This is a genomic window from Rhizobium aethiopicum (genome assembly GCF_900094625.1).
In the GTDB taxonomy this organism is placed as follows: domain Bacteria; phylum Pseudomonadota; class Alphaproteobacteria; order Rhizobiales; family Rhizobiaceae; genus Rhizobium; species Rhizobium aethiopicum.
Genome location: NZ_FMAJ01000015.1, coordinates 1 through 57022, shown reverse-complemented (window position 1 = coordinate 57022; position 57022 = coordinate 1). Strand labels below are relative to the sequence as shown.

At 61.2% G+C, this 57022-nt stretch carries 52 protein-coding genes and 3 pseudogenes (1 of these 55 cut by a window edge); 23 read left to right on the top strand and 32 right to left on the bottom strand.

Annotated elements, in window-relative coordinates; all coding sequences use genetic code 11:
- Together GA0061105_RS25260 and GA0061105_RS25255 are read right to left on the bottom strand one after the other, a co-directional pair.
- Window positions 1-638 carry the 5' portion of a magnesium and cobalt transport protein CorA gene (locus GA0061105_RS25260; RefSeq protein WP_092753658.1) on the bottom strand. 406 nt of this gene lie to the left of the window's left edge, so only the first 638 of its 1044 coding nucleotides appear in the window; the start codon lies at window positions 636-638; its stop codon lies off the left edge, out of view.
- A 139-nt stretch (window positions 639-777) separates the two neighbouring features.
- Window positions 778-1488, bottom strand: a complete 711-nt coding sequence (locus GA0061105_RS25255; protein WP_092753656.1) for a DUF4272 domain-containing protein — start codon at window positions 1486-1488, stop codon at window positions 778-780.
- 202 nt (window positions 1489-1690) lie between these two features.
- On the opposite strand from GA0061105_RS25255, the pseudogene GA0061105_RS25250 reads away from it, so the two are divergent.
- Window positions 1691-2127, top strand: a pseudogene (locus GA0061105_RS25250) (MCP four helix bundle domain-containing protein); the annotation flags it as partial.
- Between the two features lie 36 nt (window positions 2128-2163).
- Here the strand turns inward: GA0061105_RS25250 and GA0061105_RS25245 are convergent.
- The 5 genes from GA0061105_RS25245 to GA0061105_RS25225 all read right to left on the bottom strand — a co-directional run bounded on the left by GA0061105_RS25245 (window position 2164) and on the right by GA0061105_RS25225 (window position 10281).
- Window positions 2164-3615, bottom strand: coding sequence for an NCS1 family nucleobase:cation symporter-1 (locus tag GA0061105_RS25245; RefSeq protein ID WP_092753654.1), 1452 nt, complete (start codon window positions 3613-3615; stop codon window positions 2164-2166).
- 127 nt (window positions 3616-3742) lie between these two features.
- On the bottom strand, window positions 3743-4885 hold the full coding sequence (locus tag GA0061105_RS25240; protein ID WP_092753652.1) for an alpha/beta hydrolase: 1143 nt from the start codon (window positions 4883-4885) through the stop codon (window positions 3743-3745).
- 172 nt (window positions 4886-5057) lie between these two features.
- Complete coding sequence (locus GA0061105_RS25235; protein ID WP_092753650.1) at window positions 5058-8129, bottom strand: efflux RND transporter permease subunit; 3072 nt, start codon at window positions 8127-8129, stop codon at window positions 5058-5060.
- On the bottom strand, window positions 8126-9211 hold the full coding sequence (locus tag GA0061105_RS25230; protein ID WP_092753648.1) for an efflux RND transporter periplasmic adaptor subunit: 1086 nt from the start codon (window positions 9209-9211) through the stop codon (window positions 8126-8128). The genes GA0061105_RS25235 and GA0061105_RS25230 overlap by 4 nt, the downstream gene beginning before the upstream one ends.
- Entirely contained in the window at window positions 9208-10281 is a 1074-nt protein-coding gene (locus GA0061105_RS25225) for an efflux RND transporter periplasmic adaptor subunit (RefSeq protein ID WP_092753646.1), read from the bottom strand. The genes GA0061105_RS25230 and GA0061105_RS25225 overlap by 4 nt, the downstream gene beginning before the upstream one ends.
- Window positions 10282-10392: 111 nt before the next feature.
- Between GA0061105_RS25225 and GA0061105_RS25220 the strand changes: the two genes are divergently transcribed.
- Together GA0061105_RS25220 and GA0061105_RS25215 are read left to right on the top strand one after the other, a co-directional pair.
- On the top strand, window positions 10393-11025 hold the full coding sequence (locus GA0061105_RS25220) for a TetR/AcrR family transcriptional regulator (RefSeq protein ID WP_092753766.1): 633 nt from the start codon (window positions 10393-10395) through the stop codon (window positions 11023-11025).
- Between the two features lie 406 nt (window positions 11026-11431).
- On the top strand, window positions 11432-12469 hold the full coding sequence (locus GA0061105_RS25215; protein ID WP_092753645.1) for a LacI family DNA-binding transcriptional regulator: 1038 nt from the start codon (window positions 11432-11434) through the stop codon (window positions 12467-12469).
- Window positions 12470-12510: 41 nt separating this feature from the next.
- Here GA0061105_RS25215 and GA0061105_RS25210 read toward each other — a convergent pair whose 3' ends face one another.
- The gene (locus GA0061105_RS25210; protein WP_483434108.1) at window positions 12511-13533 is read right to left on the bottom strand and encodes a helix-turn-helix transcriptional regulator; all 1023 of its coding nucleotides are present in this window, start codon (window positions 13531-13533) and stop codon (window positions 12511-12513) included.
- Between the two features lie 166 nt (window positions 13534-13699).
- Here GA0061105_RS25210 and GA0061105_RS25205 point away from each other — a divergent pair, with 166 nt between their 5' ends.
- A complete protein-coding gene (locus GA0061105_RS25205; RefSeq protein ID WP_092753642.1) occupies window positions 13700-14851 on the top strand; it encodes an ROK family transcriptional regulator in 1152 nt (383 codons plus the stop codon).
- A 166-nt stretch (window positions 14852-15017) separates the two neighbouring features.
- On the opposite strand, the gene GA0061105_RS25200 is transcribed toward GA0061105_RS25205, so the two are convergent.
- From GA0061105_RS25200 to GA0061105_RS25175, 6 genes are read right to left on the bottom strand one after another with little or no spacing between them, the layout of a single operon-like run.
- Window positions 15018-16064: a carbohydrate ABC transporter permease gene (locus tag GA0061105_RS25200; RefSeq protein ID WP_064693092.1), complete on the bottom strand. Its 1047-nt coding sequence runs from the start codon at window positions 16062-16064 to the stop codon at window positions 15018-15020.
- 1 nt (window position 16065) lies between these two features.
- A complete protein-coding gene (locus tag GA0061105_RS25195) occupies window positions 16066-17052 on the bottom strand; it encodes a carbohydrate ABC transporter permease (RefSeq protein WP_092753640.1) in 987 nt (328 codons plus the stop codon).
- Between the two features lie 2 nt (window positions 17053-17054).
- Window positions 17055-18161 carry an ABC transporter ATP-binding protein gene (locus GA0061105_RS25190; protein ID WP_092753638.1) on the bottom strand — a complete coding sequence of 369 codons (1107 nt, stop codon included), beginning with the start codon at window positions 18159-18161 and terminating at the stop codon, window positions 17055-17057.
- Complete coding sequence (gene pglB, locus GA0061105_RS25185) at window positions 18149-19513, bottom strand: polygalacturonase PglB (RefSeq protein ID WP_092753636.1); 1365 nt, start codon at window positions 19511-19513, stop codon at window positions 18149-18151. Before pglB ends, GA0061105_RS25190 begins: the two co-directional genes overlap by 13 nt.
- On the bottom strand, window positions 19510-20604 hold the full coding sequence (bglB, locus tag GA0061105_RS25180; RefSeq protein ID WP_092753634.1) for a beta-galactosidase BglB: 1095 nt from the start codon (window positions 20602-20604) through the stop codon (window positions 19510-19512). Before bglB ends, pglB begins: the two co-directional genes overlap by 4 nt.
- 16 nt (window positions 20605-20620) lie before the next feature.
- Window positions 20621-23143, bottom strand: a complete 2523-nt coding sequence (locus tag GA0061105_RS25175; RefSeq protein WP_092753632.1) for a hypothetical protein — start codon at window positions 23141-23143, stop codon at window positions 20621-20623.
- 190 nt (window positions 23144-23333) lie between these two features.
- Here GA0061105_RS25175 and GA0061105_RS25170 point away from each other — a divergent pair, with 190 nt between their 5' ends.
- Window positions 23334-24620 carry an ABC transporter substrate-binding protein gene (locus tag GA0061105_RS25170; RefSeq protein WP_064693098.1) on the top strand — a complete coding sequence of 429 codons (1287 nt, stop codon included), beginning with the start codon at window positions 23334-23336 and terminating at the stop codon, window positions 24618-24620.
- Window positions 24621-24806: 186 nt separating this feature from the next.
- Here the strand turns inward: GA0061105_RS25170 and GA0061105_RS25165 are convergent, their stop codons facing one another.
- The gene (locus GA0061105_RS25165) at window positions 24807-25283 is read right to left on the bottom strand and encodes a MarR family winged helix-turn-helix transcriptional regulator (protein WP_064693099.1); all 477 of its coding nucleotides are present in this window, start codon (window positions 25281-25283) and stop codon (window positions 24807-24809) included.
- Window positions 25284-25380: 97 nt separating this feature from the next.
- Here GA0061105_RS25165 and GA0061105_RS25160 point away from each other — a divergent pair, with 97 nt between their 5' ends.
- The gene (locus GA0061105_RS25160; RefSeq protein WP_092753630.1) at window positions 25381-25749 is read left to right on the top strand and encodes an antibiotic biosynthesis monooxygenase family protein; all 369 of its coding nucleotides are present in this window, start codon (window positions 25381-25383) and stop codon (window positions 25747-25749) included.
- A 14-nt stretch (window positions 25750-25763) separates the two neighbouring features.
- Window positions 25764-25895: a hypothetical protein gene (locus GA0061105_RS33790; protein ID WP_280949953.1), complete on the top strand. Its 132-nt coding sequence runs from the start codon at window positions 25764-25766 to the stop codon at window positions 25893-25895.
- Window positions 25896-26048: 153 nt separating this feature from the next.
- Here the strand turns inward: GA0061105_RS33790 and GA0061105_RS25155 are convergent.
- The 5 genes and pseudogenes from GA0061105_RS25155 to GA0061105_RS25135 form a co-directional block, all read right to left on the bottom strand.
- A pseudogene (locus GA0061105_RS25155) lies at window positions 26049-26252 on the bottom strand (rhizopine-binding protein); the annotation flags it as partial.
- Window positions 26253-26276: 24 nt separating this feature from the next.
- Window positions 26277-27161 carry a carbohydrate ABC transporter permease gene (locus tag GA0061105_RS25150; RefSeq protein ID WP_092753628.1) on the bottom strand — a complete coding sequence of 295 codons (885 nt, stop codon included), beginning with the start codon at window positions 27159-27161 and terminating at the stop codon, window positions 26277-26279.
- Window positions 27151-28077 (bottom strand): carbohydrate ABC transporter permease, encoded by a 927-nt coding sequence (locus GA0061105_RS25145; RefSeq protein ID WP_064693234.1) that lies wholly within the window; start codon window positions 28075-28077, stop codon window positions 27151-27153. Before GA0061105_RS25145 ends, GA0061105_RS25150 begins: the two co-directional genes overlap by 11 nt.
- A 68-nt stretch (window positions 28078-28145) precedes the next feature.
- Window positions 28146-29369, bottom strand: coding sequence for an ABC transporter substrate-binding protein (locus GA0061105_RS25140; protein ID WP_092753626.1), 1224 nt, complete (start codon window positions 29367-29369; stop codon window positions 28146-28148).
- 48 nt (window positions 29370-29417) lie between these two features.
- Window positions 29418-30737 carry an alpha-L-fucosidase gene (locus GA0061105_RS25135; RefSeq protein ID WP_208601701.1) on the bottom strand — a complete coding sequence of 440 codons (1320 nt, stop codon included), beginning with the start codon at window positions 30735-30737 and terminating at the stop codon, window positions 29418-29420.
- A 207-nt stretch (window positions 30738-30944) separates the two neighbouring features.
- On the opposite strand from GA0061105_RS25135, the gene GA0061105_RS25130 reads away from it, so the two are divergent.
- Window positions 30945-31952, top strand: coding sequence for a LacI family DNA-binding transcriptional regulator (locus tag GA0061105_RS25130; protein WP_092753622.1), 1008 nt, complete (start codon window positions 30945-30947; stop codon window positions 31950-31952).
- Between the two features lie 6 nt (window positions 31953-31958).
- Here GA0061105_RS25130 and GA0061105_RS25125 read toward each other — a convergent pair whose 3' ends face one another.
- Window positions 31959-32234 (bottom strand): type II toxin-antitoxin system RelE/ParE family toxin, encoded by a 276-nt coding sequence (locus GA0061105_RS25125; RefSeq protein WP_092753620.1) that lies wholly within the window; start codon window positions 32232-32234, stop codon window positions 31959-31961.
- Window positions 32234-32494, bottom strand: coding sequence for a CopG family ribbon-helix-helix protein (locus GA0061105_RS25120; protein WP_064693235.1), 261 nt, complete (start codon window positions 32492-32494; stop codon window positions 32234-32236). The genes GA0061105_RS25125 and GA0061105_RS25120 overlap by 1 nt, the downstream gene beginning before the upstream one ends.
- Before the next feature lie 298 nt (window positions 32495-32792).
- Between GA0061105_RS25120 and GA0061105_RS25115 the strand changes: the two genes are divergently transcribed.
- The 4 genes from GA0061105_RS25115 (at window position 32793) to GA0061105_RS25100 (ending at window position 36619) form a co-directional block, all read left to right on the top strand.
- Window positions 32793-33521, top strand: coding sequence for a FadR/GntR family transcriptional regulator (locus GA0061105_RS25115; protein ID WP_064693106.1), 729 nt, complete (start codon window positions 32793-32795; stop codon window positions 33519-33521).
- A 274-nt stretch (window positions 33522-33795) separates the two neighbouring features.
- Window positions 33796-34809 carry an ABC transporter substrate-binding protein gene (locus tag GA0061105_RS25110; RefSeq protein ID WP_092753764.1) on the top strand — a complete coding sequence of 338 codons (1014 nt, stop codon included), beginning with the start codon at window positions 33796-33798 and terminating at the stop codon, window positions 34807-34809.
- 96 nt (window positions 34810-34905) lie between these two features.
- A complete protein-coding gene (locus tag GA0061105_RS25105; protein WP_092753618.1) occupies window positions 34906-35724 on the top strand; it encodes an ABC transporter ATP-binding protein in 819 nt (272 codons plus the stop codon).
- A gap of 13 nt (window positions 35725-35737) precedes the next feature.
- The gene (locus GA0061105_RS25100) at window positions 35738-36619 is read left to right on the top strand and encodes an ABC transporter permease (RefSeq protein ID WP_092753616.1); all 882 of its coding nucleotides are present in this window, start codon (window positions 35738-35740) and stop codon (window positions 36617-36619) included.
- A 283-nt stretch (window positions 36620-36902) separates the two neighbouring features.
- Here GA0061105_RS25100 and GA0061105_RS25090 read toward each other — a convergent pair whose 3' ends face one another.
- From GA0061105_RS25090 to GA0061105_RS25075, 4 genes are all read right to left on the bottom strand, one after another.
- Window positions 36903-38303 (bottom strand): sensor histidine kinase, encoded by a 1401-nt coding sequence (locus GA0061105_RS25090; RefSeq protein WP_092753614.1) that lies wholly within the window; start codon window positions 38301-38303, stop codon window positions 36903-36905.
- Window positions 38293-38961, bottom strand: coding sequence for a response regulator (locus GA0061105_RS25085; protein ID WP_092753612.1), 669 nt, complete (start codon window positions 38959-38961; stop codon window positions 38293-38295). Before GA0061105_RS25085 ends, GA0061105_RS25090 begins: the two co-directional genes overlap by 11 nt.
- Window positions 38962-39025: 64 nt before the next feature.
- Window positions 39026-39871, bottom strand: a complete 846-nt coding sequence (locus tag GA0061105_RS25080) for a carbohydrate-binding protein (protein WP_092753610.1) — start codon at window positions 39869-39871, stop codon at window positions 39026-39028.
- Window positions 39872-39996: 125 nt separating this feature from the next.
- On the bottom strand, window positions 39997-41787 hold the full coding sequence (locus GA0061105_RS25075) for a heparinase II/III domain-containing protein (RefSeq protein ID WP_092753608.1): 1791 nt from the start codon (window positions 41785-41787) through the stop codon (window positions 39997-39999).
- Between the two features lie 222 nt (window positions 41788-42009).
- Here GA0061105_RS25075 and GA0061105_RS25070 point away from each other — a divergent pair, with 222 nt between their 5' ends.
- The 9 genes from GA0061105_RS25070 to GA0061105_RS25030 all read left to right on the top strand — a co-directional run bounded on the left by GA0061105_RS25070 (window position 42010) and on the right by GA0061105_RS25030 (window position 50936).
- Entirely contained in the window at window positions 42010-42966 is a 957-nt protein-coding gene (locus GA0061105_RS25070; protein WP_092753762.1) for a carbohydrate ABC transporter permease, read from the top strand.
- Complete coding sequence (locus GA0061105_RS25065) at window positions 42963-43799, top strand: carbohydrate ABC transporter permease (RefSeq protein WP_092753606.1); 837 nt, start codon at window positions 42963-42965, stop codon at window positions 43797-43799. Before GA0061105_RS25070 ends, GA0061105_RS25065 begins: the two co-directional genes overlap by 4 nt.
- A 4-nt stretch (window positions 43800-43803) precedes the next feature.
- Window positions 43804-44976, top strand: coding sequence for a glycoside hydrolase family 88 protein (locus GA0061105_RS25060; RefSeq protein ID WP_092753604.1), 1173 nt, complete (start codon window positions 43804-43806; stop codon window positions 44974-44976).
- Between the two features lie 15 nt (window positions 44977-44991).
- On the top strand, window positions 44992-46101 hold the full coding sequence (locus GA0061105_RS25055; RefSeq protein WP_064693114.1) for an ABC transporter ATP-binding protein: 1110 nt from the start codon (window positions 44992-44994) through the stop codon (window positions 46099-46101).
- A gap of 20 nt (window positions 46102-46121) precedes the next feature.
- Entirely contained in the window at window positions 46122-46847 is a 726-nt protein-coding gene (locus GA0061105_RS25050) for a DUF624 domain-containing protein (RefSeq protein WP_092753602.1), read from the top strand.
- Window positions 46848-46887: 40 nt separating this feature from the next.
- Window positions 46888-48162, top strand: a complete 1275-nt coding sequence (locus GA0061105_RS25045; RefSeq protein ID WP_092753600.1) for an ABC transporter substrate-binding protein — start codon at window positions 46888-46890, stop codon at window positions 48160-48162.
- 78 nt (window positions 48163-48240) lie between these two features.
- Window positions 48241-50097, top strand: a complete 1857-nt coding sequence (locus tag GA0061105_RS25040; protein ID WP_092753598.1) for a DUF2264 domain-containing protein — start codon at window positions 48241-48243, stop codon at window positions 50095-50097.
- A gap of 174 nt (window positions 50098-50271) precedes the next feature.
- On the top strand, window positions 50272-50514 hold the full coding sequence (locus GA0061105_RS25035; RefSeq protein ID WP_064693118.1) for a type II toxin-antitoxin system Phd/YefM family antitoxin: 243 nt from the start codon (window positions 50272-50274) through the stop codon (window positions 50512-50514).
- Complete coding sequence (locus GA0061105_RS25030) at window positions 50514-50936, top strand: type II toxin-antitoxin system VapC family toxin (protein ID WP_064693119.1); 423 nt, start codon at window positions 50514-50516, stop codon at window positions 50934-50936. Before GA0061105_RS25035 ends, GA0061105_RS25030 begins: the two co-directional genes overlap by 1 nt.
- On the opposite strand, the pseudogene GA0061105_RS25025 reads toward GA0061105_RS25030, so the two are convergent.
- From GA0061105_RS25025 to GA0061105_RS25000, 6 genes and pseudogenes are all read right to left on the bottom strand, one after another.
- Window positions 50933-51441: pseudogene (locus tag GA0061105_RS25025) on the bottom strand (HIT family protein). The gene GA0061105_RS25030 and the pseudogene GA0061105_RS25025 overlap by 4 nt on opposite strands.
- Window positions 51442-51486: 45 nt before the next feature.
- Entirely contained in the window at window positions 51487-53859 is a 2373-nt protein-coding gene (locus GA0061105_RS25020; protein WP_245304423.1) for a PAS-domain containing protein, read from the bottom strand.
- Between the two features lie 185 nt (window positions 53860-54044).
- On the bottom strand, window positions 54045-54464 hold the full coding sequence (locus GA0061105_RS25015; RefSeq protein WP_092753594.1) for an HD domain-containing protein: 420 nt from the start codon (window positions 54462-54464) through the stop codon (window positions 54045-54047).
- A 5-nt stretch (window positions 54465-54469) separates the two neighbouring features.
- Window positions 54470-54808 carry a DUF2934 domain-containing protein gene (locus GA0061105_RS25010; RefSeq protein WP_092753592.1) on the bottom strand — a complete coding sequence of 113 codons (339 nt, stop codon included), beginning with the start codon at window positions 54806-54808 and terminating at the stop codon, window positions 54470-54472.
- Window positions 54809-54937: 129 nt separating this feature from the next.
- Complete coding sequence (locus GA0061105_RS25005; RefSeq protein WP_064693124.1) at window positions 54938-55294, bottom strand: hypothetical protein; 357 nt, start codon at window positions 55292-55294, stop codon at window positions 54938-54940.
- A gap of 106 nt (window positions 55295-55400) precedes the next feature.
- Entirely contained in the window at window positions 55401-55691 is a 291-nt protein-coding gene (locus GA0061105_RS25000) for a hypothetical protein (RefSeq protein ID WP_064693125.1), read from the bottom strand.
- Window positions 55692-56043: 352 nt separating this feature from the next.
- On the opposite strand from GA0061105_RS25000, the gene GA0061105_RS24995 reads away from it, so the two are divergent.
- Together GA0061105_RS24995 and GA0061105_RS24990 are read left to right on the top strand one after the other, a co-directional pair.
- Window positions 56044-56358 carry a co-chaperone GroES gene (locus tag GA0061105_RS24995; protein WP_092753590.1) on the top strand — a complete coding sequence of 105 codons (315 nt, stop codon included), beginning with the start codon at window positions 56044-56046 and terminating at the stop codon, window positions 56356-56358.
- A 149-nt stretch (window positions 56359-56507) separates the two neighbouring features.
- The coding region (locus tag GA0061105_RS24990) for a TCP-1/cpn60 chaperonin family protein (protein WP_280949952.1) at window positions 56508-57022 on the top strand (515 nt) is incomplete at its 3' end.

The following is a 57022-nucleotide window of genomic DNA, read 5'->3' as shown; positions in this document are numbered from 1 at the left end:
TTGCGCCTCAGCAGGTAGAGCCGCTCTATATCGGATTTCGACAGCTGTTCGCGCAGCACCAGATCCTCAAGCTTCTCGACCTCCTCCTGCACCACCTCGATAACAGGCATGTAGTTGTCGACGATGAAGTCGAGGATGGAATAGAGAATATAGTTCTCGCCATGAGCAAGTGCGGCGGGCGTCGCCTCGCATCGCTGCCTGACCGCAAGATAGGAAGAAGATTCTCCGTGGCGCACGGAGACGACATAACCGCGGCCAACGAACAGATGCGTTTCGCCGAAGATTATCTCGCCATCCTTCATATGGGCGGTGCGCGCGACGATGAACATTGCGTCCCCGTAAATCTCCAGCTTCGGACGCTGGTGCGGCTGCGCCGCATCCTCGATCGCCAGCGGATGGAGATTGAATTCGGCCTGCATCTGGTGCAGCAGCACCTCATCCGGCTCGTGCAGGCCGATCCAGACGATGGCATTCTCCCTGTTCCGCCATTCGCCGGCCTCGTCTATTCTGATGTCGCGGATGCGCTGCCCATGCTGATATACGGCGGCAGCCACAACACCGCGCCGTTCATACGGAGGCGTTGCCGAACCGCTGTTTCCCCGCATGGAAGTATCGTTCAGATCCTTCAGCTGTTCCAAATCCTGCCCTCCTCCCACCCCAAAGCGGGTCGCATATCTTTTCCGGTGCGCAGCCGATCATAATGCATTTCTGAAAACATGCATCCGCCTCGGCATGGGCTGACCATCCACCTTGATCGTGGCAGGCCGGCGGGCTGCATCACGTATCGGTGGAAATGTCGTCCCAGTCCTGGTCCATGTAGCCGATCAGCCAGTTGAGCGCGTAGTGGCGCTCGTAAACCACGCCCTTGTCCAGTCCGGCCGGCGCAGCCTCGCCCTTCAGTCGCGCATTCACGACCGCCCAGTCATAACGGTAGGTCAGATCGGCGGCGTCGAGCAGTTCTTTCTGCGGGCGCAGCCTGGCGCGGCGCGTCAGCCCGTCCGTGCCCAGTTCGCGAAGCGTCGCGGCAATGAATGGCACATCGCAAATATGGTCGGGACGTTGGAGATCAGCCGTGATCCCGAGTGCCCATAACATGACGTGCACGCCCTCATAGCGCCAGGCGAAGTTCACCCGATCCTGCTCCGAAGGATCGGGATCGTCCATGAATGCCTGTTCCTTGGGCGTAAAGAAACTTGCTGCATCGAATTGCCGAATGAGAGCCTGGCCCATCGCGTGATCGCCGGTCTCGCCTTTTACGGCAACGATCGCAAGCGCGATAGCGCGCTGCACGACAGCTTTTTTGTCGCGGCGAGTACTGTCGCTCTCCGCCTCGACGGTCGGCAGATGATCGATGGTCGGCACGCCTTCCGACTGAAGCTGGGCGATAGACCGGGCTTTGCGCGCCTGTGCGTCATCAGGGGGTTGAGAAACGGCTGACTGCACCGGAAGGACCAATGCAAGAAGGGCGGAAAATATGCGCTTCACCATGCCTGGCTCCTGTTGTCCTGACGCCATCGATAAGCGTTTTTCGGTTGCAGCGGGAACCTGAACATGAATGGGGCGGCCAGTTTCGCGTAAACTGGTAAACGGTTTTTACACTCCGGAACACATCGTTAAATTTTTTTCGTTACAAACATGTCTGGTCAAACCGGCATGACACCGGACCATTCGATGGGGACTTTGATGCGTCGGGCTCGTCGCCTATCTCGCGGACGACGGCCTGCAAAAGACGAATGGCTCCACCGAAGAAATCGCCAGAAACTGGCTGCCGAGCGCTTGCAGGCTTCGCAAGCGATCAACCTCGCCATGACGGATTTGCGCCTCGCTTACCGCGATCACATTATCGTCCAGACGGAAGCAGAGAAGAAATCCCGTGAAGAGGCCATTAAGGCCGCCGAGGATGCAACTCGCAAATCGGCAGACGCCTATCTCTCGCTGGCTTCGTCCGATCGCGAGCGTGAGCTGATCAAGACCATCAAGGAGAGCGTCGAAGGCTACGTCGCCAGCAGCTCGCAACTGCTTGTTCTTTCCCGCGCCAACAAGACCGAGGAAGCCGGCCAATATCTGAGCGCCGAGATGCGCTCCTATTCGGTCAAGCTCAAGGAGGCCACGACGGCCCTCGTTGAGAAGGCGCCCGGCGGATGACCGGGCGCCTTTCATTCGTCATGAGGCGAAAGCCGGATTGCGCCGGGAGCCCATTCTCAGCACGAAATAGATCGCTCCGCCGATGGCGACGCCGAAGAACCAGCCGTAAGTGCCCCACCAATCCGGCAGGATGGAGGTGAAGGTCGGCAGGATCGAGGAGAACAGCGCCCCCACCGCAAGGGCGATGAAGGCATTGCCGTGCCATCCGTTCTGGAAGCGGAACTCGCCATTTTCGTGATAGAGGGCCTCGACGTTCAGCTGGCTTTTCCGGATGAGGTAATAATCCACCATCATGATGCCGAAGATCGGCCCCATCGTCGAACCGATGAAGTTAACGAAATGTGCCGCACCCGTTTCCCAGGGAGCGAAGGGGTAAAGCACGAGAGCGATCAGGGCGGCGATATAGCCGCCGCGCTTGAAGTTGATCTGGCGCGGGAAGACGTTGGCGAAGTCGAAGGCCGGCGAGACGAAGTTTGCCACGACGTTGATGCCGAGCGTTGCGACCGCGAATGTCAGCGCCGCAAGCAGCGCCAGGAACCAGCTGTCGAATTTCGCCGAGATCATTTCCGGATGCAGCAGGACCTCACCGTAAACGGTGAAGGCGGCCGTGGTCGTGACACCTGCGACGAGGCAGAACGCCAGGAGGTTGATCGGCAGACCCCAGAGGTTGCCTTTGCGCAGCGCCTTTTCGCTCGTAGCGTAACGCGAGAAATCGCAGAAGTTCAGGTACAGCGCGGCGAAATAGGTGATCCAAGTGGCGGCCACGGCCGCAAGTGCGGCAATCGAGCCGGGCTCGCCGGGCACGCCTGCATCCTTGGTCTTCTCGATCAGCACGTCGCGTGGGATTTCGGAACCGAAGGAGAAGGTACCTGATTTGACGACCAGGTAAACAGCAAGGATCAGCATCATGATCCAGACGGCAGGACCCGCCCAATCCTGGAATTTGCGGACGGTTTCCATGCCCCGCTGAATGATCAGCAGCTGCAGCGCCCAAACAATGACGTAGCAGATGAGTTCAAGCGTCGAATGGCCGAGCATGTGGCTGTTCTGATGGAAGGCGAGCAGGCTCTCATTGCGGATCAGCAAGGCAACGATCGCGCCGGATGCGGCGGCGGTCTGCGCTCCATACCAGAAGCAGGCGACCACCGCCCGCACGAGCGCCGGAACATTGGCCCCGAACGTGCCGAACGACGCGCGCGCCAGAACCGGAAAAGGCACGCCGGTGCGCACACCCGCATTGCCGACCAGGCTCATCAGGAAGAAGATGACGAGAGAGCCGATACCGATGGCGATGACGAAGTTCACGAAGCTGCCGCAGAGCAGAAACAGGCTCGCCGCCAGATAATAGCCCCACAGGCTGTGGACGTCCGATGTCCAGACGTTAAAGATGCTGAATGCACCCCATCTACGCTCCTCGGCGGGTGCAAGATCCTCGTTATATAACGAGGGAGACGGATTTCGTACGGTCATGAATGCCCTCCCATATCCCTGAGGCCGACTCGGCCACAGACGGAAGTCTGCCCCTCATTTGGGCATCTGACAATTTAATAGTCACATTGTACACAATCCTGATCGACCAGATGTACAGGCTATGGGCCTATTGCGGGCGAACGACATGCCCGACCAGGCGAAACGGGCTCGCGACGACAGCGCCGGCGGCATCGAACACGAAGGCGCCGACATCGCCTGGGGTCGACCGCCTGCCGCTCTCGAAGGAGGCAAGCTGGGCGCCGAGCTTGGCGAGTGACGCGTAGCGGTCATGGCCCAATCCGTCAGACGTCTTGATCGATGTGATGTCGATGACCCGAAGCCTCGCCTTCAAGGCGGCTTCCTCGATGACGGGATCGTCGATGTCGAGGCGCCCAACGCGCGGCCGCTCCCCGGCGATGAAGCTCGAGGCCACGAGTGCCCGGTCGTCCTTGGAGACCAGAAGCGAGATCGGGATCGGCATCGGACCGATGTCCTTCAGCTGAGACCGGAAGACATCGACGTCGATATCAGGGGCGGCGAGCACCACCGCCAGCTTGCCGATTACTGCGTCGCGATGCTGCAGCTTGAGCTCCCGCACTGTTTCCATCACCAGGAAGCCGCCCATGCTGTGCCCGAACAGGATGATGCGTTTTACCTTGGCCGATGCGGAGAGCGATGTGACGAGGGAATCGAGTTCGCTGCGTGAGGAAAGCGCGGCGTCGCGGTCGGCGACATAGCCGGCGACGGATGCCGCCGAAGGCCAGGAAAACAGGATCGGAGCGCCCGATATTTTCGCGTCGGCGGCGATCTGGGCGGTGCGGTAAAGCGCCTCCTGGTAACTGTAGTTGTAGCCATGGACGAAGATGCCGACAGTGCCATCGGGCTGCACGGAGGCGAGCGCCTGCCGCACGAAAGCATCCTTGGGCAAATGCTTGCGCTCGACGACGGCAAATTGACGTTCCGGATCCGGCTTCGCCTTGGGATAGGTGATCACAGTATCCTTCCTGCCGGGAGGAACTGAAAACGCGTATTGTTCATAGGTCAGCTTCTCGGCCCATGTGCTGCCGAAGCCGCCCCGCACGCCATCGGGGGTTCTGTTGGTTGCGACAAGTACGCTCACCTTGTCCGGCACCGTTTGGGACCGAGCCGGCTCACTCAGATGAACAGGCGTCAAGACCTCAGGCGATGGCCGCGTGGCGCAGCCGGCAAGCATGGCCAGGCCGATGGTGACGATAATCGCCGGCATTGCCTTCAGGCCTCGGAAATGCATTATCGATCCGTTCCACTCAAACCCATACGCTATCCGGCGTGTGGTTCTGTCCGCGTCATCATCCGCCATGCCGTTCCCGCTGCGGCGTGGGACGGCATCGCCTGCGCCATCCCACCCATTTCGCCGCGGCCCGTTTTGCAGCGGCCGCCGCGACGGCCGTCGAAGCCTCACCTCATGCCTCTGCCGTGGCTTCGGCGTGAACGTCTTCGTCCTGGGGGATCCTGAACCATGCGACGTAGAGCGCCGGCAGGAATAGCAGGGTGAGCGCGGTGCCGACCACGATCCCGCCCATCATGGCGTAGGCCATCGGCCCCCAGAAGATCTCGCGCGAGATCGGGATCAGTGCCAGCGTTGCCGCCGCCGCCGTCAGCATGATCGGCCGCATGCGGTGTTCGGTCGCCTCGATGACCGCCTGCCACGCCGCGACCCCTTCGGCGCGCAGATGCTCGATCTGCACCACCAGGATGACCGAGTTGCGGATCAGGATGCCGATCAGGGCCAGCACGCCGAGAATGGCGACGAAGCCCATAGGAGCGTTGCTCAGCAGGAGCGCCGCGACCACGCCGATCAGCGCCGTCGGCGCGACCGCGAACACCAGGAACAGGCGGCTGAAGCTCTGCAGCTGGATCATCAGGATCGTCGCCATCGTAAACAGCATTAGCGGAGCCACAGCAGCAATCGGTCCCTGCGCCTCGGCGCTGGATTCGACCGCACCGCCGATTTCCACCTTGTATCCGACAGGAAGGTTCTTCTGGAACTCCTCCACCTTCGGCTTCAGCTGATCGACGATCGTGGCCGGCTGCGTCGAACCGATGACGGCCGCCTTGAGCGTGATCGTGGGATGCCGGTCGCGACGCCAGATCGTCGGCTGCTCGAGTTCGTAGCGGAAATTCGCCACGGCCGACAGCGGCACGACCTTGCCGTTGGAGGTCGAGAGCTGCAGATTCTCAAGCGTCTGGATGGAGTCGCGCTCGGATGCCCTGGCTCGCCCGACGACGTTGACCAGGTAGATATCATCGCGGATCTGGGTTGCCGTCGAACCTTCGACGATACCGTTAAGCGCGGTTGCGATATCCTCGGAAGAGACGCCGAGCTGGCGCGCCTTGTCCTGCAGTACATCGACCTTCACGACGCGCGAGGGCTCGTTCCAATCCAGCACCATGTTCGACAGCAGCGGATGCGAACCGACGACGCCTGCAAATTGCTGGGAGATGTCGCGGACCCTTTGAATGTCGGGGCCTGTGATCCGGTACTGAACCGGTTTGCCCACCGGCGGGCCGATATCGAGAAGCTTCACGAAGGCATCGGTGCCGGGGAAGGTCTTCGTCAGATAGTCCTGCAGTTCCGCCCGCACCTTGTCGCGCACGTCGAGGCCTTTGGTGACGATGATGGTCTGTCCGAAGGTGACATCGGGCGTCTGCACGTCGAAGGACAGGATGAAGCGCGGCGCACCCTGGCCGACATAGCTCGTCCAGTGGTCGATATCCTTGTTACCGGCCAGCATCTCCTTTTCGAATTTGCCCATCTGCCTGTTGGTTTCGGCGATCGAACTGTTGTGGGGCAGGTTCCAGTCGATGACGAGTTCGGTCCTGTCCGAGTTCGGGAAGAACTGCTGCTGCACCAGCCCCATGCCTCCGACCGAAAGGCCGAAGACGCCGACCGTCGCCACGATGGTGATCCAGCGCCAGCGCATCGCGAGCTTCAGAAGCCATGAGAAGACGGCGGCGAAGCGTCCCTTCTTCTCGTGATGCGACTTCATGGTCTTCGGCAGGATGGTAACGCCCAGAAGCGGCGTGAACAGCACGGCCACAATCCAGGAGACGACCAGAGAAACCGCGATGACGACGAAAAGCGTAAAGGTGAATTCGCCTGCGGCGCTGTTGTTGAGACCGACCGGGATGAAGCCGGCGACGGTCACCAGCGTTCCCGTCAGCATCGGAAAGGCCGTTGATGTGTAGACGTATGTGGCGGCTTTCTTCAGATCGTCGCCCGCCTCCAGGCGGGCCACCATCATCTCGACGGCGATCATGGCGTCGTCGACGAGCAGCCCGAGCGCGATGATGAGCGCGCCGAGCGAGATGCGCTGAAGCGAAATGCCGGAATATTCCATCACCACGAAGGTGATGGCGAGTACAAGGGGAATGGAGATCGCCACCACCATGCCGGCGCGAAGACCGAGGCTGATGAAGCTGATGATGAGCACGATGACGATTGCTTCGAAGAGCGCCCGGGTAAAGCCCGAGACGGCTTCGTCGACCACATACGGTTGGTCGGAAACGCGGTGAACATCCACGCCGATCGGGAGATCGGCAACGACCTGCTTCATCTCAGCGTCGAGCGCTTCGCCGAACTCCAAGAGATTGGAGCCCTGTTTCATGCCGATGGCAAGCCCGATCGCGGGCTCCCCATTGAAGCGGAATAGCGCCGAGGGCGGATCGACGTAACCGCGCTTGATCGTGGCGACGTCGGTTAGCGGGAAGAAGCGGTCATTGATGCGAAGATTGATCGATCGCAGACTTTCCTCGGAACTGAACTGTCCACTCACCCGCAATGCGATGCGCTCCGGACCGGCATCGACGAAACCGGACTGGGTGACGGCGTTCTGGGCCTGCAGGGTCTGGATGACCGACTGCTGGTCGATGCCGAGTGCCGCGATCTGGCGTGTAGAGAATTCGAGATAGATCGCCTCGTCCTGAGCCCCGATCACGTCGACCTTGCCGACATTCGGCACCGTCAGAACCTCCGAGCGCGCATTCTCCACCAGATCGCGAAGCTGCCGCTGGGTCAGTCCGTCGCTCGTGAAAGCGTAGATATTGCCGAACACGTCACCGAAGCGGTCGTTGAAGAAGGGACCAACCACGCCGCTCGGGAATTCCCCCTTGATGTCCGCGATCATGTTGCGGATGCGCAGCCAGGTCGGTGCAACATCCCTAGCCTTCGTCGTCGGCAAAAGTTCGACGAAGACGGTCGTCTGGCCGGCGACGGTCTGGCTCTTGGTGTAGTCGAGCGATTCCAGTTCCTGGAGCTTCTTCTCGATTCGGTCGGTCACCTGCCGCGTCACCTCCTCGGCGGAGGCGCCGGGCCATTGCGCGGTGATCACCATTGTCTTGATCGTGAAGTTCGGGTCTTCCTCGCGGCCGAGGTTCAGATAAGAGAAGGCGCCGGCGAGAATGAAGACGATCATGAAGTACCAGACGAGCGAACGGTGTTCGAGCGCCCAGTCGGAGAGGTTGAAGGACTTCACTTGCTGATCTCCTGGTCGATCCTGATGGTCTGGCCATCTTCGAGTTTATGGACGCCCGCCACGACCACCCGCTCTCCCGGAGCGAGTCCTTCGGTGACGCGGACATTTCCGCCGTCGACAACGTCCCCGTCGATCTTGACGCGACGCAGCGTCACCTTTTTGGCAGGCTCATCGACGATCCAGACGCTTGGGCCGTCGCTGCCGGCAAGGATGGCTGAGGAAGGCAGCACGATCTCGGGATCGGCGGCGATCGTTGCAGAGGCGGTGATGACCGAGCCTAGCCTGAAGGCTTCAGGCGGTGCGGCGAGCGCGATCTTGGTCCTGCTCGTGCGCGTGGCAGTCTCCGCCTCCGGCGCAATTTCGCGCACGACCCCGGAGGTGCGAATTGTCGGATCGAGCTGCAGCGTCACTTCGAAGGGCGCGCCGTTCTTCAGTTTCTGCGCGGCGGCCTGGGGCACGTCGACCACAGCGTCGCGCTTGTCAGGACGCGCAATGGTCACGACCGTCTGGCCGGCCGAAACGACCTGGCCCACCTCAGCCGAAGTCGCCGTCACGACGCCATCGAATTCCGCCAGAAGTTGCGCGTAGCCCAGCTGCTCCCTGGCCTTGTCGAGATTGGCTTGTGCCTTGGCAACGGCGGCCGCGGCCGTGCGTCTCGCCTGCTCGGCCTCTTCGAGGGAGGCTTCCGTGCCTGAGCGCGATTCGACCAGCGCACGCTGGCGCTGCTCCGTCGTCACCGCGTTTCTGAGCTGGGCATCGCTGTTCTCCACATCGGACTGGGCGCTGCGCACCGCCAGCTCCAGCGCCAGCGGATCGATCGCGGCGACAACGTCACCTCGCTTGACGATATCGCCGACATTGACGTTGCGGGCGATCATCCGCCCGAGAATTCGGAAGCCGAGCTCGGTTTCGATTGTAGGTTCGATCGTACCGGTCAGGCTGAGCCTCGTGGCTGGCGTCTGCTTGACCGTCATCGACAGCACCGGACGGGGCGCTTCTTCCTTGCTTTCCTCCTGCTTCGTACAGGAAGAGATCAGGGCCGTACCGATCATCAGTGCGATTATCTTGGGACGAATACTCACTTGGAAGCTTCCTTGACATAAGACACGATCTCACCGGGCCTGAGGAACTTGGCCCCGTCGGTCACTACGACCTCTCCCGCCGACACACCCGACCTGACGACGAAGCTGCCGGTCTCGTAACCGGCGACGTCGACCGCCCGGACCGAAACCGCAGAGGATGCAGGATCGACGATCCAGACGGCCGGCTTGCCGTCCTTGGAGGTCATTGCCGACCAGGGCAGCTGGATGACGTCCTGCGAGACGTAATTGAATCGGCCGACGACGGGAGCGCCGAGCGGAATGGGAGCGTCGCTCGAAATCGCGATTTTGACCCTGATGGTGCCGGTGGAGGAATCGATCGTCGGCGAAATCTCGCGAACCTTCGCCGTGAGCTTCTGCGTCGGATCCGACAGAAGGGTGACGGTTCCGTCGCCGTCGATAGGGCGAAGGAAGGCGCTTTCCACTACCTCGAAAACGGCATCCCGGTCGCCGTCATGTGCAAGGGTGAAGACGACCTGGGCGGCCTGGGCCACCTGCCCGACCTCGGCATTGCGAGCGGTGATGACGCCGTCGGCGTCCGCCTTCAGCTCGGTATAGGACAGGGTGTCCTGGGCGGTCTCGAAGAGCGCCTGCGCCGACTTTGTCGATGCCTGCGCCGTCAGAAGCGCCTCCTGCGCCTGGTCGAGCGCGGCGCGGGTCGTCACCTGGGTTCGAAACAGGCTCTGCTGGCGATCGAAGGCAAGTTGCGCCTGGGTCTGCTGGGCTTCGGCCGACTGAAGATTGGCGGCGGCTACGTCCAGATCGGCCTTTTGCTCTTGCGGATCGATACGCGCCAGCAATTGCCCCGCCTTCACGGACTGGCCGACTCCGACCAGCCGCTCGATGATCTTGCCGCTGACGCGGAACGACAAATCGGTCTGAACACGGGCGCGGACTTCTCCCGTCAGCGCACCGCCGTCGACCAGCGGCTCAGACTTGGCGACGACGACGCCGACCTGACGCGGGGTTGGCTCGGTCGGGCCGCTCACATCGCTGCAGGATGCGAGACCGACCGCGCACACGATCGCAGTGGCGACCAGAATGGTTCTCATAGTTGACCTCTTGCTCTCAACGGCAGCTGCTATATAATTGACTGACGGATTAGTCAATGAAACTTTATGCCGCACGAAACGGCGGCGCGCTTGGATAAGGGAGGCCCGAAAATGGCAACACAGAAAAAGATTACACGCGCGGAACGGAAAGCGTTGCGCCCCATCCAGATCCTTGACGCCGCTTTCGAGGAGTTCGTCAGATGCGGCTTCGCCGGCACACGTGTCGAAGACATCGCTGACAGAGTCGGCGTCACCAAAGGCACGGTCTACGTCTATTTCGAGACGAAGGAAAAGCTCTTCGAAGCCATGATCAACCACTTCTCGGTTCCGTTCCAGGAGTTACTGGCGATCACCGACGAACTCAGCGGCAGCGTCACCGAAAGGCTGAAGTCAATTCTGAACCTGCTCTATGAACAGATCGCCGAGGATCGCACAACCCGCGAGCTGGTTCGGCTCGTCATTGCGGAAGGACAGCGGTTCCCCGACCTGATCGACCGCCACCACGATGAATTTATCGCGCCGATCATCGCCAAGATCGAGTCTCTTATCCTGGAGGGAACGGCGTCAGGTGAGTTTCGCGAAATGCCGGTGGAATTCTCCGACATGGTCGTTGCGCCCATCCTGACGAGGACGGTTCTGCGGCTGATATTCGACGACCGCCGCGACGCAATTCCCAGCAGGGAGACCTTCCTCAAGACCTATTTCGACCTGCTCTTCAACGGCCTGCTCGCCAATCCGCGCTGATCGCCAGCGGCCTTTAGCGCGCTCGATCATCGAGAGCCTCCGCGGCCCGAGCGTTTTTCCGCCATTGAGGCTTGGGAAGGAGGCCCACATTCTTAGAATGCGCAAGAGATCAGCTGCAGACCCTTCTGGCATTCATGTTTGGATGTTGTGGCGGAAGGGTTTTTAAGGCTGCAATTCCAGAGACTCCGCGATTATTTCTGTGGAGTCAATTCAGGCTGCTGAGTCGTGCGCCATGGCCATTCCTCGGTCAGTCGCCCCTGCAGCACTCGTTTGCAGTCGTGTAGCGGCCCATCTTCGTCTGGAAACAAAAAATACCGCGGTGCAGATGGATTTAATGAAGTTTTTATGTGAAAACATTGAGTTAGCCGATGCCTTCAAGGTACGACCTCAATCGTAACGGATTAACGTGGAACGCAAAGTCAATCTCAAGGATGTCGCGCGCGACGCCGATGTGTCGCTGAGCACGGCCTCGCATGCGCTGAACGGAACCGCGCCGCTGACGATCGAAGTGCGCGAGAGGGTTCTGGATTCGGCCAAACGCCTGGGCTACCTCGACCGCCGCAGAAAAAAGGCGACAATTGCCGCGCTGCGCGTCCTGCTGCTCGCCATTCCCGACGATGCCGCGCCGGAGAGCGATCTCAACCTGGTGAGCTGGACGATCCTCAACGGCCTTCGCAGGGAGTGCGAGCGCCGCGGCATCCGCATCGTGCCCTACGTCAGCAGCGGCCGGCGCATCGACGGCGCCGAGGTCAGGCAGATCGCGATATCAGAGCGGGCCGACGGCATCGTGGTTTTGAACGACGACCAGCCGGAACTTATCCGGAGCCTCGCCTTCCCCGACATGCCTGTCGTCATCGTCAACGGCGAGGACCCGGCCATGCTGGTCGATACGGTGACGCCGGAAAACCGCTTCGGCGCGCGGCTCGGCATCGAGCACCTTCTGGCGCTCGGCCATCGCCGGATCCTTCATCTGACCTGGAAGGGCCGCACGACCATCCAGCGCCGGTACGACGGTTTTTCCGATGCCTATCTCGCCGCACAGCTTCCGGTGCCGGAGGACATGATCGTTGAGGCGGAGGGATATGAGCCCCGGCATGGCGAGGCGGCCATCAACGCGCTGCTCCATCGCGACTCCACGATGAAAGGCGCCACCGCCGTCTTCTGCGCAGCCGACAATCTGGCGCTCGGCTGCCTGAAAGCGTTGGCCGATCGCGACATAAGGGTACCCGACGAAATCTCTGTCCTCGGCTTCGACGATATCGTTCCCGGCGAGTTCAGCCGCCCGCCACTTTCGACCGTGAGCGTGCCGACCGACCGTCTCGGCGCGGCAGCGCTCGCCCTCATCGAACAACGGTTGATCGCCAACGATCCGCAACGACCGGCTCACCGCCTGGAGCTTGGCTGCCATCTCGTGCTGCGCGGCAGCATCGCACCGCCGCGCTGAACCGCATAGAGAGCCGGGATGTCGAAGCGCCAGCGCTCAAATCAGCGCAAGCGCTCAGCCCGTAGCCGCGTATCCCGCGGGCTTTCTCCAAAGCTGCTGCGGTAGATGATGGAGAACCTGCCCGCATGAGCAAAGCCCCATATCGCGCAGATTTCGCGGACCGATTGCTGGTTCGTCGGATCCCGCAGCTGCTCGCGGGCTGCCTGCAGCCGGATCGCGCGGAGGTAACCGGCCGGCGACGTTCCCCTGAATGCCTTGAAGCCCGTTTGCAGCGCGCGAAGGGAAACGCCGACATCTTCGGCCACCATCGTCATCGTCAGAGGTTCGGCGATATTGGCGTGCATATAGTCGATGGCCCGTCGGACATGCCAAGGTGCAACCAACGACACTTTGGCTTTTTCCAGATCATCGGAAAAGCGGTGGCGGCCAAATCGGATCACAAGATGGGCGAGGGTTTCGCTCATCGCCGCTGCGGCAAGGGGCGACGATAGGAGCGGACCGCTGTCGCGCATGCCCTGCACGATCGTCTGGAGCAAATTGCCGATCAACTGGCCTGACTGCGTGGCGAGATCGAGGATAGGGTCGAGGTCGAGCGACTCGGAGAGTGGCTTTTCCACAAGCGAGGCGAGCATCCTCTTCACCACCTTCCAGTCCAGGAAGAGGGCGTCCGAGCGGTGCGGTCCACCCTGGACCACACGATCGCCGGCTTCGTGGTTGTTGGCCATGAGAAGATGACCGGCGCCGCTTTCGATCGTTCTCCTCCCTATGGACAGTCGAAAGGATCCGGTGTGCGGCATGAAGAACGCGAGATGCTGCGGAGACTCTTCAAGCGTTCGGATTGTCCAGGAACTCTGATACACCGAATGCAGCACCGTGAGCGCCTCGGTCCTTCGCAAGTCCGCGGCCCAGGCAAATGTCCGGTCGTTTTTCAACGGCCGCGCGCCGAAAACTCCATAACCCGCCGTAAAGGCCTGAACCATCGACTCGAAGCTGACGCCTGCATGGGTGGGCTCAAAACCGTAGCCCCCATGCCCAGCAAGGCGGGCCGTATTCTCCGGTCTCACCAAATCCATGCTCTCCCTGCCACGTGAGACGTCATCGCGACTGGCCTGACCAATCTTGATGCTTTAAGCAGGACCGGCCAAACCACGGATGATTTCCTTGCCCTGCGGAAGCAAAGCGTCCCCTTCCCTGCTTCACACTCACAGTGTAAATCAAAATGATCGGAAAATGAAGTACGTTCCTCTGGACCATGTGGCCGCACATTTTTTACGAGACACGCAGCCTGCGAGAGTAGCTTCTCGCAACGAACGCGACCTGTTGCGGTTGATCTGGAAATCGCCCGGCCTCGAACGATCCGACCTGACCGAACCGCTCGATCTCACCCAGCAATCGCTGCACCGGATCGTCGGGCGGCTTCACGAACGGGGAATGGTCGCCTTTTCCCAATCGGAAAATCGGCGGGCCGGTCCGCCCAGTCCGAAGCTGACGCTGCGGAAGGAGTGGTGTCTGACGCTCGGCATTTCGGTCAATGTCGGCTCGATCGGCCTTTGCGTAATGGGCTTCGGCGAACCGTTGGACAATATGGAAATTCCGCAGGCCGGTTCTTCGCTATCTCAGGAGATCGACCGAATCGAAGCGGCGGTCGAAGATGTTCTTGCCCGACGCGGCGCCAAGCGGCGCGACATCCTCGGCGTCGGCCTGGCAGTCGCCGGCCATCGCATGCTGGAGACGGCTTTCAATTGCCCTCTGCCGCTTGCCCATTGGTCGCTGATCGACCTGGCGCCCCTGCTTGGAGAGCGACTTGGCCTGCCGGTCTGGGCAGACAATGTCGCCAGGACCGCGGCCTTGGCGGAAGCAATCTTCGGCGTTGGTCGTGACGTCGCCGATTTTGCCTATATTGCCCATCTCCATGGTTACGGCGGTGGTCTGGTTTCCGGGGGCATGCCGTTTCGCGGCAGTTTCGGGAATGCCGGCGAATTCTCCGTTCTCTTCGGACGTCAGGATTACGACGATCGTCCCGCACTCAACCAGCTGCTCGAATATCTTCGCGCCAAGGGCCGCGTTGGCCTGACCCTGAAAGATCTGAAGAACGAAAACCTGGTGGATTGGGATGGTGTCGAGGAATGGATCGACCGAGTCACCCCGGCTCACAATCGAGCCATCAATGCGATCTGCGCGATCTTCGACCCGGCATTGATCGTGCTTGGGGGCGAGCTACCAGATTCACTTGCAAGAATGCTGATCGAACGCACCGAATTCAACAATCTGCCTCGGCATGGCGCACTGCGCGACGTTCCGGAGCTGGCCGTGGCACAGATCATCGATGCCCCCGGGGCAATCGGCGCGGCCTTGATCCCGCTCTTCGAAACCGTTTTGTGATACCGCCCAGGCAGCCAAGCCCGCGCGGCTCCATTTAAATAGACTGAAGCGCACCCCAGGACCAGGGCGGTGCGCTTCAGCCGGCGCGATGAGATGGGAAGGCAGTCTTCAATGCTTGGGAGGTTTCCACATCTCGACCCCGATCGGGGTTACGCGCCAGGATTGTTCACTTCATGCCCGTACCGGCAATGCCCGTGGTGATGTATTTCTGCAGGAACAGGAAGACGACGGTAACGGGCAACAGGCTGAGGAAGGTCATCGCGAGGATATAATGCCACTGCACCGAGAACTCTCCCTGGAAGGCGTTGAGACCGACCTGCAGGGTGAAGTTCTCGCGGCTGTTCAGGACGATGAGCGGCCAGAGAAAGTCGTTCCAGCGCCAGAGCACGGAAAAGATCGCCAGCACCGCGAGCGCCGGCGCCGTCAGCGGCAGGATGATGCGCCAGAAGATGCAGAATTCGCTTGCCGCATCGACGCGCGCCGCCTCGATCAGCTCGTCGGGTATGGTCAGCATATATTGCCGCAGCAGGAAAACGGCGGTCGGAGAGGCGACCGTCGGTAGGATGACACCCCAGAGATTGTCGGCGAGCCCGACCCCGACGATGACGAGATAGGCCGGGACCATGACGACGGCGAGCGGGATCATCAGGGTCGAGATGATGATGACGAAAACAGTCGTGTCCCCGCGAAATTTGTATTTCGACAGCGCAAAGGCCGCCATGGCGTTGACGATCAATGTCAGCAGCGTCGCGACCACCGTGACGAACACTGAATTCTTCAGGAAGGTCAGGAAGTTGAAGCGCGTCAGCGGATCGGTGTAGTTCTCGGTGGCAACGCTCAGATGCTGCACCGGCGTGATCCCCTTCACGTCGACACTGACCGGCTGCCCCGGATTTGCGGGATCGACCATCTGCGCCTTGAGACCGATGCGCCTGATCATGGCCATTTCACGCTGCTGGCCGTCGATCGTGACGTTCCAAAGGCTGAGCGGCTTGTCGAATCCGGGCACGGTCTGCTCAACGGCGGCACGGGGAATCAGCGCCGGCGGAAAGCGGGTGATCTCGGCCGCGGGTTTCAACGAGGAGAGGCCCGCCCAGAGGACGGGAACGAGCACAGCGAGCGTTCCGCCGATCAGCCAGATCCATGACAAGATATCGGTGATATCGATGCGTCCGGCCCGGCGTGTGCGTGAGAGAAAGCTGATCGGGTTCATCTCAGGACTCCATTCGCTTGCCGAGGCGCAGCTGTATGAGGGTGAGAACCAGAAGCACCAGCCCCATGAGAACCGATGCGGCGGAAGCAAGGCCGAAGAGACGAAGATCGCTGCCGAAGGCCATCTGGTAGATATATTGGACGATGAAGCTGTTGGCCGTGCCTGGGCCGCCGCCATTGGTCAGAACCCATGCTTCGTCAAAGATCTGCACGGACTTGATCATCAGAAGGATGAACACGACAAGCAGGTTCGGGGCGAGAAGCGGAAGCGTGATCCTGAACAGCGTCCGGCGCGGCGTGGCGGCATCGATGGAAGCGGCCTCATAGAGATCTTTCGGGATTGCCTGGAGCCCGGCGAGCAGGATCAGGGTGTAAAAGCCCATATGGAACCAGACCGATACCACCACGACGAAAAAGCGCGACCAGCCAACATCAAGCAGGAATATTTCGGGGGGAACCCCAAGCATCTGAAAGAAGGCGTTCAGCAGGCCGTTGCGATCTAGGAACCACTTCCAGATCAGGCCGATGACGACGGGAGACAGCAGAACCGGATAGAAGAACATCGCCCGGAAGAAGCCCCGCGCAAAGATCGCCCGATTGAGGATCAGCGCCGTGATCAGCGCCACCAGCAATGTGGCGACGACGTTGAAGGCCACGAACCAAAGGGTGTTCCAAACCGCCGTCCAGAACAGCGATTCCTGGCAGGTTCCGGGCTGCAGATAATTGCCGCAGGAAAGCAAGGTGCGGAAGTTGTCGAGGCCGACAAACGGCCGATCGGAGACGAAGAGATTAGTGCCGCCGGTGAAGGCGTAACCGACCGAGATCGCGATGGGAAGGAAGGTAAAGATCGCGAACAGAATGAGATTCGGCGCCAGGAACAGCCAGGGCATACGCTTGCGGCCGAAGATGCGCTCGACCGCGTTCATCGGAGCCTCGACCACCCTCATCGCCGTTTCCCCCGCCTGGGAAACCAATGCACCAGCCGCCATCGTCAGCGCCTCCCCTGTCCTGATCGACGGGCAAAAGCAAGTTCGCTTTTGGGATCGAACAGATGAACACGTGCCGGATCGGCATCGATCACGAGCCGGTCGCCCTGGTTAGGCGCGAAATGGCCGGCCTCATGGATGATGATCTGCTCGTCCTGTCCCTCGAGATTGCCGTAGACATAGGTCTCTGTGCCCAGACCCTCGTGATACTGGACGACGAACGGCAGGCCCTGACCGCTGGAGCGCGAGAAATGCGCGGGCCTTATGCCGGCGAGAACCTCCTGCCCCACGGCGATGCCAGCGGGATCGACATCGCTGACGATCCTCCCGCCGTTGGCGACATCAATGGCGATGCCGCTTTCCGTGATGGCTGCGACCTTGCCCTTGATGATGTTCATGCGCGGCGAGCCGAGGAAGCCGGCAACGAAGAGATTGCGTGGGTGGTCGAAGAGGTCGAGCGGCGCGCCGACCTGCTCGACCCGACCGGCGCGCAGCACGACGATCTTGTCGGCCATCGTCATCGCCTCGACCTGGTCGTGGGTGACGTAGATCATCGTCGTTTTGATCTCGCGATGGAGCTTGGTGATCTCCGCCCGGGTCTGGACGCGCAGCGCCGCATCGAGGTTCGATAGCGGCTCGTCGAAGAGGAAGATATCGGGTTCGCGCACGATCGCCCGGCCGATCGCCACGCGCTGGCGCTGGCCGCCCGAAAGCTGCTTCGGACGCCGGTCGAGATAGGGCTCGATCGCCAGCATCCTGGCGGCTTCGGCGATCCGCGCGTCGATTTCGGCGCGCTTGAATTTCAGATTTTCAAGGCCGAAAGCGAGGTTCTTGCGCACGCTCATATGCGGATAGAGCGCATAGGACTGGAAGACCATGGCAATCTTGCGCTCGGCCGGCGACAGCGCGCTAACGTCGCGACCGCCGATTGCGATTGCGCCCGAGGTCACCTCCTCAAGGCCGGCGATGACGCGCAAAAGGGTCGATTTGCCGCAACCGGATGGACCGACGAAGACGACGAACTCGCCATCCTTGATGTCGAGTTCGACGTCATGCAGGACTTTAACGGAGCCATATGACTTGTTGACGGTGGAAAGTTTCAGTTCTGCCATGCCCCACTCCCCTCAGGTGCCGCCGTCTCGAAGACGACGTCGTTTTCGTTCCAGCCTTGCGGCAACGGTGTCGGCCTCGTGATCCGCACCTCGTTCATCAAGACCCCGGCGACATCGGCCACATAGATGGCTGGCATGCCCCGGGGATAGTCCTGCAGACCGATCACCCTGCCGTCGGAGCCACGGGTCCAGGCATTGGCGCGCCCGCCGCCATCGGCCTTCGGCGCGAGGTCGGCATTCGTCGGGCGCAGGTCGTAGGTCCGCCCGGTGCCAAGCTGTCCGGGCTGCTGGTCGACGGCGATACGGGCCAGCGACACGTTCCGGATGCCTGACGTCGCGGCAGCAATGATGGTGATCGCCCCTTCCATCCGGCCGGTCACGTCTTCGACGACGAGATTTTCGATGGCGCCCGCGGGGCGTTCGGCGATACGGTTGACGACATTGACGGTCAGCGCTTCCCCCGAGCCCCAGAAACCATCCGGCGTTTCCAGGCACTCTACCGAAATCCTGGAAAACCTGACATTCGATATCCGGCCGCCGTCGCGGGAGAAGATGCCGAGCGCCCTGTTAGAAGACGAGACGCCGCAATCCTCGAAGACGACGTTGCTGACATCGCCATGCGTTTCCGTGCCGATCTTCAGCGCGCAGCTGAGGCTCTGAACAGTGCAGCGGCGCACGAGAATGTTTTCGCATCGCCCGATGGCCACGCCGTCAGGCCCAATGCTCGTCTTCAGGCATATGCCGTCGTCGGCCGTCGATATAGTGCAGTCTTCGATGACGGCGCCGCGGCAGGCGTCGAGCACGATGCCGTCCGTATTGGGAAGGCGGCGGTCGTTTTCGATGCTCACGTTCCGGACCGTGAGATCGGTGCAGTCGACGAAATGTAGCGTCCACATCGGCGAGCGGCTGATCGTGACGGAACTCATCTCGACCTCGTCGCAGCCTTCGAAGACGACGACGCGAGGACGGAATTCGGCCGGAACGAAGGTTCCAACCGTCTCGTCGTCGCCTGTGATGAAGCTTTCACATCCGGCTTCGATGCGACCCGCCCCCGTCAGGCTGATCCGCCGCGCCTCCCTCGCGACGATCATGCCGCGATCCGACTTCTCGGCAATTACCGATACGCTCGTATGCGCGTAAGCCGCATAGTCGGGGACCGGACGCAGGATCGCGCCGGCGGCAAGGTGCAGATCGACGCCGGAGCGCAGTCGCAGGCCCCGGCAGATGTGGATGCCTGCCAGGAGCTCAAGACGCCCGCCGCCGGACGCCGAAAGAGTGTCGATCGCGGCCTGCAGGCGATCGGTATTGTCGCCGTCGAACGCCTCGATCGCGACGAGGGAGGGAGCACTCATTGGCGGCGGCCACTCTCGATCAGGACTTCGGTCAGCAGCAGCATGGTCAGCGCCTGGCCGTAAGGTGTCGGCAGGTTCGGGATGCGTCGGTAGAAATCGAGGTCATGGCCCATCGGCGTGCCGTCGGAAACGCCGTGGACCACGCCTTCCTCGTCGATCTGCGCCAGCACGGCCTTTAGCGCGCGCTCCGCATGAACCCTGCCGCTCTCGTCGAGAATGCCCGCGTCGATGGCGCGCAACATGCCATAGGCGATGCCAGCCGTGGCCGAGGTTTCCAAGGGCGAAGACGGATCGTCCAGAAGCGTGGTGAACATGCCGTCCGGCCGCTGGTATTTCTTCAAGGAACGCACCTGGCTGACGAGGACATTCGACAGGAAACGCCGATCCTTCTCGCCGAGCGTCGGCACGAGATCGAACAGTTCGGGGATTGCAACGGTGATCCAGGCATTGCCGCGGGCCCAGAAGGCATTGGCAAAATTGTGCCGGCCGTTGAAGGTCCAGCCGTGATACCAGAGGCCGGTCACGGGATCGGAGAGATAGCGGGTGTGGATGACGAACTGATAGACGGCCTCGTCGATCCAGTCGTTGCGCTCGCAGAGCACGCCGGCCCGGGCGAGGAACAGGCAGGCCATGAACAGCGTGTCGTCCCACAATTCGCCGTCGTTGAGGCGTTCCTTGACGACGTGTTGGAAACCGCCGTCCTCGGTCTTCGGCAGCTCCTTGACAAGCCATTCGGCCCAATCCTCAACGAGCGCGCGGAAATCGGGGCGGTCGACATGCTCGACGAGGATCGCGAGCGGCAGCATCGGCGCTGTGCTGTTGATCTGGCGTGGCGGCAGGCCGCGCTCGATCTGCGCGCTGTACCAGGCAACGAGCTCCTGCAGCGCCTTCTGGTCATTGGCGGAGATCGCACGGCGCAGGAAGCCGTAAAGGCCGACGCCGACTTCCCAGTCCCATTCGTCGAACTGGATTCCCGAGGCGGCATCGTCTGTTACGAGGCCTTCCTTGATGCCCCTGAGCCGGCTGAAAGCCGTCGCCACGCGATCGATCGTCGTCAGGAGGGCGGTATTGTCGACACATGCTGTGTTCATGCTGGAGACCTATGCTTTAGGAGTAGAACGGCCCGTCAGTGCTGGCTTGGGACACGGCACTGTCGTGAGTGAGGATCGGGTGCGGCTGGTCATGCGTGAACGGCCGGTGTTTGCCGGCGATCGAAAGACCGTCGGCATAGGAAAGAGCGATCGCCGGACCGCCCGGCGGCGTCAGGGACAGACGCCGAAGCGCGGGATCGAATGACACCGCCGTCTGGCACAGGCGCTCGATGAAGGCCTTGAAAGCGTCGTCATTGCCCGATGCTACGATGGCCGCCCAGCCGCAGAGCGATCCGTGCGAGCGCGCCTCGCGGCCGGCGGTCGGGCCGTCCGTGATCAGCTCCAGGCCGTTCGACGCCCAGAGGGCGGCAAATCCCCTGCCCGACCGGGCGATCAGCCATTTGTCTTCGACAATCAGATCGTCGAGACCGTCGCGGCCGATATAGGCGTGCGTCCACGCATGCCGCGCGTCACCCGTGTCCTCGATCAAAAGGGCGACGTCGCGATGCTGGGCGACACGCGGCAGGATGCCGTTGCCGGCCCAATAGGACGGCCGTTGATTGCCCCACGGGTCGTCTTCGCCGGGATGGTTGACCCACAACCTCGCCATCGGATTGCCGGCGAGCCGGATATCTAGAACGTGCTGCTGGTGCCCTTTTCGGCCGGTCTTGTGATCGACGACCGTCGAAAGCTGCGCGGCCTCGTTCTTGAAGAGCACGAGCTTTCCGCTCTCCAGCCCCTGGCTGTAGCGTGCCTCGACGCTTCTTCCCCGCGAAAGCGAAGCAAGCTCGGCGAGATCGGCCGGCGGCTCATAGTCACCGGCGCAGAACATGGTCAGCGCCGCAACGCCGTTGTTCAGCCAGCCGGTGCCGAAGGCGACCTGGGCGAAGGGCGCAAGCTCGGTCAGCGGGCCGGCGCGAAGTTCCTTGTCATAGGCGCGACCCTGGGAGCCGGCGGGAACGCCAGCGAGCGTGTGGAGCGCAATCATCCGGAAGATGAGGTCGATCTGGCCGCGGGCGCGATCGGCGATCCCGTTATCCGCCCAGCGCTCCAGCGCCAGCAGGCCGATGAAATCGATCGGGTAATAGGCGGCCGAGTTCCACTCCGCCAGGCCATGAGCCTCGACGCTGTCAAACCAGCGCCCCAGGCGCTCCACTGCGAGTTCCGCCTGCTGCCGTCCCGTCCGTCCCGAGGCCGAGAAGACTTCGTCGGGCAGCAGAAGTCCGGCCAGAAGCTGGCTGGTATGGAAGCAGAGCACATGGTTCTCGCTCCAGAACCACATCGCGTCATTGCCCGGCTCGTCGACCCAGTAGCGGTAGGAGAGAACGGAATGACGAATGCGGTCGACCGTGGCCTTGGGCATGCGGGCGCCATAGGCGCCGAGCAGCCACAGGAGCGGCACCATGATGAAATCCGAGCAGTCCTCGCGCTGATCGATGGAGGCGAGCGTCGCATCGACGATGCGGTCAAAGCTTTCCTGGTCGTCGTAGCTGTTTTCCATCATCGCGATCAGGCGGCCGGCACGGTTGGCGCCGAAGCGGGCGCTGTATTCCAGCGCCTGGCGCTTCCGGGCGGCAAGCGATCCCTCTGCCTTCAATGGTGAGATGCTGCTCATGAAGGCGGCATCGATGATGCGGGTAACGGAGCCGGGCCCCGAGCCGATCGTCATGTGGATGCCGTGATAACCGTCGGCAATGCCCTGGATATCCTCGGCAACCAACAGGCCCTGACGGGCGCGAAGGGTGAGCTTCGCATGGGCGAGAACCGGTCGCTCATGGCCGTGGCCGACCACCTTGATCTCCACCGGCAGGTCGCGCTCGGGCGCGGTATCGAAGACGATTTCCAGCGGCTGATCGATGAAAACGTCGCGCGCCGGGCGCACGCCGCGCGAGAGCGCTTCCAGTTCGCGCACCTCCTCCTGATCGAGCGCGACCGGCAGCAGGACCGAGAGCGGCTCCTTGTCCAGCATTTCGAGCTCGAAGAACCAGGTCGTGTCGCGCTCGGCGAGATCTTCTGAATGGACGAGAATCTCGTTGTCGCCGGCTTCGAGCAAGAGCGCGATCTCGGTTGCGCTCTCGGTGTTGCGCTTGAAGGGCTCGAAACGCACCGACTCCTGCCCATTGACCCATATGCGAACGCCGCCGCAGGTCTTGAGCGCGAGGTTGAGCGTGCGCGGCGCTTCCGTCCTGAACGTGCCCTTCAGCCATTTCCTCACATGTGTGGGCACATGCCAAAAGCTGGTGAATTCGACGCGGCGGTTCGAGCCGGGAAGATTGAGGCTTTCGGTCGGCCAGGATGTGTCGGGCTCGAGCTCGCGGCCAACCATGGTGGACCAGAAGGCCTTGCGGCACGGCAGGTCGCCGACGTCGACGAAACCGTTGATGAAACGATAGTTCACGCGATCTTCGGCAGGTGCCGGCTCGCCTGGGAAATAGCTCTCGATGAGGGCCGACACGGCCCATGCCGTGATCGTCTGCCCCTCTGCCACGCTGTAGGCTGGCGCCATGTCGTCCGGCTGCTTGCTGCTTTCCGTTTTCACAGATCGCCTCCTCCGCAATCGTATGAAAATATTTTCATCAGGTTATTTCCGTAAGCGTTTTCAAAAATTGCTCAAAAACATCGCTATTCGCATAGGAAATAGCTTGACGGGACAAATGTCAAGTATATGAAATTGGCCTATCGATGGCTGAGGTCGCGATTGATGAAAATGTTTTCATGGGAGGATGAAAATGAAAACGTATCTATCAGGGGCTTTCGCACTGGCGCTTGCCACCGTTTCTTTCGCATGGTCCAGCGCGGCTATGGCGGAAACCCAGACGATCACCTTTCTCTTCACCGACGACGACCAGGCTTACGTCGAGCGGATGGAAGCGCTGAGCAAGGAATTCGAGACAGCGCATCCCGATATCAAGGTGAATTTCGTTTCATCGGGCTATGATGCGGTCGCCAAGCAGCTGCCGGTGCAGCTCGCCATTGGCGAAGGCCCTGACGTTGCCAAGATCACCGACTGGCAGCTGGCGCCCTATTACCTCGACATGCGCCCGCTGATGAAGGATCCGGATGGCTTCGCCAAGCTGCACGGCGACAGCCTGAACACGCTTCGCTTCCCCGGCGTCAACGATCCGAACTCGATCAACGGCTATGTCGCGTCGCAGACCTTCAACCTGCCCTTCGTCAACAAGACGCTCTTCGAGCAGGCCAAAGAACCGCTTCCCCAGCCCACAGCCACGCTGAAGGACATCGTCGAAGCCTCCGCCCGAGTCGCCAAGGCGACCGGCGCCCAGATCCCCTTCACCATGGACCGCTCGGGCCATCGCTTCTCGGGTGCTGCCTTCTCCTACGGCTCGAACTACGTCAAGGACGGCAAGTTCTCGTTCCCCGACGACGCCGCCAAGCGCTACATCACCGATCTCTACAACTGGACCAAGGACGGCTCTTTCCCCAAGGAAATGTGGGGTGCTGCCGGCGGAACCCAGTACAAGAACATGGGTGACGAGTTCGTCAACGGCAATGTCGTGACCTATCTCGCCGGCAACTGGATGGTCAATCCGTTCCAGAAGAAGATCGCCGACGCCTTCGACTGGACGGCGATCAGCGCGCCATGCGGCGACGCCGGCTGCTATGCGATGCCGGGTGGCACGGCGATCGTCGGCTTCAAGCGCACCAAGCATCCGGAGGCCGTCGCCGCTTTCATCGAGTTCCTCGGCTCCGAAAAGATCCAGCGTGAAATCGCCGAAAACTACGTGATCCTGACCGGCGCCGACATCAAGGATCCGCAGTACAAGCTCGAGAGCAAGAACGCCCAGGATGCCATGGCCGTCTTCCTCGCTGCCCGCAACAGCGCCCCGAAGGCAGCCCGTGACCTGGAACGCCTCAAGGGCTCGTCCGCCATTTATCAGCTCATCGTCCAGCGGATGAGCCAGCTGATCGTCGGCGAGCTGTCCCTCGAAGACACCTTCAAGGCCATGAGCGCCGACGTCGAAAAGGTCAACGTGGCGCTCGCCGCCAACAAGTAACCGGCCGCGCCTGTCTCCCACAGATTGCGCGCTGCATCAGCCACGACCTCGCAACGGGCCGTGGCTGATCGTTTTTTGGGCGACCCGCATCCCACCATTTCCGAAGATCGAGGCGGCGCGCTATCGCCGCCGGGGTTGGCGAGACTGAGGCGCTCTCCAAAGATCGTACATCGACGCCGGGCGACCTCAGCCCTCTTCCCCAGCATCCTCGCTTCTTTCCAGCTTGCGCAGAAGCGCCTTCATGACACGGTGAGTGCCTTGAATGTCCGAGATTTCGAGGCCTTCGGCTAGGCCGCTGGCCCAGGGGGCCTGGAGGCGCATGGCCTCGTTGAATGTCTCCCGCCCCTTCTCCGTCAGCACGACCAACTGAGCGCGGCGGTGATGCGGGTTGACCGCGAAGGCAACAAGCCCTTCCTTCTCCAGATCATTGACGATGCGCTGCACGTTCTGGCGATTGGCACCCATGTCGCGCGCCAACCAGGCTACCGGCTGCGGGCGCTCCGACGCGCCGACGGTGCCGAGAACATGCCAGCGCGCGCTCGTCAGCCCGAGGCCGGCGACCAGCCTGTCGCCGGATGTCAGCATGCGGTTGTTCAGCCTGAACAGGTCGAGGACGAGGTCGGTCAATGCGGATCCTGCTGCACTTCGCTCGGCGTGGTCCATTTGTCACCATCAAACTAAATTGACATTATAGTGTCAACACAATATGTTCTCTTCATGTCGAGTTGACACCATAGAACCATATGGACCGGAGCAAGTCATGTCACGCATTCGTCCGCTGGACCCCGCCTTCCCCATCGACCGGCAAATCGGGCTCGAAGCCTCGCCGGTCGTGCTCATCAATCTTTTCACACTCGATGTGGCAGACGAGCCGAAATTCCTCGAGGTCTGGCAGGACGACGCGGCTTTCATGAAACGCCAGCCCGGCTTCATCTCCACCCAGCTGCATCGCGCTTTGGGCGAAAACCCGACCTACTTCAATTGTGCCGTCTGGGAATCCAACGCGCATTTCCGGGCCGCCTTTGTCCATCCGGAATTCAGGGCAAAAACATCGGTCTATCCGTCTTCGGCGATTGCCTCGCCGCATCTCTTCCAGAAGGTCGCAGTCGCAGGCATCTGCGTCGCCTAGCTGGATATCGAACCGTGCTGAAAAGACAGGGCATCCTTGCCATCGCCGGCCTCATCGCCATGTTCGCGATCCTCCATCTCGGCTTGTCGTCGCCCCTGGGCATCTTCGGCCTTACCTACTGGCGGTCGGGCTGCTCCTCGTTCTGAACAAATTAGATCGGCTACTGCCGCTGGCGTCCGGCGCATAAGGCGATGGGCCTCGTCTACCTGCTCGTCATCGGCCATTTCATCGCCGCGCCGCCGGCCATTCTCTTCCATGCGAGCCCATCGGTCCTGTTTCTGACCGGTGCGACGGCCATGGATGTTCCCAGGCTTCACGAGCTGGAAAGGAACGTTGTTTTCGCGCGGCACCTTCTCCTTCCTAACGCGCTTCACGGCAGCCTCGACCGTGGCGGCGCCCTATCCGGCGGCGCTCTGGAGGATGGTGACGTCGAGATCGCCGGCCTCCATCGCGGCGAGTGCGTCGACGCCGGCGGCGACCGTGTCCTTCATCGGCACGCGAGATGAAACAAGTCTTGTATTCTGAGACTAACGCCCGCCAAAGCCGGAGCCGACGCTGATGCCCTTGTAGATCACCCTCTGCAGCACGATGGCGAGTATGACGCCCGGCACCATGGAGATCGTCGCGCCCGCCATGATGTAGTTCCAGGAAGTGCCCTGCTGCGTCTGGAACAGGGTGAGACCGAGCGGCAGCGTCGCCTTATCGAGCCCGCTAGTGGCGATCAGCGGCCAGAGGAAGCTCTTCCACTGCGCTATGAAGGTAAAGAGCGCGAGAAGGCCGATCGCCGGCATGGCAAGCGGAACGATGATCCTCACCAGGATGCGCAGGCGCGATGCCCCGTCCATCATCGCCGCCTCGTCGAGATCCTTGGGAATGCCGAGGATGAACTGCCGCAGCAGGAAGGTGCCGAAGGAAGAGAAGGCGACCGGCAGGATCATTCCGTGATAGGTATTGATCCAGCCAAGCTTGCTGACGATGAGGAAGAGCGGGATGACCAGCATCACCTGCGGGATCATCAGCGTGCTGAGATAGGTGAGCAGCAGCCCCTCACGGCCGGGGAACCTCAGACGGGCGAAAGCGTAGGCCGAAAGGCAGGACACCACGATAACGATTGCGGTAACGCCGCAGGCGACAACGATGGAATTCATGAGGAAGGTGCCGAAGGGCAGCGACACCAGCGCCTCGACGAAATTGCCCCATTGATATTCCTCCGGCAGGATGCGGACCGGCACGGCGAGCACTTCGGTATTGGAGCGCACCGCGTTCGACACCATCCAGAAGAAGGGAAAAAGGAAGAGCAGCGCGATCAGCGACAATGCGGTGTAGCTGAAGAAAGTGCCGATGTGCCGCAGGATGCGATGCCGGTTCAGGGACAGGGAGTGCGGATGCCGTGAGGCCGGGTTATTCGTCATAATGCACCCATTTGCGCTGCATGTGGAACTGCAGGATAGTCAGGCCCATGATCATGACGAACATCACCCAGGCGAGCGCCGAGGCATAGCCCATCTGGAAATTGGTGAAGCCCTTCTGATAGATGGCGAAGCCGAGGGTGGCCGTCGCCGAGCCGGGGCCGCCGCGCGTCATTGCGAAGATTTCGTCGAAGACCTGCAGCGAGGTGATGGCCGTCATGACGGTGGCGAAGAAGACCGTCGGCGAGATGAGCGGCAGGCGGATGCGCCAGAAGCGCCGCCACGGACCGGCGCCGTCGATCATCGCCGCTTCGAGATAATGCTTCGGCACCAGATCGAGCGCGGCGTTGAACATCACCACGTTGTAGCCGACATTGGCCCAGAGCGTGACGAGCACGACCGCCTGCATGGCCCAGCTCGAACTCAGCAGGAAATTCGGCAGGCCGAGGCCGAGCCAGCCGATGACGCTGTCGGCGAGCCCGTCCGGCGTGAAGATCAGCAGCCACACCACCGAGGCTGCGATCGTCGGGGTAAAGGTCGGCAGGAAGAAGATCACCCGGAAAATCGCCTTGCCGCGCTTGAGGCTCGAAATCCAGACCGCGAGCGTCAGCGAGACGACGATGTTGAGCACAAGATACTCGACGGCGAAGAACAGCGTGTTGCCCAGGATGGTGTAGAAGGCAGGGTCGACGGTGAACAGTTTGATATAATTCTGCAAACCGACGAAGGACGGCGTCGAGAGCAGCTGCCAGTTGGTGAAGGAGAGCGCCAGCGAGGCCAGGATCGGCAGAGCCATGAAGACCATGAAGCCGAGGAAGCTCGGCAGCAGGAACAGCATCGCCGTTTGCGTCTCCGGCATCAGGAAGCGCCGCGGCTGATCAGGCTGAATAGCGATTTCGGCAACGGCGCTCTCCGACATGTCTTCCTCCATGCGCGGCACCTCCTGCCGCGTCGAGAGCGAGCGCGCCCTGCGGACGCGCAGGCACTCTATTGCTGCGCGAGGCTCTGGATGGATTCCATCGTCTGCTTGGCGTCGGCGCTGCCGCCGAAGGCCGGCGGGAAATACTGGTTGAACAGGTTTTCCACTGCCGCCCAGTTGTTGGTGATCACATAGGGCACCGAATGCGCCAGCGAATAATCGAGCGCCTCGCCGCCATTGGTAATGTCCTTGGCCGCCACCTTGTACCAGGACGATTGCGAAGCCGTGCGCGCCGGGAGCGCACGGCCCTGTTCGGCGAGATATTGCAGTGCCTCAGGGCTGGTCAGCACCTGGATCGCCTTCCAGGCCGCATCCTTGTTCTTGCTCGTCGTGGAGATGCCGAAACCGGAGCCCGCCGTGACCGCAGCGAGCTCCTTGGCATCGGCGCGCGGCAGCGTTGTGAGACCGATCTTGAACTTGGCCTTGTCCTTCATGCCGATGATCGACCAGGGTCCGTCGACATACATGGCGACGTTGCCCGAATTGAACCGGCCCTGGATGAATGTGCCGACATCAGCGCTCGACGGCACCAGCGGCGCGATCTTATCCTTGGCGGCAAAGCCGATCACCCTGTCGGCAGCCGCAATAGCGCCGGGATTGGTAAGATCGAGCTCGCCGGCATCGTTGACATATTTGTCGCCCCAGGCCGACGCCAGCACCGAATAGTTCTGCGGGGTAATGCCGAAGCCGTACTTGCCGTCTTTCGTCAGCTTCTTGGCGGCGTCGGTGAATTCTGCGAGCGTCCAGCCCGGCTTCGGCAGCGGAATGCCTGCAGCCTTGAGCGCATCCTGGTTATAATAGACGACCCAGGGACCAACGTCATAGGGCAGACCGTATAGCTGCTTGTCGACCGACATGCCGCCGATGATTGATGGCGTAAAAGCGCCGACGTCGAACTTGTCGGCCGCGATCCGGTCGTTCAGCGGTTCGAGCAGCGAATAGAAATTCGGCATGCGCAGCGACTGCATGGAAACGATGTCGGCAAGCTGGCCCGACGCCGCCAACACCGGCAGTCGCGTCCAGTAATCGACCCAGCCGGTCGTCGTCAACGTCACCTTGATATCGGGATATTTGGCCGTCACCATGTCGGCAAGGTGCTGCCAGCCCTTGGTGTCGGCATCGGAACCGGTCCACATCTGCCAGGTCAGGTTGACCTGCTCGGCCGAAGCGGATGTGGCAAAGAGGCTGCCGCCGATTGCGGCAAGCAAAAGCGTTTTCTTCAGAACCTTCATGGGTTTCTCCTCCCTCCGTGACGCAAGAACACGCGAATGCGACCGAGTTCACGCCTTGAGGACGATCTCGATCACCGGGACGGTAACGTCAGGTCGCCGGACCGGCAGTTCGAGCATGATCATGCCTTCCGGCACCATCACGCCGATATTGGAATCCACATCCCTCGTGTGGCTGAGCCAGCGCACCTCGCTGGCGTCGTGCAGGAACTGCGCATAGGCGATCCTGTCGGCGAGGCCCTCGATGTGGATGTGGCGGTAAGGCCAGTTATAGACATGCAGATAGAGGCGATTGCCGCGCTGGGTGTAGCGGCAGCCGACCGGCGCCGAAAATTGGGACGGGCCGGCGCCGTAGATCGACCGGGCATTGACGTCCATCCAGTTCTGGTAGATCTCCAGCGCGGCGATGGCGCGCGCATCGAAGGTACCGCGGCCGGTCGGGCCGACATTCATCAAGAGGTTGCCGCCGAGCGCGACGGAATCGATGAGCAACTGAATGATCTGTTCCGGGCTTTTCCAGCTATCCTCGTCGCGGTGATAGCCCCAGGAGCCGCTGAAGGTATGGCAGGCTTCCCAGAGCACGCCCTGGCTGGCGATAGCAGGCGCCACGCGCGGCGTATATTGCTCCGGCGTCGTTATGTCGGGCAGCTTGCCCGGCGGCAGATCGAGACGGTTGTTGACGATGATTTCGGGCTGCAACTCACGCACCAGTTCAAGCAGCCGTTCGCTCTCCCAATCGGCGCGCCCTTTGCCGGGCAGGCCGTGATATTCGCGCTGGGGATAGCTGAAATCGAACCAGATGATGTCGATGCGGCCGAAGCCGGTCAGAAGCTCGCGCACCTGTTCGCGCATATAGGCGGCGTAATTGGCGATGTTGCGGCCGGCATTCAGCGCCTCGGCTTGCGGATGATTGCGCAGGGGATGGTGGACATCGATCGGGAAATCGGGGTGGTGCCAGTCGAGCAGCGAATAATAGAAGCCGATCTTCAGCCCCTCCGCGCGGAAGGCCTCGACCAGCGGCGTCAGCAGGTCCCTGCCGCAGGGCGTGTTCGGCGCCTTGTAATCGGTGACCTTGCTGTCCCAAAGGCAGAAGCCTTCGTGATGCTTGGTCGTCACCACGACATACTTCATGCCGGCGAGACGGGCCCGGCGCGCCCACTCCTTGGGATCGTAGAGATCGGGATCGAAATTGTCGAAATAGCGCTGGTAATGGTCGTCGGTCAGCTCTTCGCGGTTCTTCAACCACTCATGCCGGGCTCCAAGGGCATAGAGACCCCAATGAATGAACATGCCGAGACGATCATGGCTGAACCAGGCGTGCTTGCCCGCTCCCGATACCGGATTTTCCGGCAGGCGCTCCGAACTCATCACAGGTTTCTCCTCCCTGTTTTCCGGTTCCACCTCATATCGAACCGGTTCGGTGACTGAACATCTTCCTTGATCCCATATCTGTCAAGCCGAAATTCGCGGATTGCAGAACTGCGGGATAAATGCACCATAACTGGGCGATCGAGCGGGATATGTTGCGCATACCATGAAAAAGTGACAGAAGGAGGCATTAGAACCGGTTCGACAGAAATGACCACCATACGCGATGTCGCGCGACTTGCGGGAGTTTCGATCTCGACCGTCTCGCTCGCGCTCAATAGCCCGAAGCGAGTCGGCGCCGAGACGCTCGACCGCATCCAGCAGGCGATACAATCGACCGGCTACCGGATCGATCCGGTGGCCCAGACGCTGGCGCGCGGGCGCAGTTCGATCATCGGCTTCGTCTCGGCCAATCTCGGCAACATGTTCTTCGGCGACATCCGCCGAGAGATCGAACACCAGGCGCTCGACCACGGTTATTTCGTGCTGATCGCCGATTCCTCTGGCAGAGCCGATCTCGAACGGGCGCTGCTGGAACGGCTGCAGGCGCAGAAGATTGCCGGCATCGCCTTGGCAGCAAACGGGCGCGGCGAGGAATACGCAAGCTTCCTGCGTGACTTCAAGACGCCGATCGTCATGTTCGACCAGAAGGTGGAGGGCGCCGAGCGCGATTTCGTCGGCTCCGACAATCCGCTGACGACGACCATCCTGACCGAGCACCTGCTGCAGTTCGGCCACCGGCGCATCGCTTTCATCTCCGGCCCGAGCGGCCTGCACACCGCCGACGAGCGCCTGAAGGGTTTCCTGGACACGATGGCCGGCGCCGGCATCGACGTCGATCCCACGCTGGTGGTGGAGGGCGGCTATACCAGGAGCGGCGGCCATACACAGGCGATGCGCCTGCTCACCCGCCGCGACCGGCCGACCGCCATCATCGGCGCCAACAACATGATGGGGCTGGCAACCCTGCAGGTGATGCAGGAGATGGGCTTCCGCTGTCCCGACGACGTATCGCTGGCAATGGTCGACGACGTGCCCTGGAGCAACGTCATCACGCCGCGCATCACCATGGTCGTGCAGGATGCGCAGAAGCTCGGCGAATTGGCGGCACAGCGCCTGCTGGCCAGGATCGCAAGCCCCGCGGCGGCCGCCGAGCCGCCGCAGGATTTCATTCTGACGCCGAGATTCGTGCGTGGGGAGTCGACAAGGCGGCTGTAAGGGCTTCTACCGATCCTCACGCGTATGCCAAAGCCGCAATATATAGATCGTCGACTGCTGGATTTCATAGCGTAGCTCATAACGGCCAACGAGAATGCGGCGGACCTCACGAGGATCGAACTCCTCAAGCCGGTCGCCGAGACGCGGCTGTTCGAGCAGCCGTGCGGGGGCTGCCGTCAGTGCCTGTACAGTTCGGGTCGCAGCGCGTCGGTCGACCGGGGAGAGAAAGTCGTATAGGCGGGCGATGTCCGAGACCGCTTTGCTCGTCCACTTGACTTCCATCACCGGGGCAACGAAATCGGCGCGTCGGTATCGAGACTATCGGCCCAGGCTTGAACAGACTGGTGATCGACAACGGTGCCGCTATCCACGTCGGCCAACGCCTCAAGCGTCAAACGCCGGCGCTCCTCTTCCTGGTCAATCCATGCAGTCAGGGCCTGCTTGACGATCCAGCCGCGCGAACGTTCGAGCCGAGATGCGAGCTGATCGACCTTCTGCGCAAGCGGCAATGGAACATGGGCCGTCAGAACTTTGGTCTCCATCGAAAACTCCTCATCATCAATCATCCATAATCATAGCGATTAATTTTGATTGCATCCAGCACTATAGAGAATAACGTCCGACTGAGGCTTGCCGGCAGGCTGACGCAGCGTTGAGGTCTTCAGAGAATACAAGGCCGAATTTTCATTGGCGTTGATAAAAGCAGTCAAGGAGAAGCGGCTGACCTTCATCCATTGAAAGCGTGCAAGATTTGTCATACATGTGTGATGAATCGCAAATTTCGGAATGTCGCAGGTTCGGCGTCCGGATCGAAGCCGATGCGGGGGTCGAGGCGTGGCTATGCAGGGGAAGGATCGCAGCAGGGGCTCGGGGTCGCTGGTCTCACAGGTTGGCGAAAGCCTGCGGCAAGCGATCCTCAGCGGCCAGTACGCCGCCGGCGACAAGCTTCCGAGCGAGCACGAGCTGACCGAGACGCACAGCGTCAGCCGAACCGTGGTGCGCGAAGCCGTGGCCGCCCTTCGTTCCGACGGGCTGGTCGAGGTGCGTCAGGGCGCGGGCATCTTCGTGATCAGCTCCGACCCAGCGCTGTCGGGCCGGAAAGTCGACAAGGCCCGGGTCGCCTCCGATCTGGAAGTCCTGGAAATCCGTACCCCTGTTGAAATCGAGGCGGCGGGGCTCGCCGCGCTCCGCCGTTCGCCGGCGCAGGAGGAAGCGATCTTCGAATGCCACCGGAAAATCCTCCAGTGCATCGAGACCGATCAGTCCATCCGCGAGGCGGATCTCGAACTCCATGTCGCAATCGCCGAGGCGACCAACAATCCGCTGTTCAAGCACTTCCTGGAATCCCAAGGCATGGCGATCATCCCGCAATCGAGGGTCGTTCCTGAATCGCGGACAGCCGAGCAGACCGCCTATCGCAAACTGATCCACAGGGAACACGAAGCGATCATCGTGGCGATCTCCGACAGGGACGATCAGGCGGCCCGCAACGCCATGCGCGAACATCTGGTCGGCAGCCAGGCCAGGTATCGCAACCTGCTGAAGGATCTTCGAAGCTTTGCAAGCTGAGGCTAACGCAAAGCGCTGCAGCTTTTCAGACATCACCAGACCAACTGCTATCCCGGCCACCGTCAGCAAATCTGCTGGCCGATTGCGCATCCGCGGTTATTGTAAGGACCGCGCGCAGCCCATATCGGCGTGATTTATGGAGGGGCTGTTAACCTGTCTGCGGCTGAAAGCTAGTTGAAAGCTTCGGCGTCTTAGGAAAGGCCAGCATCGTGGAGGAGACACGGGTCAAGGTGGCGAGACGACGATGCGGGTAAACCATCAGGAGGAGATTTCCATGCGTTCTTCACGCAGCCTTTTTCACACCGTCGCTTTTTCCGCGCTTCTCGCCGCAGCCTCGTTCACGTCAGGCGTCGCCCATGCAGCCGACAAGATCACCATCATGGTCGGCGGCTATGAGAAGCAGATCTATCTGCCCGCCAAGCTTGCCGAGTCTCTCGGTTACTTCAAGGAGGAAGGTCTCGATGTCGAACTGCTGAACGAAGCTGCCGGCGTCGATGCCGAAAACCAGCTTCTGGCAGGCGCCGTCCAGGGCGTCGTCGGCTTCTACGACCACTGTGTGGACCTCCAGGCCAAGGGCAAGTTCGTCGAATCCATCGTCCAGTTCAGCCAGGCGCCGGGCGAGGTCGAGATGGTTTCGAGCAAGCATCCCGAGATCAAGTCGCCGGCCGACTTCAAGGGCAAGAGCCTCGGCGTCACCGGTCTCGGCTCCTCCACCAACTTCCTGACCCTCTTCATGGCCTCCAAGGCCGGCCTCAGGCCCGGCGACGTCGTCACCATTCCGGTCGGCGCCGGCGGCACCTTCATCGCCGCCATGCAGCAGGATCAGATCCAGGCCGGCATGACGACGGAGCCGACGATCTCGCGAATGATCAAGACAGGCGAAGCGAGCGTTCTCGTCGACATGCGCACGGTTGAAGCGACCCGCAAGGCGCTCGGCGGCACCTATCCGGCGGCCTCGCTCTACATGGAAACCTCATGGGTCGAAGAACATAAGGACGAGGCACAGAAACTCGCCAACGCCTTCGTCAAGACGCTGAAGTACATCAACACCCATTCCGCCGCCGAGATCGCCGACAAGATGCCGAAGGATTTCTACGTCGGCGACAAGGACGGCTACATCAAGGCTCTCGAAGAGGGCAAGGGCATGTTCACGCCCGATGGCGTCATGCCGGAAGACGGTCCGCAGACCGTGCTTGCCGTGCTCTCGGAGTTCTCCAAGAACGTCAAGGGCAAGCAGATCGACCTTTCCAAGTCCTACACGATCGAGTTCGTCAAGAACGTCAAGTGAGGCCACCGCGCCGCTTTCCGGCTCCCCGGCGGAAGCGGCGTCCGTTCGATCATGGGCATCGCGTGCGCGCCCTTAAGTACGCCTCCAGGTATCACCATGCAACAGGACAACAAACAGACCCCGGCGATCGAGCTGATCAATGTCAGCCGGCGCTTCGTCTCGCCGACCGGAAAGTCGCTCACTGCGCTGCGCGATTTCAACATGACGGTCGCCCGCGGCGAGTTCGTCGCCGTCGTCGGCCCCACCGGCTGCGGCAAATCGACGACGCTCAATCTCGTGACGGGCCTGGCACGCCCGAGCGCGGGCGAAGTCCGTCTGATGGGCGGGCCGATCACCGGCATCGATCCGCGTGTCGGCTTTGCCTTCCAGACCGACGCGCTCTTCCCATGGAAGAACGTCATCGACAATGTCATGGCCGGCCCGCTGTTTCGCGGCAAGTCCCGCGCCGAGGCGGAACAGAGCGCTCGTGACTGGCTGGCCCGCGTCGGCCTGTCGAAGTTCCTGCACCACTATCCCCATCAGCTTTCCGGCGGCATGCGCAAACGCGTCTCGCTGGCGCAGACCTTCATCAACGAACCTGAAATCCTGCTGATGGACGAGCCCTTCTCGGCTCTCGACGTGCAGACCCGCACGGTCATGCACGAAGAACTCCTGAAGCTATGGGCCGAACGCAAGGCCTCCGTAGTCTTCGTGACCCACGATCTCGAAGAAGCCGTGGCGCTTGCAGACAAGGTCTATGTGCTCACCGCCGGTCCCGCGACGGTGAAATCGGTCTACACGATCGACCTTCCCCGCCCCCGCGTCGTATCGGAGATCCGCTACGAGCAGAACTTCATCGATTACTGCAAGACGATCTGGGAGGACCTGCGCGAAGAGGTCGAGACCAGCTACCGCCGCGCAAGCGAAGCGGCCTGACGGGAGGATTATCATGGCACACGTCACACTCGAGGCCGGATCGGCCACTCTCTTTCGCGCGGGCACGTCAGATGCCGAGATCGAAGCCTCCGCGCTGAAGGCGATGCGCCGGCGCAACACGCTGGTGCGCTTCTGGCAGATCGCCATTCTGGTCTTCGTGATCGGCATGTGGGAGCTCTCCTCCAACATGCAGTGGATCGACCCGTTCTTCTATTCGAGCCCGAGCGGCGTGCTTGAGCGTCTCTACGAATGGGCCACCGAAGGCACCACCGAAGGGTCACTCTGGTATAATCTGTGGGTGACGATGGAAGAGGCGCTGATCGGCTTCTTCGCAGGCTCGATCACCGGCGTCTTCGTCGGCATCGGCCTCGGCCGCAACCGTTTCCTGTCCGACATTTTCTCCGTCTACATCAAGGCGATCAACTCGATCCCACGCGTGGTCCTGGCCCCGATCTTCATCATGATCATGGGGCTCGGCCTGCCGTCCAAGGTGGCGCTTGCCTTCATCATGGTGTTCTTCGTCGTCTTCGCCAACGCCTTCCAGGGTGTGCGCGAAGCCGACCGCAACATGATCGCCAATGCCCGCATTCTCGGCGCCTCCGACTGGCAGGTGACGCGCACGGTGGTCATTCCCTCGGCGATGAGCTGGATCTTCGCCAGCCTGCACGTCTCCTTCGGCTTCGCGATCATCGGCGCCATCGTCGGCGAATTCGTCGGCGCCCGCTTCGGCATCGGTCAGTTGATCTCGATCGCGAAAGGAACCTTCGACGCCGCCGGCATGTTCGCGGCCATCCTCCTCGTCATGGTCGTCACGCTTGTCGCCGAATACATCATGACGCTGATCGAGAACCGCCTGGCGAAATGGCGCCCGCAGCAGCAGCTCGATACGCAGTAGCAAATCGGCCTCCTCCCAAGGCAGATCGACGAGAAGGCCGGGCATAACGCCCGGCCTTCTCTTTATTGACCGTGTCACCCGGCTCTTGCCCCTCATCCGCCTGCCGGCACCGTCTCCCCGCCTGCGGGGCGAAGGACCATGCGGCGACCTCTCCATTCCCCTGCGACCTCTCGCAAGGCACGTCCCCTCTCCCCGCGTGCGGGGAGAGGGCTAGGGTGAGGGGCAGCTTTTTGCGTGCATTCCCCGCGATCTGGACAGAATGGACAAGCCCAAGCATGACCATTCAGGCAAGCGGAAGCCGAACGGTCACAACGAGCCCGCCGCCGTCCGCATCGCTCAGCGAAACCGAACCTCCGGCGCCTTCGACGACCTCGCGCACGATCGCAAGCCCGAGGCCGCTTCCTTCACTTTCGGTTCCCATGATCCGGTAAAACCGTTCGAAAACCTGTTCGCGCTCCCCTTCGGGAATGCCCGGCCCATTATCCCAGACGGTGACGACGGCGTTGCCGTTTTCCTGCCCGACGGCAACGGTCACCCTTCCATCGGCACTGCTATAACGAACCGCGTTGTCGATAAGATTGACCAGCATCTCGCGCAGCATCGTACCGTCGCCCTCGACGATGACGGGACGGTCCGCTTCCAGCCCGAGATCGATGTTGCGCCTCAGCGCCTCTTCGGCATGGGCCTCCAGGATCTCGCGGGCAGCCTTGCTGAGATCGGTCGCATCGCTGCGCGGGCGGCGGCTGCCAGGCTCGGCTCGCGACAAGGTCAGAAGCTGGCTGGCGAGGCGCGAAATCTGCCGGGTACTGGTGCGCAGCGCAGCAAGCGCCTCATCGCGGCGGGCTGCATCGTCTTCGCGGGACGCCACGCTCGCCTGCGTCGAAATCAGCGCAAGCGGCGTCCTCAACTGATGCGCCGCATTCGATACGAATCGCCGCTGCGCGGCCATCTGGTTCTGGACGCGCTCCATGTAATCGTTCAGCGCATGAACGAGCGGGCGCAGCTCGCTCTGGACCATCTCCGGCGGCAGCGGATCGAGGCGGTTGCGCCCCCGCCGGCGCACAGCGTCCCGCAGTCTGAGCGCCGGCGCCAGGCCGCGCTGGAGCCCGAGGATGGTCACCAGACTTGCGAGGAAGACGAGCACGAACTGCTTCGAAAAATCCGAAAGCCACAACTGCCTTCGCATCGCATACTGGCTGGTATGCGTCACGGCGACGGTCACGGAGATTGTGCCGTCATTGGGAAGACCGACGACCGGATGATCGAGCATCAGGACGCGCACGGCGGCGCCGTGGAAGGCGCGATTCTCGCCAACGCGCTCTACGGCCGGCAACGGCAGATCGGGAAAGCCGCTCACCAGATTGCCCCACACGGTGATGACCTGGTAAAAGACGCGGTCGCCGAAGCCCGTATCGAACATCTCGAGCGCGGCCGGCGGCACATCCACCTGGACATTGCCGCCCTCATCGACACGGACGGCCTCGGCGATGACACGGGCGGATGCCAGAAGCGTTCGATCCGTCACCAGCTTTGCCGTCGCGTCGGCCGACCAGAAACTGTCGTAAAGATTGAAGGCAATCGCGCCGAAGAGCGTCAGCAGCACCCAGCAAAGCAGTTGCACCCTCAGGCTCTGGCGGAGCCGCGCGATCGTTCCGCCTGCCTTTGTCACGACGCTATTGGACATGTCTGAGCAGATAGCCGAGCCCGCGCAGCGTCGCGATCTGAACCGAACTGTTTTCGAGCTTCTTGCGGAGCCTGTGGACGTAGATTTCGATAGCGCTTGGATCGGCCTCGTCGTCGAAACCGAAGATACTCTCGGACAGGGCGGCTTTCGAGACCGTGTTGCCCAGCTTCATGACGAGCTGTTCGAGAACGGCATATTCCCGTGGCGTCAGCTGCAGTGGTTCGTCTTCAACGAAGAACTGCCGCGTCCCGCCGGAAAAGCGCAGGTTTCCAACGCTGATCTCTGACGATGCCCTATCCTGTCCGCGGCGCACCACCGCGCGGATCCTCGCTTCCAGTTCGGCGATTTCGAAGGGTTTGGCGAGATAATCGTCGGCGCCGCTGTCCAGCCCGGCCACGCGGCCATCCAGGCTCGCATTCGCTGTCAGAATGATGACCGGCAGCTTGTTTCCCGATTGCCTCAGCCGCTTCAACAGCGTCAATCCGTCAAGCTTCGGTAAGGAAAGGTCGAGGATCATCGCGGAATATTCGGCAACCTTCAGCAGATGCTCCGCGTCCTCGCCATCATAGGCAATGTCGATAGTGTATTGCGCCTGCCGCAGGGCTTTGCCCAGCCAGGCCGCCAGATCCTTGTTGTCCTCCACCACAAGCAGTCTCATGCGTCCCCCTTAGCACGGGCAGAGGGCGCGGCGGAAGCGTGCATATATCCGCCGAAGAGCGCTTCTAGGCGCGCTCGACCTCGTCCTCGGCAGCGACAGCCGCGGCGCTCCGGTCTCGGGTGCCGAGCGCCTCTGTTCCCCAGACCTCGATCTGCGTCAACGCCGGGAAGGGCGAGTCGTCGCCGGCCTTGATCAGTCCGTGCAGTTCCACCCATTCGACGATGGATGGCTCGACCGCAAAACCCTGCGCGGCACCAGATTTCACCAGCGGGAATGACAGACTTCTGCCGTTCGAGAAAGTGACGCTTGCCTCTTCCCACCATGAATCATGCGGAAAATCTGCCCGGAGGTAGAAGACGATTTCATCGATTCGCACCGGCCGGCCGAATTCCACCGTCAGCGCGGCTTGAGGATCGCGGTTGATGCCCCAGCTCGTATAGGGCCAGAAACCGTGGTTGTCGTTGGCCTTTTCGCCGTCGATGGCATTGCGCGCGGCGAAGGCCGCCTCGCCGCGGGTCTCCACATTGGCATGCGCATGCGGAAAGAGCGTGCGGTTGGCGTGATCGTCCCAAGGGTTCAGGGCGAGGTTGCGCCTTTGACCGATTTCGCCAGGGCGCGCGCGTCTCACTGAAAGCCGATGGATATCGCCCTTGAAGGCGTTCGGCGAATAGGACTTGCGCTTGTCGCCGGAGGGCACGGCAAGCGAATAGGCGCTTTCCTTCATATAGACGAGCGCGGGATGGATCGCGCTATCCAGAGCGAGAAAGACATGTTCCGGCTCGGAGGCTTCCAGGATCACGCGGTCGCCCTCACGGTAATTTTGGCGGTAGACGAGAAACGTCTCGTCCCGTCCTGTAGAGCTTGCCAGTATGAATCCGTCGGCATCCACGATCTTCAGCGTCAATTCCATGCTCGCCCTCCTGGCAGCATGATGCCGAAAAATGTAAGCGGTTTTCTCATGACATCATGCTCTAACTATTTAATTCAGAACAGCGATTCGGATCTCATGCCGAGGCGGCATAAGATCATCCTGTTCTAGACGATCCGCAATGTCAGGCGCTTGCCGGTAAGGGGCACGCGCAGACGGAAGAGTTTTTCAGGCCAGGCCGATCTCAGCCGGATATCATCCACCTCGATCTCATCGATTTCGATCGGGCCGGCGCCGTCGACGAGGATGCTGCCGAGATCGGCAAGATCGATTCGGTCAGCGGAAACGATCGGCGCGAGGCACGTCATCAGCGACAAGAGCGCCGGCTTATCTCCATCATGAGCGTCGACGATCTCGACATGACGGCCCCGTTCCAGGGAAACCATCCGGCGATAGCTACGCACTTTCGCTCCCGGGGGGTAGGCGCCCGCTATATCCAGCGATATGCGTGCACTCTCCTCGCCAATTTCGACCTCGACCTCACGCGCGCCGAAAGCCTCGCCGGCCTCCTGCATGACGCCTGAAAACGTCGGCAGGTTGTGGTAGGCCGACTGCATCGTCCATATTTCGTAGCGGCGCGGCGAGAAAGTCTTGGCGGTATAGGTCTCGACGCCGACGTCGATCAGCAACGGACGTCCGTTCTTGTAGAGCGTGATGCTGCCGACATCGTTGTGATTGTGGCCTTCGCCATTGTTGCCGCCCTTGACCGCCAGGGAAAACCGGCCGTCGCGGGCAACGAACAGGCCGATGCCGGGATAGAAGATATCGCGCGGGGGGGCCGGATGCGGATCGGCTGCGGGCAGCGTTCCCACCAGCAATTCCTGGACGCGGTACCAGAGGTTCCATTCTCCGGGCAGGTGCGGGCGTTCGGCCGCGGCCCTGTCGGCGGCGGCGAAGTCCGCCAGCATCTCAGAGTTGACCGCCTTTCCGAACAGATATTCCCTTGCGCTGCAGGGCTCGACGACCGCGGCGGAATCCGCGAAGTTGAAATAATGGCGGCCGGCCACATGCATGTTGGCGATATAATCGGCCATGTTGCGGATTTTCGGTTGCTGCCAGATCCCGGCAAACAGGCCCGGCGCCGCAGCATTGAGAACCGTCAGGGCACCATGGAGGCAAAGCGCAGCGTGGCGATAGTAGAGTACACCCTCCTCACAGGCTCCATCCTCGGCATAGTCCTTCAGGAATGCATCAAGGCTGGCGAGCGCCTTCTCAACGACCGCCCGGCGCGTCGCCTGATCGGTCTTCAAGGAAAAAGTCGCCACCAGGACGTTCTGGGTAATCCAGGCTGTCCAATTGTTCATCCTCTCATTGCCGCGACCCATCCACCAGAAATGCCGACCGAGATAGGGCAAGAGGATGCGGTCCTCGATCTCGCGCCTTACCCGCGCGGTGATCTCGGGGCTGACGCCGTCGAGCGCGCCGCCCAAAAGGGCGACGGTCGTTGCAAGCAGAGCTGCCGTTTCGGCGGCGAAGAGGTCGATGACGGGCTGCGAATTGTCGGGAAGCGGCAGCCGCGCACCATTGCGTTCGTAAGCGTTGTGCGCCGGAAGCTGCCAGCCGCTCTCCTCCGCGACCAGGAAGATGCCATCGATGATCTTCGGCAGAAACCGCCCATTCCCTTCGACAAGTTCGCCGAGCACCACATCGTTGAGCATCCGCCGTCGGGTGAAATAAAGCTCCTCGAAGCGCGAACGATTGCCGTTAGCAGTATATTCCCGGTAGTCTGAAGCCGTGATCAGAGGCCAGTCCCGCGCGAGTGTGGCTTCGGCGTCGCGAACGACCGCATCGCGCATCGCCTGCGGCACCGCGCTCCATCTCTCGCGATCGGAGGAGACCGTTCCGGGCGTGAAGTCGCCCAAGCTGTCGGGCAGATCTCCTGAAATCTCGCTGAACATGTTCCTCCTCGCGCTGGATAGAGCCTCGACCAGCGTATGACCTTCAATGTTCACCTATCATATGTTTCCGCTGCTCGCTATAAAATTTGTATGATCTATCCAGAACTTGTTTGACCAGTGCCGGATATGTGTTATGCCGTTGACCGGAGGAGAATGGCGACGGTCGGCAGAGGAACCCGCAAGCCGTCAAGCGCAGAAGATCCGCCCAGGAGGAAGGCATCGGTGTCCATATCGAATTCGGTCATAGCGACTGATCGCGCCCCGGCAACCTCTGACCGGAAGGTCGCGGTCCTGTCCAAACGGCAGCGCAAGATCCGCAGCGCGCTCGTCGCTTATTCTTTCATCGCACCGAATTTCCTCGGCTTCGCGGTCTTCACGCTCGGGCCGATCCTCTTCGCCTTCGCGCTTGCTTTCATGCATTGGGACGGCTCGAATGCGATCACCTTTGCCGGGCTCGACAATTTCTGGCGCCTGTTCGAAGATAAGGCCTTCATGGCAGCCTTCTGGAACACGATCATCTATACGGTCGCCTCAGTGCCGGCGACATTGCTCTGCGCGCTCGGCCTCGCCGTCCTCCTCAACCAGAAGATCGCCGGCCGCAATTTCTTCCGCACGGCGATGTTCTTTCCCTATGTCGCCTCGTTGGTCGCCGTAGCGGTGGTCTGGAACATGATCTTCAACCCCGAGATGGGGCCGGTGAACATGATCCTCTACACGCTCGGCCTCGACCCCAAGAACATGCCCGGATGGGCGGCCGACCGCCACTGGGCGATGGTGACGGTGATCCTCTTCGGCATCTGGAAGAACATGGGCTATTACATGGTCATCTATCTGGCCGGTCTCCAGGGCATCAATTCCGAACTCTATGAGGCCGCCGATCTCGATGGCGCCAATTCCTGGCAGAAGTTCATCCATGTCACCGTCCCGCAGCTCGGGCCGACGACCTTCTTCGTCACCGTCATGCTGACCATCCAGTCCTTCAAGGTGTTCGACCAGATCTACATGATCACCCAGGGCGGCCCCGGCACCTCGACGCTGGTTCTCGTCTACCACATCTATAACGAAGCCTTCATTTCCTGGGATCTCGGTTATTCCAGCATGGTTTCGCTGGTGCTGTTCTTCCTCGTGCTCGCCGTCACCATCTTCCAGTTCCGCCGCCAGCGGGAGGACGAAGCATGAGGATCGCAGGGCGCAAAGTAACCGCCAAAACGGTCCTCCTCTATGCCATCGTCATCACCGTGACGATCGTCATGCTGATGCCTTTCGCCTGGATGCTGTCGGCCTCCCTGAAGCTCAGCCGCGACGTCTTTGCCTTCCCAATCGAGTGGATACCGTCGCAGCCGCAATGGCAGAATTACGTTGATATCTGGACGAAGATCCCGCTTGCGCTTTTCATCTACAACACCTCGAAGCTGACGATCATCGTCACGCTGCTGCAGCTTGTGACTTCCAGCTTTGCGGCCTATGCCTTTGCCAAGCTGAACTTCCCCTACAAGAACACGCTGTTCCTCGGCTATATCGCCACCATCGCCATGCCCTGGCAGGTCTATATGGTGCCGCAATTCCTGCTGATGCGCGAGTTCGGCCTCAACAACACGCATCTGGCGCTGATCTGCTTGCAGGCCTTCACCGCCTTCGGCGTCTTCCTGATGCGGCAATTCTACATGTCTATCCCGACCGAGCTCTGCGAGGCGGCCCGCATCGACGGCATGAATGAATACCAGATCTGGGCGCGCATCATGCTGCCGCTGTCGAAGCCCGCGCTCTCGACCTTGACGATCTTCACCTTCGTCAGCACCTGGAACGACTTTCTCGGGCCGATGATCTATCTCACCAAGACGGAGCTGAAGACCGTCCAGATCGGCCTGCGGATGTTCATTTCGCAATATTCGGCCGAATACGGGCTGATCATGGCGGCCTCCGTCGTCGCCCTCATCCCCGTTCTCATCGTGTTCCTCTCTCTGCAGCGCTTCTTCGTCGAAGGCATCGCCTCGACCGGACTGAAGGGTTAAAACCATGAACGCCGTTTCCTCAGTCGCCCCGCAGCCGATCACCGACGAAGAGGTAAAATCCGCGCTCGATCTTGCCGTCGCGCAGATCAGGCGCAACCTTCCCGAGTTCACCTACGCCTCGCAGAACCATTCGAGCGTTGGAAATTTTTACCCCGCAGTCGCGAACGACCAGTGGACGGCGGGCTTCTGGCCCGGCGAGCTCTGGCTCGCTTTCGAGCAGAGCGGCGACCCTATCTTCCGCCATGCCGCGCAAATTCAGGTCCAGTCGTTCTTGCACCGGATCGAAAACCGGATCGAGACCGATCATCACGATATGGGCTTTCTCTATTCGCCGTCCTGCATCGCCGCCTGGAAGCTCGTCGGCGATGAAGACGGCCGCAAGGCGGCAATCCTCGCCGCCGACCAGCTGATCGAGCGCTTCCAGCCGATCGGCCAGTTCATCCAGGCCTGGGGCCGCAAGGGCAAGGCGGAAGAATACCGCTATATCATCGATTGCCTCTTGAACCTGCCGCTCCTCTATTGGGCAAGCCGCGAGACAGGCGATCCGAAATACCGCGAGATCGCGCTCATTCACGCCCGCACCACGCTCGCCAATTCGGTCCGGCCAGACGATTCCACCTATCACACTTTCTATATGGACCCGGTTACCGGAGCGCCGGTCCGCGGCGCGACCAAGCAGGGCTACAGAGATGACAGCGCATGGGCGCGCGGGCAGGCCTGGGGCATTGCGGGCATGGCGGCCTCCTATCGCTACGAGCGGATCGATGAATATCGAGAAACCTTCGACCGGCTGCTCGCCTTCTATCTCAACCGGCTGCCGGCCGACATGGTGCCCTACTGGGATCTCGTCTTTTCCGATGACGACGGCGAGCCGCGCGACAGTTCGTCAGCCTCGATCACCGCCTGCGGCCTTCTCGAAATGGCCGATCTCGTCGAAGCCGAGGCCGCCGAACGCTACCGGACGTTGGCACGGCGGATGATGAAGAGCCTCGCCGATCATTATGCGGTCAAGGATCCGGCGGTTTCGAACGGACTCGTGCTGCACGCCACCTATTCGAAGAAATCGCCCTTCAACACCTGCCGCGGCGAGGGCGTCGATGAATGCGTCTCCTGGGGAGATTATTATTACATGGAAGCTTTGACGCGCCTTTCGCGTCGCTGGTCTTCCTATTGGTGACGTCAGGAGGACCCGATGGCCAGCATTTCGCTTAAAGAGCTGAACAAATCCTACGGCGCGCTCACCGTCGTCCACGATATCGATTTGGAGATCGCCGATAAGGAGTTCATTATCCTGGTCGGCCCCTCCGGCTGCGGCAAGTCGACGACTCTCAGGATGATCGCCGGCCTCGAGGAAATCTCCGGAGGCGAGCTCCGGATCGGCGGTGATGTCATGAACGACGTCCCCTCCAAGGATCGGGATATTGCCATGGTCTTCCAGAACTATGCGCTCTACCCGCACATGACCGTCTATAAGAACATGGCCTTCGGCCTGCAGCTGCGCAAGGTTTCACGCGATTTCATCGATAAACAGGTGCATGATGCGGCCAAAATCCTCGACATCACGCACCTCCTGAACCGGAAGCCGAAGGCGCTTTCGGGCGGCCAGCGCCAGCGCGTGGCGCTCGGCCGCGCCATGGTACGCAATCCGGCCGTTTTCCTTCTCGACGAGCCGCTTTCCAATCTCGACGCCAAGCTACGCGGCACGATGCGCTCCGAAATCACCAAGCTGCACAAGCGCCTCGACGCCACCTTCATCTACGTCACCCACGATCAGGTGGAAGCCATGACCATGGCGGACCGAATCGTCGTCATGAAGGACGGGCACATCCAGCAGGTCGACACGCCGCAGAACCTTTACGACCGTCCGATCAACATGTTCGTCGCCGGCTTCATCGGCGCACCGCAGATGAACATGCTGCCCTCGACCATCCTGCGCCGGGGCGACGGCTACGTCGCGGTCTTCGACGGCCGCGAGCTGCCACTGCCCGCCCATTTCGACAAGAGCAGGATCGCACCCTATGAGGGCCGCGAAGTGGTCCTCGGCATCCGTCCGGAGAATTTCCACGAACTGCCGCCGGCCGATATTCCGGCCGAGAATCTCGCGCCCCTGAAGGCGGTCGTCGAACTTTCCGAACCGATGGGCTCTGAAGTGCATCTGAACATGGTGGCCGGCGGGCGCAATCTTATCGCCCGCGTCTCGCCGCGCTTCCGGCCTGCGATCGGCGACGAGGCGACGCTCGTCGCCGACATGAGCAATGCGCAGCTGTTCGACAAGGAAACGGAACGGTCGATTCTTTACTGAGGCGCCTGCGGGAGACGGCCATGCAGTGGTTGCGGGACATGTGGACGAAGGAGGGGCCGGGCATTCCAAAGGATGCGCCCGCGAAGACCGGCCTTGCGCTCTTCGCCGATATCCTCGCTCGCGAATGGTGGGAGATGGTCAAGCTGAACATCTTGTTTCTCCTTGCCTCGCTCCTCGTCGTGACGCTGCCGGCGGCACTCGTCGCCATGGCCCGGGTTTCGGTGGCTTTGGTAGAGGATCGCAACACCTATCTGCTCAGGGATTTCGCCGAGGCATTCCTGCGTTATCTCTGGCGCGCCACCGCCTGGGGTCTGGCGCTGGGCGCGGCCTTTGCGATCTGCATCTATGTGATCCTGACCTATGCCGCCGGAGCGCGGGACAATCTGGTCCTTGCCGCACCGCTGGCCGTTGCGCTTGTCGCAACCACCTTCCTTGCGGTCACCGCCTGCCATCTCATCATGCTGATGGTGATGCGTGATCTGCCGGCGCTGCGGCTCCTTCGTCTCGCAGCGCTCGCCTCGGTCGTCCGCCCGCTTCCGGCGCTTGGCTCACTCGCCTTCAACGCCACCCTGTGGCTCACGCATATCCTCTTTTATCCGGTTTCCGTGTTCATGCCGGCGACCGTCAATTTTTCACTCGGAATGTTCGCCGTCGCATTCGGCGTCCATCGGGCGGCGGTGATGGTTCTGGATTTGCCGGACACAACGCAGCCGCACCGCAAACCGCATGCACCAAACGCATCATAAAACAGTCGATCCAGAAACGATCCAGGGAAGGAGAACAGGAATGTATTCGGATAAATTCGGGAGGACGATGAAACTCGCCGTGGCGGGTTTCACCTTGGCCGCAACAACGGCCGGCGCCGCACTTGCACAAGACGCCGTAACGCTGAAATGGGCTTTGTGGGACTGGGATAAAACCGCCTATTACAAGCCGCTGATCGAGGCCTATCAGGCCAAGCACCCCAACGTGAAGTTCGAGCCAATGGATCTCGGTTCGCAGGACTACCAGCAGATGATTTCGACGCAGCTGACCGGCGGCTCGAAGGATATCGACATCGTCACCATCAAGGACGTGCCGGGCTATACCAACCTGGTGCGCGCCGGCAACATCGCCGATCTTAGCGGCTTCGTGAAGGATCAGAAGATCGACCCCACGCCCTATGGCGGCCTGATCGAGGAACTGACCGTCGACGGCAAGATCTACTCCCTGCCGTTCCGCTCGGACTTCTGGATCGTCTATTACAACAAAGACATTTTCGACAAGGCAGGCGTGCCCTACCCGACCAATGACATGACCTGGGCGCAGTTCGACGAGACCGCCGAGAAACTTGCCGGCGGCATGGGCACCAACAAGACCTATGGCGCGCTGCTGCACACCTGGCGTTCGACCGTCCAGCTGCCGGGCATCCTCGACGGAAAACACACGCTGGTCGACGGCGACTACGCCTTCCTGAAGCCCTGGTACGAAAGAGCGCTCACCCTGCAGAAGGATGGCGCCATCCCCTCCTATGCCTTCCTGAAAACGTCGAACACGCATTACTCTGCGCTCTTCTTCAACGGCACGATCGGCATGCTGCCGATGGGTACCTGGTTCGTCGGGACCCAGATCGCCAAGGTCAAATCGGGTGAATCGAAGAGCAAGAACTGGGGCATCGTGAAGTTCCCGCATCCCGATGGCGTTGCCGCCGGCACGACGGCGGCGCAGATCTCGGGTCTCGCGGTCAACGCCAATTCCACCCATAAGGAAGCCGCGCTCGACTTCATCAAGTTCGTCACTGGCCCGGAAGGGGCAGCCGTCATCGCCTCGACAGGCACCTTCCCCGCGCTCAAGACCGCTGATGTCAGCGCCAAGATCGCGGCAACGCCCGGCTTTCCTGAGGACGCGGCCAGCAAGGAAGCGCTGATACCGTTGAAGGCCTATCTGGAGATGGCGGTCAACCCGAACGCCGCCAAGATCGAGGTCGTGCTCAACCGCGCGCATGACGCGATCATGACCGACAACACCTCCGTCGATGACGGGCTGAAGGAAATGACCGAAGGCGTGAAGGCCATCAAGTAAGCCTTCACGCGATATCGACGGCCGCGGGTCAGCATCCGGCCCGCGGCCGATCCTGTTTTATGAAATTCCGAGCTGACGATGATATATGATCCCGCCAGGGCAAATCCGCTTTTCGGCAATCCCCTGAAGACTCGTGACGACCTCGCAAAGGCCGTCAACGATCTCTTCACCCCGCTGCTGCCCTATTTTTCCGAAGGCGGCGCCCGCGTGCGCCTGGGTGCCGCCGGCGCGATCTTCGATCGAGCGGCAGCGGACCTGGAAGGGTTTGCGCGGCCGCTCTGGGGCATCGTTCCCCTTGCGGCCGGTGGCAGGCATTTTCCGTATTGGGATCTATATCGGCGCGGCCTGACGAACGGGACCAATCCCACCCATCCCGAATATTGGGGTGATCTCGCCGACCGCAACCAGCGGCTCGTCGAGCTCGCAGCCGTCGGCTTCGCGCTGGCGCTCGTCCCCGAACACATCTGGGAACCGCTCAACGACAGTCAGAAGAAGACGGTCGCCACCTATCTTCTTGCGGCGCGCGAACTGGAATTCATCGACAACAACTGGAAATTCTTCCGCGTCCTGATCGATCTCGGACTTGAGCGCGTCGGCGTGGCGTTCGACCACGGCAAGACCGTGGCCTATCTCGACGAATTGGAGGCCTTCGACCTCGGCGAAGGCTGGTATCGCGACGGGCCGGTGCGGCGGGTCGACCACTACATTCCCTTCGCCATGCATTTCTACGGCCTGATCTATACCGTGCTTGCGCGCGGCGACGAAGCGCGCAAGGAGCGCTTCCGCGATCGCGCTCGGACCTTCGCTGCGGATATTCGTCACTGGTTCGGCCCGGATGGCGCCGCCCTCGCCTTTGGCCGCAGCCAGACCTACCGCTTTGCAGCTGGCGGTTTCTGGGGCGCGCTGGCCTTCGCCGGCGTCGAGGCGCTGACCTGGGCCGAGATCAAGGGCTATTATATGCGCCATATCCGCTGGTGGTCGGCGATGCCGATCGCCGAACGCGATGGCGTTCTCTCGGTGGGCTACGGCTATCCAAACCTGCTGATGAGCGAGAGCTACAACTCGCCCGGTTCGCCCTATTGGGCGCTGAAATTCTTCCTGCCGCTCGCCCTTCCCGAGGATCATCCGTTCTGGACCGCCGAAGAGGCACCGCAGCCGGAATTCCCCGAGCCGGTGGCGCTGAAACAAGCAGGCATGGTCGCCATGCACTCACCGGGGAATGTGGTCGTGCTTTCCTCCGGCCAACAGCACGACAAGATGCGCGGCGCAAATGAGAAATATTCGAAGTTTGTCTATTCGACCCGCTACACCTTCAACATCGAGGCCGACGACCGGAACTTTCAGGCAGCAAGCTTCGACGGAATGCTCGGCCTTTCCGATGACGGCGTTCATTTCCGCATGCGCGAGACCATGGAGGAGGCGCTGATCGCAGGCGACCGGCTCTATTCGCGCTGGCGCCCCTGGAACGACATCATCATCGAAACCTGGCTGCTTCCCGCAAACCCCTGGCACATCCGCATTCACCGTATAACCACGCCGCGTGGGCTCAGCACCACAGAGGGTGGTTTTGCGATCGAACGCGCTGATTTCAGCGCCGATCGATCCGAACAGGCGGAAAGGCGGGCCGTCTGGTACGGACAGACCGACGTCAGCGCGATCGTCGACCTCTCGCCTCATCCGAGAACCGGCCACGCGATGAGCCCGATCCCCAACACCAATCTCATCCATGCCAAGACCCTGCTGCCGCAGCTGCGCGGCGAAATCAGCCCGGGAACCACCCTGCTGGCCACCGCGGCAATGGCTCTGCCTGTTCAGGAGAATTGGACGCAGGCACTGGAGCGCTCTCCGGTCTGCCCGGCGCTTGAAGAAGTGGAGCGGCACTTCCGCGAGAAGGGCGTTCCGGTGCCGGCATTCGCGTTGCAGCTCCAGCTTTGAAACCCGCCTTCCCATCAAAGTCTCTGACGACGCCGCTCGCATCCGGGTCGCGGCCCGGATGAGTTGGTTAGGGGTTGACCAACTTGGTGTATGAAGCCTATCATCGGCGCTCGTCGAGCGGTTCACCAAAGCGCCGTCTGCTCGAAGATGGACAAGAACCACGGAGAATCCGTCATGGCGGTCACGGTCAAAGTCGCCGAAGCGAAGACACACCTGTCGGAATTATTGGCAAAGGTTGAAGCCGGCGAAGAGGTTATCATCTCCCGCGGCAACAAACCTGTTGCCCGGCTTTCACGCATTCGTCGTGAAAACGATATCGACGCACTGATCTCCGAGATCAAGGCGCAACGTGCCGGCCGTCAATTGACGACGCAAGAAGAAATCCGAGAATGGCGTGACGAAGGCCGGCGCTACTAATGGCGTTTGTTCTTGACGCCTCCATCGCCGCTGCCTGGTTTCTTCCTGACGAACAACACGACGCAGCCGACCAACTGATGTCTGAGCTCAGCGCGACAGTTGCATTGGTGCCGACCTTATTCTGGTTCGAAACGCGCAATCTGTTTCTGATGGCCGAGCGACGTGGGCGGCTTCGATCCGGCGAGGCGTTGCTGCTGATGACGCAATTGCGGGGACTTGCCTTGGAGGACGCCGGATCGGGGGGCGACGGGTTGATACTCGACCTGGCGAGCCGCTATGCGCTGACAGGATATGACGCGAGCTATGTCGCCCTGGCCAAAGCGGAGGACCTGCCTCTGGCGACGGCTGATCGGAAGATGGCGAATGCCGCGCGCAGCGAAGGCATCACCATTCTTGGGCCACTCGAGCGCCTTGAAATCTAACTACGGTCAGTTCTCTCAGAATGGAATGCCCGGGCGATCTCCCGCGCCATCTCTGCCATCTGATTATCGGGGATCTGTAGAACGCCATGCTCTGCCATCACTGCGTGATATTGCTGTTCTTCGAGAGGCACGCCTGAGGGCAAGGGAACGACATGAAAATGTAAGTGGCTGTTGGCCTGCTGGCTACCGAGCGAAAGTACATAAATTCGCTCGGCGTCAAAGACCCGTTTCAGGGCGCAAGACAGCAGGTGCACCTTCTCCTGCAGCCGGAGATATTCATCTGTCGCCATATCGCGCGCCAAATCCTCGCGATGTTCCTTCGGACAGACAAGACAATATCCTGGCAACGTTGGATACTTGCTCAGGAAAATGATCGTTTCGTCGTCTTCGAAAATGCGATGGTGAAAGAATGCGGGATCATCCCTGACCAAGCCGCAGATAAAACACGGCCTTGCTGCAATGTCTGCACATAAGCTTCGAGATCAAACCGCTGGCGGTCGATCATTGTGAGCCTCCTACGTCTCGCGTGAAAGGAAGTAGTCTCCCTTGCCTAGCGGCCAGCAGCAACGCGCGCTTCATCCGACATCTCGGCGCTGATGGGTAGCCGCAGCGTGAAGGTCGTGCCGTTCCCGCGGCTGCTCGCCACCTCGATCGTTCCGCCGTGAAGCTCGATGATCTGTTTGACGAGATTGAGGCCGATGCCGGTGCCGGCGATGCCGGTGGAGCTTCTGGCGCGGAAATAGCGCTGGAACATCTTCGGCAGGTCGTCGGCATCGATGCCGATGCCTTCATCGCGCACCTTGATGCAGACGTTGGCCCCGTCCTGCCAGCCGGTCACATGAACGTTCGGGGCATCGGGCGCGTATTTCACGGCATTCGAGAAGAGGTTGCTGAAAACCTGGTCGAGCGCGGGTTGATCGCCGAAGATGGTCGGGGGAAGCCCGTCCAGTTCGAGCAGGAAACGGTGGGAGCGTCGGATGCTTTCCTGGCGGGCGCTGCAGGTTTCGATGATCTCGGCAATCGAGCAGGGCTTATGCACGATGGTGATCCGGCCATGATCCAGCCGCCCGGCGGCAAGAATACTTTCCATCAGTTCCAGCATGCGAGACACCGAGCTTCGGATCTGCTCCGCCTTTTCAGCGAGGAATTCCGGCGTCGCCGCCTCCTTGCGCCGGATGAGGCGCTGCGCCGCGCCGTCGATCACCGCAAGCGGGGTGCGGAACTCATGCGATGCCATCGAGACGAACTGGCGCTGCAACTCGTTGATCTGCTTTTCCTGTTCGAGCATCCGCTCGAGCTCTTCCGTCTGCCGCGCCAGTTCGACCGTGCGGGACCGCACCATCTCTTCAAGCGTGTCACGGTGCTGCAGCAATGCCTTTTCGGCGCGCTTGGCCTCGGTGACGTCGACGACAGCCATCAGCGACGCCGCCTTGCCCTTGTAGTTCAAACAGGTGGAATAGACAGTGACCTCGATGGCCGCGCCATCTCGCTTGAGATGCCGCGAGGAGCGGGTCGAGGCAGGATCTTCGACATCGAAGACGACGGCCGGCGGTCGGTCGCATTCCTGTGGCGCCTCAATGTCGGGCAGTCGCATCGTCAGGAATTGCTCCAGTCGGTAGCCGTAGTGATCGATGGCGGCCTGGTTTACGTGGAGAAACCTCAATGTTTCACGGTCGTAAACCCACATCGGCATCGGGTTGCCCTCGAACAGCAGCCTGAACGACGCTTCCTGCATCTTGAGATCGGTGATGTCGACTCGTATGCCGACACTCCCGCCTTCGGAGATCTGGCGTTCTTCGATCCGTATCCACCGGTTTCCGGGCAGGCGCTGCTCGTGTTTGCTGCTGGGCTCGGCATGAAGCGCCAGCCTCTCCGTCAGCCACGCCTCTTCGCGCCCGGCTGCTTCCGGATATTGGCCGCGTTCGAGGCCCGCACGCAGGCGATCTTCGAAGCGCATGCCTTTCACCAGCATATCACCGCTTTCGGCGTAGAGCTGTTCGTATCTCCTGTTCCAGAGGACGAAGCGGTCTTCCGCGTCGAACAAGACGAGGCCTTCCGGGACGACTTCGAAAGCCGCCAAAAGACGGGCATGCGCCGCCCGCGCCTCCTGTTCTGCGCGTTCTGCCTGGGCGTGCGCCTTGGCAAGGGCTTTTTCGGCAAGCCAGGCCTGGGTGATATCCTCGTGGGTCGACACCCAGCCGCCGTCCAGCGTTCGCTGGTGATAGCCGCGGATGATCTGGCCCGACTTCAGTTCCTTGATCCAATCCTGAGGTGTATCGCCCATATTGGTCGCTTCCGCCCAAGCGAGATATTCCGAGGTCGAAGTGGCGGGAACAGCACCGACCTCGTGTCTCAAAATCAAGATGTCTTCGAGTGACTGTCCCGGATGAATGACGGACGGATCGAGTCCATAGACTTCGGCATAACGGTTGTTTGAAAGGAGCAGCCGGCCGCCCTCGTCAAACAGGCAGACTCCTTGCCCCATGCTGGCAAGCGCCGTGTGGAGCTGTTCGTTGCGCCGCTGCAGTCCCGCTTGAACTGCGCCGAACTCAACATGTCGGTTTATGCGGGCGACGAGCTCCGCGGCGGAGACAAGATTGGACACGCAATCCACCGCGCCGGCGGCAAGCCCGCCAATCCGGCTCTCCTCGTCCTCCGGCGAAACGAGGATCATCACCGGAATATCACGCGTTACGGGATTTTCCTTGAGACGCCGGCAGTCTTCGAGGCCATCTCCCTCCGACAGGGCCTCCAGCAGAATAAGCTCCGGTAGCGGTCGCTTCGCGGCGCATTCGTGAAACTCGTTTCGGTCGAGAACGCGTAGCAAGATACCTTGTCGCTCAAGATCGTCGCGGGGACCATGCGGGGCTGAGAAGGTGCCTCCCATTGCAAGGACTGTGTGCAGTTCGCCGGACACGATCATTCCCCCGTTGGTCCACATAGAGGCGACTATAGGTCCTGCCGGTTAACATGCGCCTCACCTCAAGGTCAGCATCATGGCGTTATGCGTTCTATGGTTGAAGAATGGTTGCGGGCGCGGCGGAGAATATCAAGTGAGCAAGAGGAGGCGCGGCAAAGGCATTCTTCGCGAGGCGTCGGCTTGAAGAGCTACCGTTCGTTCCTGATCTCGTGCAGGAGATCAAGACCACGCTGGTACTTCTCGGTGTCCTTGCCGGCTTGTTCGGCCTGCCGAAGATTGTCTTCGAGGTCGGCCTGTTTGACCGGGAGCGCCAGTGGGTTCGATGCGGCGCGTCTGACGAATTCGTCATCGGGCTCTTCCGCCCGCCGGGTCAAAGCATCCACCGCGGAGATGATTGCTGGCGGGAAACCTTCCTCCTGCAACCTGTCGAGCGTCCAGCCACTGCCCTTTTCGGCGACGTCGTGAAGATAAGCGACCGTTCGTGCATCGTCGCCCGAGACGAGCAATGCAACCCGCTGGCAGTGGTCGAAGAACGGCCGTCCGGTCTTGTCCACCTGCCCTTTATGCGCCTCGAAGGCGACTTGCATGGCATGGTCGAGATGCTGCATGACGGTTACGGTCCTTCGGTGTTTCTGATCTTTCGCCGGGAAGGCTTCTCCCCCGTCGTTATCTCGATATCGGGCACGATCCCGGGTGTCGCCGCCCCCGCAACTTGAGCGAGTTCAGCTCGCGGCCGATCGAGATCACCACTCTCCCCGGCCCCTTGAAGCAGCGCCGCATCATCCCTGTCATCTTGATCAATCAGGTCTTGCAGCGTCGCGTGTTCGTCATCGCCGGCCAGCTCGTCGCAGGCTTGCATCCAATGACGCAGGTCCGCCCCCTCAGGACGGCCTTCGGCCTCCCATATTTCGTAAGCGCGCCGGCGTATCTGCTCGTGTTTGTCTATGGCCATGATCTTCTCCAGTTCCGACCTGACCTCGCAACTCGGTCCGGCCTATCCGGCCGAGCGCTTTTTCGCCATCTTCGGACAACGTTCGGCGCAGCTTTGGGAATTGTGCTCGATGAGCCGAGCGGCGTCGTTTTACGGCGTGTTGATGGTCGGAAGAAAATCCTCCACCTGCTTGCGTTGATCCTTTGAAAGCGTCTCTACCCGCTCCTGCCAAAAGCGTTCGGCCTCCGGCGGATCCTCCTCCCACTGGCGAACCGTGGTGATGTTGTCGTCGATCTTGGATCGGCGGCGCCCACCGAGGCTCAGATATTCCTTCGCCAGTTTCAGGCTTGGGGTTTCAGTGCCGCTATCGCCATCCAATATCGAGCGCGCGTTGCGCGCGGCGGCTTCCGCTGCCCCCTGGCGATCGGCGTCCGTCCGTCGCGTATCGAACGAGCGCGCGTCGTCTGTTCCGCTATCGGGTGGCATGTTGGTTTTAGAAGTGGTCATGGATCACCTTTCGATGCTGCTATCCAATAACCTGCGCCAGCCGCGAGAGTTCCGCATGCGGCGACTGATCCGGGCGGGCAATCAAGCCGAACCGTCCTGCCGGCGGTCAATGAACGGCCATGCTTACCATGCGATAAGGGTGCACGGCTTCGAACTGGGAGATCATCGCAGTTGCCTGGAGCAACACACGCTCGGCATTCTCGGGATCGTCCCGGGCGAGTTCGTCGGCATTGATGCGGATCGCTTCGGCCATGTTGTTGGACAATACAGCAAAGTGCGTATTGCCCTCGACAAGAGCCTCGCGGGCCGTATCCTCCAGCGTACGAGCAATATCGACGAAGATCTCCTCGCGTTCCTCGATGCTGAGGTCTTTGATTATATTTGTCTTTTCTTCCATGTCACTCACTCCTAAAGACGTGGGACGGAGATCGAGCTCATCGAGCCTCGATCGCCTGAGAGCTAGGAACGCCGAAATCCGGATTCAAGCCTAAGTGCAGTCTGAACTCGCCTTCGAGACGAGGGGACGACCATCGTCTTTATGTCGAACGCCGGAGCGGGTCTTCAGTTCCCGGAGGGGCTCGTTAGCAGTCGCCGCTGGAGAGTGCCAATTTTTGTCCCACTCCCCTTGAAATCAACGGGCTCTCGAACCAGATCATTCGCGCAAGGCGCGCGCGGCGTTGCCCTCGGGACCAATCATCCGGTCCGGCAAGGGCAAACGACGTCGTCATTGTCTGTCGATGGAGGAAAACATGTCGTTCCGACCGCTTCATGACCGCATTCTCGTCCGCCGTATCGATTCCGACGAAAAGACCAGGGGCGGCATCATCATTCCTGACACCGCCAAGGAAAAGCCGCAGGAAGGCGAGGTCATCGCCGTCGGCCCCGGCGCACGCAACGATGCCGGCCAGATCCAGGCGCTCGACGTCAAGGTCGGCGATCGCATCCTGTTCGGCAAGTGGTCCGGCACGGAGATCAAGATCAACGGCGAAGACCTGCTGATCATGAAGGAAAGCGACGTGATGGGTATCATCGAACCCCAGAGCGAACGGAAAGAGGCCGCCTGAGGCCATCAAGTCGCCAGTCAACGCTAAAGCGCGTTGCAATATCCGAGATTCGCACCTCGCGCTTTAGATATTAATTTTGTGCATGTCGTTCTCGCAAGACCGGTGAACACTTGCCGACATGCGCTAGCTGCCGATGAAGGAGTGAGGACATGGCTGCTAAAGAAGTCAAATTCAGCGTCGAAGCCCGCGAGAAAATGCTGCGCGGTGTCGACATCCTTGCAAACGCCGTGAAGGTGACCCTCGGCCCAAAAGGCCGTAACGTCGTGATCGACAAGTCCTTCGGCGCGCCACGCATTACAAAGGACGGCGTTTCCGTCGCCAAGGAAATTGAGCTCGAAGACAAGTTCGAAAACATGGGCGCCCAGATGGTTCGCGAGGTCGCTTCGAAGACCAGCGACATCGCCGGGGACGGCACCACGACTGCGACGGTGCTCGCCCAGGCGATCGTCAAGGAGGGCGCCAAGGCCGTGACCTCAGGCATGAACCCGATGGACCTGAAGCGCGGCATCGATCTCGCCGTCAGCGCCATCGTCGAAGAACTGAAGACCAACGCCCGCAAGATCTCCAACAATTCCGAAATCGCCCAGGTCGGCACCATTTCCGCCAATGGTGATCCCGAAATCGGTCGCTTCCTGGCGGAAGCCATGGAAAAGGTCGGCAATGA

Bases quoted from the DNA above. Each gene is read 5' to 3' on its own strand.
- GA0061105_RS25255 (WP_092753656.1), bottom strand. From the start codon at position 1,488: ATGGTGAAGCGCATATTTTCCGCCCTTCTTGCATTGGTCCTTCCGGTG.
- GA0061105_RS25245 (WP_092753654.1), bottom strand. From the start codon at position 3,615: ATGACCGTACGAAATCCGTCTCCCTCGTTATATAACGAGGATCTTGCA.
- GA0061105_RS25240 (WP_092753652.1), bottom strand. From the start codon at position 4,885: ATGCATTTCCGAGGCCTGAAGGCAATGCCGGCGATTATCGTCACCATC.
- GA0061105_RS25225 (WP_092753646.1), bottom strand. From the start codon at position 10,281: ATGAGAACCATTCTGGTCGCCACTGCGATCGTGTGCGCGGTCGGTCTC.
- GA0061105_RS25220 (WP_092753766.1), top strand. From the start codon at position 10,393: ATGGCAACACAGAAAAAGATTACACGCGCGGAACGGAAAGCGTTGCGC.
- GA0061105_RS25205 (WP_092753642.1), top strand. From the start codon at position 13,700: ATGAAGTACGTTCCTCTGGACCATGTGGCCGCACATTTTTTACGAGAC.
- GA0061105_RS25200 (WP_064693092.1), bottom strand. From the start codon at position 16,064: ATGAACCCGATCAGCTTTCTCTCACGCACACGCCGGGCCGGACGCATC.
- GA0061105_RS25195 (WP_092753640.1), bottom strand. From the start codon at position 17,052: ATGGCGGCTGGTGCATTGGTTTCCCAGGCGGGGGAAACGGCGATGAGG.
- GA0061105_RS25190 (WP_092753638.1), bottom strand. From the start codon at position 18,161: ATGGCAGAACTGAAACTTTCCACCGTCAACAAGTCATATGGCTCCGTT.
- pglB (WP_092753636.1), bottom strand. From the start codon at position 19,513: ATGAGTGCTCCCTCCCTCGTCGCGATCGAGGCGTTCGACGGCGACAAT.
- bglB (WP_092753634.1), bottom strand. From the start codon at position 20,604: ATGAACACAGCATGTGTCGACAATACCGCCCTCCTGACGACGATCGAT.
- GA0061105_RS25170 (WP_064693098.1), top strand. From the start codon at position 23,334: ATGAAAACGTATCTATCAGGGGCTTTCGCACTGGCGCTTGCCACCGTT.
- GA0061105_RS25165 (WP_064693099.1), bottom strand. From the start codon at position 25,283: ATGGACCACGCCGAGCGAAGTGCAGCAGGATCCGCATTGACCGACCTC.
- GA0061105_RS25160 (WP_092753630.1), top strand. From the start codon at position 25,381: ATGTCACGCATTCGTCCGCTGGACCCCGCCTTCCCCATCGACCGGCAA.
- GA0061105_RS25150 (WP_092753628.1), bottom strand. From the start codon at position 27,161: ATGACGAATAACCCGGCCTCACGGCATCCGCACTCCCTGTCCCTGAAC.
- GA0061105_RS25145 (WP_064693234.1), bottom strand. From the start codon at position 28,077: ATGTCGGAGAGCGCCGTTGCCGAAATCGCTATTCAGCCTGATCAGCCG.
- GA0061105_RS25140 (WP_092753626.1), bottom strand. From the start codon at position 29,369: ATGAAGGTTCTGAAGAAAACGCTTTTGCTTGCCGCAATCGGCGGCAGC.
- GA0061105_RS25130 (WP_092753622.1), top strand. From the start codon at position 30,945: ATGACCACCATACGCGATGTCGCGCGACTTGCGGGAGTTTCGATCTCG.
- GA0061105_RS25125 (WP_092753620.1), bottom strand. From the start codon at position 32,234: ATGGAAGTCAAGTGGACGAGCAAAGCGGTCTCGGACATCGCCCGCCTA.
- GA0061105_RS25120 (WP_064693235.1), bottom strand. From the start codon at position 32,494: ATGGAGACCAAAGTTCTGACGGCCCATGTTCCATTGCCGCTTGCGCAG.
- GA0061105_RS25115 (WP_064693106.1), top strand. From the start codon at position 32,793: ATGCAGGGGAAGGATCGCAGCAGGGGCTCGGGGTCGCTGGTCTCACAG.
- GA0061105_RS25110 (WP_092753764.1), top strand. From the start codon at position 33,796: ATGCGTTCTTCACGCAGCCTTTTTCACACCGTCGCTTTTTCCGCGCTT.
- GA0061105_RS25105 (WP_092753618.1), top strand. From the start codon at position 34,906: ATGCAACAGGACAACAAACAGACCCCGGCGATCGAGCTGATCAATGTC.
- GA0061105_RS25100 (WP_092753616.1), top strand. From the start codon at position 35,738: ATGGCACACGTCACACTCGAGGCCGGATCGGCCACTCTCTTTCGCGCG.
- GA0061105_RS25090 (WP_092753614.1), bottom strand. From the start codon at position 38,303: ATGTCCAATAGCGTCGTGACAAAGGCAGGCGGAACGATCGCGCGGCTC.
- GA0061105_RS25085 (WP_092753612.1), bottom strand. From the start codon at position 38,961: ATGAGACTGCTTGTGGTGGAGGACAACAAGGATCTGGCGGCCTGGCTG.
- GA0061105_RS25080 (WP_092753610.1), bottom strand. From the start codon at position 39,871: ATGGAATTGACGCTGAAGATCGTGGATGCCGACGGATTCATACTGGCA.
- GA0061105_RS25075 (WP_092753608.1), bottom strand. From the start codon at position 41,787: ATGTTCAGCGAGATTTCAGGAGATCTGCCCGACAGCTTGGGCGACTTC.
- GA0061105_RS25065 (WP_092753606.1), top strand. From the start codon at position 42,963: ATGAGGATCGCAGGGCGCAAAGTAACCGCCAAAACGGTCCTCCTCTAT.
- GA0061105_RS25060 (WP_092753604.1), top strand. From the start codon at position 43,804: ATGAACGCCGTTTCCTCAGTCGCCCCGCAGCCGATCACCGACGAAGAG.
- GA0061105_RS25055 (WP_064693114.1), top strand. From the start codon at position 44,992: ATGGCCAGCATTTCGCTTAAAGAGCTGAACAAATCCTACGGCGCGCTC.
- GA0061105_RS25050 (WP_092753602.1), top strand. From the start codon at position 46,122: ATGCAGTGGTTGCGGGACATGTGGACGAAGGAGGGGCCGGGCATTCCA.
- GA0061105_RS25045 (WP_092753600.1), top strand. From the start codon at position 46,888: ATGTATTCGGATAAATTCGGGAGGACGATGAAACTCGCCGTGGCGGGT.
- GA0061105_RS25040 (WP_092753598.1), top strand. From the start codon at position 48,241: ATGATATATGATCCCGCCAGGGCAAATCCGCTTTTCGGCAATCCCCTG.
- GA0061105_RS25035 (WP_064693118.1), top strand. From the start codon at position 50,272: ATGGCGGTCACGGTCAAAGTCGCCGAAGCGAAGACACACCTGTCGGAA.
- GA0061105_RS25030 (WP_064693119.1), top strand. From the start codon at position 50,514: ATGGCGTTTGTTCTTGACGCCTCCATCGCCGCTGCCTGGTTTCTTCCT.
- GA0061105_RS25020 (WP_245304423.1), bottom strand. From the start codon at position 53,859: ATGATCGTGTCCGGCGAACTGCACACAGTCCTTGCAATGGGAGGCACC.
- GA0061105_RS25015 (WP_092753594.1), bottom strand. From the start codon at position 54,464: ATGCAGCATCTCGACCATGCCATGCAAGTCGCCTTCGAGGCGCATAAA.
- GA0061105_RS25010 (WP_092753592.1), bottom strand. From the start codon at position 54,808: ATGGCCATAGACAAACACGAGCAGATACGCCGGCGCGCTTACGAAATA.
- GA0061105_RS25005 (WP_064693124.1), bottom strand. From the start codon at position 55,294: ATGACCACTTCTAAAACCAACATGCCACCCGATAGCGGAACAGACGAC.
- GA0061105_RS25000 (WP_064693125.1), bottom strand. From the start codon at position 55,691: ATGGAAGAAAAGACAAATATAATCAAAGACCTCAGCATCGAGGAACGC.
- GA0061105_RS24995 (WP_092753590.1), top strand. From the start codon at position 56,044: ATGTCGTTCCGACCGCTTCATGACCGCATTCTCGTCCGCCGTATCGAT.